Here is a 55,660-nt window from a genome sequence, read left to right on the forward strand (position 1 = left end):
TGTCGTCGCGGCTGCGCACCCCCGACTCCACATACCGCCGGTGCAGGCGCTCCAGGGCGTCGTGGTCGAGTTCCACGCCCAGGCCCGGCCCGGTCGGCACCGCCACCTCTCCGTCGCGGATCTCCAGCACGCCGGGGAGGATCACGTCGTCGGCGGAGTTCCACGGATAGTGGGTGTCGCAGGAGTGGTCGAGGTTGGGGATGGCGGCCGCGACATGGGTCATCGCGGCGAGACTGATCCCCAGGTGCGAGTTGGAGTGCATGGACAGCGCGATCCCGAACGCCTCGCACACAGCGGCCAGTTCACGGGTGCGGCGCAGTCCGCCCCAGTAGTGGTGGTCGGTGAGCAGCACCTGGACCGCGTTCTGCTCGATCGCCGGCCGCAGGTGCTCCCAGGCGATCACGCACATGTTGGTCGCCAGCGGCAGCGGCGAGTCCTTCGCCACCTGGGCCATCCCGGCAATGGTCGGGGTCGGGTCCTCCAAGTACTCCAGCACGCCGTCCAGTTGGCGGGCGACGTAGGCGGAGGTCTCCACGGTCCAGGCCGTGTTGGGGTCCAGCCGCAGCGGCTGCCCGGGGAAGGCCTCCGCCAGCGCGCGGATCGCCGCGATCTCCTCGTCCGGCGGGAAGACCCCGCCCTTCAGCTTGAACGACCGGAAACCGTAGCGCTGTTGCATCAGCCGGGCCTGCTCCACGATCCCCGCGGGATCCAGCGCCGCGCCCCAGTCGTCGCCGATCGCCGCCCGGCCGTCCAGGGCGGGGTGCTCGGCCCACTTGTAGAAGAGGTACGCGGCGAAGGGCACCGAGTCGCGGACCCTGCCGCCGAGCAGGTCGCTGACGGGCCGCCCCAGCAGCCTGCCCTGCGCGTCGAGGCAGGCGACCTCCACGGCCGAGGTGGTCCAGCCGCGCTCGTGGGAGCTGGGCACCGTCGGCAGCAGGACCTGGTCGATCGCCGCGCCGATGGCGGTCGTGTCGAAGACGTCCATGCCGACGACGACCTTCGCGGCGGCCTCGAGCCGCTCCAGCCGGGCGACTCCGCCCGGCGACTCGCCGAGGCCCACCGTGCCGTCCTCCAGGACGAGCTGGAGCACGATCCGCAGGGCGAGCGGCTCGTGGACGCCGTTGGAGTTGAGCAGGGGCGGGTCGCCGAAGGCGATCGGGGTGACGATCAGTTCGCGGATCCTGGTGCTCATGCGGCGACCACCTCCAGGCCGTGGGCGATGAGTTCCGTCAGCCGGGCCATGTGCTCCGGTGTCGGGTCGAGCAGCGGCGCCCGTACGCCGCCCACGTCCAGACCGCGTACGGTGACCCCGGCCTTGATCAGCGCCACGGCGTATCCGGGCACCTCGTCGCGGAGCTGGACGAGCGGGCCGTAGAACTCGTCGAGGAGCGTGGTGACGAGCGTCTCGTCGCCCTCGGTCAGCGCCCGGTGGAAGGCCAGGGCGATCTCGGGCGCGAAGGCGAACACCGCGGAGGAGTACAGCTCGACGCCGATGCCGCGGTAGGCGGGTGCGGTCATCTCGGCGGTGGGCAGTCCGTTGAAGAACTGGAAGTCCTCCGTGCCCGGTACGGCCCGCACGGCGCGCACGATCCGGTGCATCCGCTCGATGTCGCCGACGCCGTCCTTGAGCCCGACGACCCGGGGCAGGGCCGCGATCTCGGCGGCCGTCGCCTCGGTCAGCCGGGTCGTGCCGCGCTGGTAGAAGATCACCGGCAGGTCGCTCGCGCCGGACACCTCCTCGACGTACCGCACCAGACCCCGCTGCGGCGCGCTGACCAGGTACGGCGGCAGCAGCAGGATGCCGTCGGCGCCGGCCCGGCGGATGCGGGCGGCCTGGTCGCGGGCGACCGGCGGTGGTCCGCCGGCGGCGGCCAGCACCGGCACCCGGCCGTCCACCGCCTCGACGGCGATCCGGGTGGCCCGCTCGATCTCCTCGGCGGTCAGGGCGTGGAACTCGCCGGTGCCGCAGGCGACGAACACGCCGCCCGCGCCGGCCGCGACACCGGACTCGATGTGCCGCGCGAGCCGTTCCCCGTCCAGCGAGCCGTCCGGGGCGAACGGTGTGACCGGGAAGAACAGCACTCCGTGGAACTTCATGTCTCCCTACTGACTTCGGTGGTTCAGCCCTTGGTGGCCCCGGCGGCGATGCCGGTGACCAACGAGCGCTGGAGGAGCAGATAGACGATCAGGCTGGGCAGCAGGGCGATGACCGCACCGGCCAGCACGACCCCGGAGCCGACCTGGGGGTCGCTGCGCAGGATGGACAGGGCGACGGTGACCGTGTAGTCGGTGGGGTCCTTGGCGGCGATCAGCGGCAGCAGGTACTGGTCCCAGATCATGATGAAACCGAGCACGCCGGCCACGCCGAGCGCGGGCCTGCACAGCGGCAGGACGATCTGCCACAGCAGCCGCAGTTCGCCCACACCGTCGATGCGGGCCGCCTCCTCGATCTCGGTGGGGATGTCCTTCATGAACTCGGTCAGCATCATCACCGAGAAGCCCCAGGCGCCCAGCGGAAGGATCACCGCCCACGCCGTGCCCTTCAGGTCCAGCCCCAGCACCGGGACATGACCGAGGACCAGGGACAGCGGGATCGCGATGACCTCCTCGGGGAGCATCATCGTCAGCATGAACAGGGTCAGGACCAGGGCCTGTCCGCGGAACCGGTGCCGGGCGAGGGCGTAGGCGGCGAGCACCGAGACCACGAGCTGGAGCAGGAGTCCGCCGCCGGCGATGACCAGCGAGTTGGTGAAGTAGTCCCAGATGCCGCGCTCACCGGCCACCTTGACGTTCAGCAGGGTGGGGTGGTGCGGGAGGAACGACAGCGAGGAGCCGCTGGGGTTCCTGCTGAACGCGCCCGACAGGATGGTCAGGAAGGGCGCGGCGAAGATCGCCAGCGCGATCACGCAGAGCAGGATCCGCAGGGCCAGGCCGAACCCGGGCCGGTCGCTCCAGCCGAGGGCCGTGTCGAAGCGGGCCGGCGTGGAGCGCTGCTTCCCGGACGGCCGGCCGAGGGCGGCGCCCGGCGCGGGTGTGCGGACGGGGTCGATGGCGGGGGCGCTCATCGCACGTCTCCCCTCTTGCGGAGGTAGTTGACCGTGACGGTGAGCAGCAGCGTCACGCACAGCAGTACGACGGAGGCCGCGGAGGCGCCGCCGATGTCGTTCCGGGTGAAGCCCAGGGTGTAGGCGCGGGTCATCCAGACGTCCGTCGACCCGGCCGGACCGCCGCCGGTGAGGACGTAGACCTCCGTGAACACGCGCAGCCCGCGGATGGCGGCGAGCGTGAGCACGATGCTCATGGCGGGGCGGATCGCCGGCAGCGTGATGTGGCGCAGCCGCTGCCACAGGGAGACGCCGTCCATCGCCGCCGCCTCGTACAACGAGCGGTCCACGCCCGCGAGTCCGGCGAGGATGATCACCATGTTGTACGGGGCGGCCATCCAGATGCCCATCACCATGGTCGCCCACAGCGCGGTGTCCGGGTTGTCGAGGAAGGCCACCGGGCCGATGCCGAGGAAGCCCAGGGCGCCGTTGACCAGGCCGCCGGAGGTCGGGTAGTACAACAGCCGCCACAGCTCGCCCACGACCGCGGTCGCGGTGACCACGGGCAGGAACACGGCCGTCCGCACGAGCTTCAGCGAACGTGCCTGGCCCTCCAGCAGCAGGGCCAGCAGAAAGCCGACGACGATCGCGCCGAGCGAGATGCCCAGGCCCAGCAGGAGGGTGTGGCTCACCGCCTCCTGGAAGCGGTGGTCGCTCAGCACGCGCGTGTAGTTGTCGAGGCCGACCCACTTGTCGCCGAGGAAGGGCCGCACCTTGAAGAAGCTGAGCCAGATGCCCTTGCCCATCGGCAGGAACTTGAAGACGAGGGCGAGCAGCAGTCCCGGGGCAAGGAACAGCCAGGGCAGTACGGCCTGCTTGGGGAACCCTCGGCGCCGCGGGGGCGCGGTCACGGTAGCGGTCATTTCAACAGGTCCTGGTCCTTGAGGTCACCGGCGAGGGTGTCGTTGAGCTCCTTGAGGGAGGAGCGGACGTCACTGCCGCAGTACGTGAAGACCGCGTTGAGGCTGTCGGCGGTGTCCTGCTTGATCGGGGCGAAGTCGGGGGCGTTGGGGAACTGCTCGGACGCGGTCTCGTACGCCTTCTGCACGACGCTCCAGCGCGGGTCGTGACGGACCTCGGCGGCGTCCAGCGTGGAGTTCGTGGGGATGCGCACCACGGGCTGGTGGCCGTCAACGCTGGTCATGGCGATCCGCTGGCCCTCGGGCGAGACGAGGAAGGCCGCGAGCGCCCGCTCCTGCCGGGCCTTTCCGGTCCTGGCGCCGAAGTAGACGTTCTCGCCCTCGGCCAGGACGTCGGCTCCCGCCGGCCCCGCCGGTGCGGGGACGACCTCGTACTTGTCCTTGCCGGGCGTGGCGTCGAAGGTGGTGATGTTGTACGGGCCGGTCATGTACATCCCGGCGTCGCCGTCCCGGAAGTTGGTGGCGGTACCGGTGACGGCGCTGACCGCGCCGGGCTGCAGGAGGCCCTTCGCGCCGCAGAAGAGGTTGTCCTTCAGCCAGGTGACGGTCCGTACGGCCGCCGCCGAGTCCATGGCGGGACGGTAACCGCCCCTGCCGTCCGGCTCGATGACCTTCGCGCCGCCCTGCCACAGGAAACTGGACGCCCACCAGGCGGCGTAGCCGTTCTGGGCGCTGCCCGGCGCGACGATGCCGTAGGTGTCCTTCTTGCCGTCGCCGTCCGGGTCGCGGGTGGCGAAGGCCTTGGCGACGTCGAGCATCTGCTGCCAGGTCGTCGGCGCCTTCAGTCCCAGCTTCCGCAGCCAGTCCTTGCGGATCATCAGGGCCATCGCCTGGCGCGAGTAGGGGATGCCGTAGTGCCTGCCGTCCAGTCCCACGGTGGAGGCCCAGGACTTGGCGGTGATCTGGTCGTGTCCCGCGATCGAGGCGGGATCGATCGGCTTGAGCAGTCCCTGGCTCTGGTAACTCCCCATCAGCGCCGTGTCGTTGATCATCACGTCGGGGAGGTCCTTGCTGGACGCCCGGCTCTGCAGCTGCTGGTCGAAGTTGACGACCGGCTGGTAGTCGATCTTTATCCCGGTCTTCTTGGTGAAGGCGGCGAAGACCCGGTCGTAGGTCGCGGCCGAATCCGGATCGCTCCGGGTCCACACCTCCAGCGTGTTCGGGTCACCTCCGCCGGCACTGGTGGAACCCGACCCGCAGGCGGCCGTCGTGCATGCGAGCCCCGCCACGGCGAGGGCGGCGGCCAGGCGGCGACGTCGTCCACGAACGCCCATGGACACCTCCGTTCATATCCGTGAACATCCTTCACGGATCTAAATGACGGGGCTCAAGGTATGAATCATTTCATCCGTATGTCAAGACATGACTGATGGATTTCACCAGCTTCACCGACCCTCTGCATCTCGTGCGCGAGCGGGCGACTGGGGGGACGGGGTGACGTGGGTGACCGGGAACGCCGAAGAGGCCGCCCACGGTTCGTGGACGGCCTCTGGGGTGGAGCGCGTGCCGGTGAAGGTGCTACGCGGGGCGTACCGCGATACGGATCGCGGCCTCTCCGGCGTAGTGGACCGACTCCTCGCGGATCACCGCGCCCGGTCCGGGGGCGTGGATCATCAGACCGTTGCCGGTGTAGAGACCGACATGGCTGAAGTTGTCGTTGAAGAAGATCAGGTCCCCGGGACGGCTCTCGGCCAGCGGGACCACTGTGCCCGTGCTCGCCTGCTCGTGCGTGGACCGGGGCAGCGCGACCCCGGCGGCCCGCCAGGCGGCCTGGGTGAGCCCGGAGTTGTCGTACGACTCCGGCCCGACCCCGCCCCAGATGCACGGCCTGCCGATCTGCGCCCGGGCGAAGGACACGGCCCGGTCCGCCTTGGTGCCGACCGGCGGCTCGGCGGGCGCCTCGGGCACCCCGGTGTCGAGGACCGACGGCTCCTGGAGCCGGCGCCACTGGTCCGACACGGGCAGGCTCGAGTCGGCCGCGGCGGACAGGTTCCACGCGCCCGTGTCCATGACGGACGGCTGCTGCGGGGTCGCCTCGACGGTGGGCTGCTGGAAGCTCCACTGCGTGCCGGTGTCCAGGGCGGTCACCTGCTGCTGCGCCCCCGTGTCGGTGACGGACAGGCCCATGTCGGGGCCGGCCTGCAGCGGCAGGCTCCACGGTTCGCCGGCCGGCACGCCCGTGTCGAGCACGGACGGCTGCTGCAGCCGCCAGGCCTCCTCGGTCGCACGGGTCGCCTCCTCCGACCAGGGCGCCGGCGCCAGAGCCGCCTGCGGCGCCGCCATGGTCATCGAGGGCATGACGGCCGTCTGGGACGCCGTGGCCGCCGTCGGGGACATGACGGTCGCCTGTGGCCCCGTAGCCATCGGGGACATGACGGTCGCCTGTGGCCCCATGGCCGTGGGCGACATGACGGTCGATTGCGGTGTCATGGCCGGCGAGGGCATGACCGCCGTCTGCTCTGTCATGGGCACCGAGGGCATGACCGCCGTCTGCTCTGTAATGGCCGTCGGGGGCATGACCGCTGCCTGCTCTGCCATGGCCGTCGGCGACATGACCGCCGACTGCGGTATGGATGTCTGCCGGGCCGTGTACCGGTACAGCAGCTCACTCGCCGCGGCGATCTTGCGCTGGCTCTGCTCCTTGGACGTGCGCAGTGAGGCCTGCCGCGGCTCGCCGCCCGTCGCGCCCGCCCCCATGGCGGACTCCTGACGCTGCGCCGGTACGGCGGGCAGCGCGGCCGTGCCACCCCCCGCGGTCAGCTCGGCGACAGGACGGCGCGCTCCGCCCGCGGGCAGTTCGGCCACGCTCCGGCCGGGTGCCTCCAGCTCGAAGCCCGTCCGTGCCTCCGGGGCACGCACCGGCCGCGACGGGGCCTGGCGGGGGGAGGAGGTGCGCTGGGCGGGCATGCGGTCGGCCGGCAGGATCGCCGGGATCGTCGGCCCCAGCGAGGCGCGCGCCGCGTCGAACCACCGTCGGCTCACGTTGTCCAGATCGGGGTCCGAGCGCCTGCCGCCGCCCGCCGGTGCGCCGCGTCCCCGCGAGCCGGTCACCGTCGGCCGGGTGAAGTTCCACTGGCCGGTGTCCGACTCGGCCCGGTCGTAGAGGCTGCTCACCCGGTCCCGGACGGCCTCCCGGCTGGGGGCGTCCTCCCCGGCGAGGGGAACGGCGTCGGCGCTCTGCGAGAGCATGGCCACCGAGGTGAGGGCCGCCGCGGCGAGGGCGGAGTTGCGCATCCCGGGGAGGCCGGAGCCGCCCGTGCGCGATGGTCGATCCGGCGCCATGGGAGCCGTACTCCTTCCGTACTCCGCCTACCGAGTTAGCTGTCGGGTTCGGGCGGTCGTGTCCGGAAGGCATGCCCTACGACCCTTGCCCTCGCGGGCAGTTGGGCCGATTCACCCCATGATTCGGTTGGGTCCCCGGCTCCGGTTCGACACCGGACTCGGCGGAGGCCACGCGTCCCGACGGGGTTCGCCGGAGGAACTCGAGTGGCCTGGACCCACGCTAGCCAACTTGTGCGGCTGGTGTGAAGGTTGAAGGGCGGAATGTCCGATACGCTTTTGTGACCTTCGTCGTGACGGGCCGTCAGGTTCCTCTTCCGTGCACACAGCGGATCGGGAGCGTGACCGACCGTCGCGACGGCGGGCGTCTCAGGACTGCGGACCGTCTTCCCGGGCCGCAAGCTCGGCGTCGCGCTTCTTGATCCGCGCCGCCTCCTTGCGGACCTCCGCCTGGGTGGCCCGCTCCTTCACCAGCCACTCCGGCTGCTCCTGCTTGAGCGCCTCGATCTGCTCGGTGGTCAGCGGCTCGGTCACCCCGCCGCGCGCCAGCCCGGCGATCGAGACGCCCAGCTTCGCCGCGACCACCGGCCGGGGATGCGGCCCCTTGGCGCGCAGCTCGCGCAGCCACTCGGGCGGCTCGGCCTGGAGCTGGTCGAGCTGGGCGCGCGAGACGACACCCTCGCGGAACTCGGCGGGGGTGGCCTCGAGGTACACACCCAGCTTCTTCGCCGCGGTCGCGGGCTTCATCGTCTGGGTGGTCTGGTGCGACTTCATGGGGTCCAGGGTATCGACCGGGTACGGGCCCCTCGACCACGGCCGGTAACCTGGCCAGGTGACAGGCTCGGAGACATCCCCCACGTTCCGGCTCGCGTACGTCCCGGGGACCACGCCCGCCAAGTGGGTGCGGATCTGGAACGAGCGGCTGCCCGAGATCCCGCTGCACCTCGTCGCCGTACCCGCCGCCGAGGCGCCCGACGTGCTGCGCGCGGGCGAGGCGGACGCGGGCCTGGTACGGCTGCCGGTCGACCGTGGGTTCTTCAGCGCGATCCCGCTCTACAGCGAGACGACGGTGGTCGTGGTCCCCAAGGACCACGTGATCACGGCGGCCGACGAGGTGACGCTCGCCGATCTGGCCGACGAGGTGCTCTTCCACCCCCTCGACGACGTCTTCGACTGGGACGCCCCTCCCGGCGAACCCGCCTTCGAGCGCCCCGCCACCACCGAGGACGCCGTGGAGCTGGTCGCGGCGGGCGTCGGCCTCCTGGTCGTCCCCCAGTCCCTGGCCCGACTGCACCACCGCAGGGACCTCACCTACCGCCCCGTCGTCGACGCCCCGCAGTCGGGTGTCGCGCTGTCCTGGCCCGAGGAAGCGACCACCGACCTGGTCGAGGACTTCATCGGCATCGTGCGCGGCCGCACGGTCAACAGCTCCCGGGGCCGCAAACAGCAGCTGGAGGAGAAGCCGAGGCAGGGGGACAAGCCGAGGCAGACGGACAAGCCGCAGTCCTCCGCCCGCCGCAAGCCGGCCCCCGCCAAGCAGCCGGGCCGCACTCCCCGCACGGGCGGTTCCAAGCCCGGCAGGCGAGGCAGGCCCGGCCGCCGTTCGTAGGAACGGCTCACTTCGGCGGCAGTCCCGCGGCGAACGCGTACCCCTCGTCGATCCACGCCCCCAGGACGCTGTCGTCCGCCAGCGCGGACGGGTCGACGACGATCCAGCCACGCATCGGGCGCCCCGTCATGTCGACGAGCCGCGCCCCGGGCCGGGCCAGCGCCGCGTCCGTGGCGTCCGGCCCGACACGGACCATCAGCCCGCCGCCGCCACTCGCGCTCACCGCCATGTTCCCGCGCAGCAGAAACGCGAGCCCGCCGAACATCCGCTTCTCAGTGACGTCGGGATCGGCCTCCAGATGCCGCCGAACCCGCTCGGCCAACGCTTCGTCGTACGCCATACCAGGCCCCGCTCCGTGCTCCGACCTCCAGGATCCCAGGATGGCCCCGGTGCGCCCTCCTGTGCAGATGACCGGGAGCCGCCCGGCCCGAGAGCCCTACCGCCATCGGCGGTCGGTGGCAGAATCGGCGGGGTGGACCGGGGGATCCTCGAACGTGAGGCCGAGCTGACGCGGCTGGCCGAGGCCGCAGGTGCGGCGGCGGACGGTGCCGGCTCGGTGGCGCTCGTCTTCGGCGAGGCCGGCATCGGCAAGTCCAGCCTGGTCAGAGCCCTTCCGGAGCGGTTGCCCGAAGGGGCCAGGGTCCTGGTCGGCCAGTGCGACGACCTCGCAACCCGCCGCCCTCTGGGCCCGTTCCGCGACCTTGTCGGCAGCGTCGGCGCCGAGCTGGCCCGCGCCGTCACCGAGGGCGGCGATCGTCCCCGTGTCTACGAGGCCCTGCGCGCGGAGCTGGCCGTGACTCCGCATCCCGCCGTACTGGTCGTCGAGGACGTGCACTGGGCCGACGAGGCGTCCCTGGACGCCCTGCGCTTCCTGGTCCGGCGCATGGAACGGCTCCCCGCGCTGCTCGTCCTCACGTACCGCGACGACGAGTTGGGCCGCGACCACCCGTTGCGCCACCTCCTCGGGCAGGTCTCCCGCGCGCCCCGGGTGCACCGACTGCCCCTGGCCCGGCTCTCCCTCGACGCGGTGCGTACGCTCAGCGCGACCGCCGAGCTGGACGCGGCCCAGGTGTACGAGGTGACCTCCGGAAACCCCTTCTTCGTCGCCGAGGTCGTCGCGGCGGGCGGCACCGGGGGTGTGCCGCCGACCGTCGTGGACGCCGTGCTCGCCCGGATGCGGGGCCTGGACGCCGCGACCGTGGACGCGCTGGAACAGCTCGCCGTGGTCCCCTCGGCGGTCGAACGGCCCCTGGTGGACGCCCTGTTGGCCGACGGAGTGACCGTACTCGCCGAGGCCGAGCAGCGCGGGTTGCTCGCGGTGACGCCGGAACGGGTGGCGTTCCGGCACGAGCTGATCCGCCGCGCGGTCGCCGACTCCGTGCCCACCGCCCGCCGTATCGACCTCAACCGCACCGTCCTCGCGGCCCTGGTCGCCCGCCCCGGATCCGACGCCGCCCGGATCGTGCACCACGCCGCCCAGGCCGGCGACGAGGACGCCATCGCCCGCTACGGCCCCGACGCGGCACGCGACGCGGCCTCCGCCGGCGCCCACCGGGAGGCCGCCGCCCAGCTGCGGCTGGTGCTGCGCCGACGCCGGCGGCACGGCCCGGCCGACCTCGCCGACCTGCTGGAACGCTACGCGATCGAGAGCTACACCATCGCCGACTCGGCCGCCGCCGTCGCCGCCCAGCGGGAGGCCGTCGCGCTGCGCCGCTCCCTCGGCGACATCCTCGCCCTCGGCGCCGACCTGCGCTGGCTGTCCCGTATCCACTGGTGGGCCGGTGACGCCGACGAGGCGCAGGACGCCGCCCGCGAGGCCGTCACGGTCCTGGAGCACGCGGGCGACGACCGGCTGCTGGCCCTCGCCGTCAGCAACATCGCGCAGCTGCGCATGCTGTCCGACCGCTACCCGGAGGCCGTCGAGCACGCCGAACGGGCCATCGTGCTGGCCCGGAAGACGGAGGACCAGGCGATCCTCGCGCACGCCCTGAACAACCTGGGCACGGCCCGCTGGCGGGGCGGCGACCCCGACGGACGCAAGCAGCTGGAGGAGAGCCTGGAGGTCGCCCTGGCCGCCGGTGAGGTCGAGCACGCCTGCCGCTCCTACGCCAACATCATCTGGACGCTGCTCGACAGCCTCCAGTACGGCGAGGCGGACCGCTATCTGCCCCCGGCCATGGACCTCGCCGACCGCGCCGAACACCTCGGCTTCCTCACCTACCTCCATGTCGAGCTGGCGATCCGGCGCCTGGCCGCCGCCGACTGGGAGGACGCCGAGCGGCACGCCGAGTTCGGCATCCACGACTTCCTGCCCGCCCGCTGCCCCGCGCTGACCGTCCTGGCCCGCGTCCGCACCCGCCGCGGCGAACCGGGCGCCGCCGAACTCCTCGCCGAGGCACAGGAGATCGCCGTACGGACCACCGAACTCCAGCGCACCGGCCCGGTCGCCGCAGCGCTGGCCGAGGCGGCCTGGCTGCGCGGCGACGACGCGGCCCTGATCGAGGCCGTCGCCCCGGTGTACGCGCAGGCCCGCGACCTGGCCGGCATCCCCTACCGCGCCGAACTCGGCTACTGGCTCAGCAGGGCCGGGCAGCCGGTCGACCTGGAGGACTGCGACCACCCGTACGCCCTCCAGGCGCGCGGCCACTGGCGCGAGGCCGCCGCACGCTGGCAGGAGGCGGGCTGCCCCTACGAGCACGCCGCCGCGGTCGCCGAGAGCCCGCACCCCGCGGACAAGCTCGCCGCCCTCGCCGAACTCGACGCCCTGGGCGCCGAACCGCTGGCCCGCCGCGTCCGCGCCGAACTGCGCCGGCTCGGCGTACGGCGCATCCCGCGCGGCCCCCTCGCCGCGACCCGCGGCAACCCCGCCGGACTGACCGAACGACAGCTTCAGGTCATGCGTCTGCTCGCCGAGGGCCTGACCAACGCCGAGATCGCCGGCCGGCTCGTCGTGTCCGTCCGTACCGTCGACAACCACGTACGCGCCGTCCTGGAGAAGCTGGACGCGCCCACCCGGCGCCACGCCGCCGTACGCGCCGCGGAGCTCGGCCTCCTTCCCGGCAGCGAAACGTAGGTATCCGAACGCCCGAGCTAGGTGATGGCCACGGATGCCCGCGCCCGCGCTACCCGAGTAGAACGTACGGAACGTCCCGACACACGACAAACGGGGGAAACCGTATGTCCAGCACCACCGCGCAGGCGGCACGACGGGAACTGACCGGCTTCACCGGCGAGCTGATCGGCCCCGAGGACTCGGGTTACGAAGAGGCCCGTGCCGTCTACAACGCGATGATCGACCGCCGCCCCGCACTCGTCGCCCGCTGCGCCGACGCCGACGCCGTGGCCCGCGTGATCGGCTTCGCCCGCGCCCACGACCTGCCGCTCGCCGTCCGCGGCGGCGGCCACCACGGCGCCGGGATGGGCACCGTCGACGGGGGAGTGGTCGCCGATCTCTCACCCCTGAAGCAGATCCACGTCGACCCCGAGGCCCGCACCGTCCGCGTCGGCGGCGGCTGCGTGTGGGGCGAGGTGGACCGCGCGACCAACGCCCACGGCCTGGCCACCCCGAGCGGCATCGTGTCCACCACGGGCGTCGGCGGCATCGCCACCGGCGGCGGGCTCGGCCACCTCACCCGCAAGTGCGGGCTGACCATCGACAACCTCCTGTCGGCCGAGGTCGTCCTGGCCGACGGGCGCCAGGTGCGCGCGAGCGCCGAGGAGAACACCGACCTGTTCTGGGCGATCCGCGGGGGCGGCGGCAACTTCGGTGTCGTCACGTCCTTCCTCTTCCGGCTGCACGAGATCGGCACGGTCGTGGCGGGGCCGACCTTCTGGCCGGTCGAGATCAGCGCCGACGTCCTCACCGCCTACCGGGACTTCCTCCCCAACGCGCCCCGCGAGCTCAACGGCTTCTTCCTGTACGGCACCGTCCCGCCGGCCCCGCCGTTCCCCGAGGAGATCCAGCTGCGCAAGACCGCCGGGATCGTGTGGTGTCACACCAGCGGTGACCCGGAAGCCGCCGCGCGCGCGATGGCCCCGCTGCTCGACGCGCTGCCCGAGCCGTTGCTGCACGCCGTCGGACCGATGCCGCACCCCGATCTGCAGTCCATGTTCGACGGGCTCTACCCGCCCGGCCACCAGTGGTACTGGCGTGCCGACTTCGTCGAGGAGATCCCGGACGAGGCCGTCGAGCTCCACGCCAAGTTCGGCGCCGAGGTGCCGACGGTCCAGTCGACGATGCACCTCTACCCGATCGACGGCGCCGCCCACGACGTCGGCGCCGACGAGACGCCCTGGGGCTACCGCAGCGCCCGCTGGTCCACCGTCTACGCGGGCGTCGACCCCGACCCCGCCAACGCCGAGCTGATCAAGCGCTGGGCGGTCGACTACTCCGACGCCCTGCACCCGTACTCGGCGGGCGGCGCCTACGTGAACATGATGATGGACGAGGGCCAGGAGCGCGTCCGGGCCAGCTACCGCGGCAACTACGACCGGCTGGCCCGGGTCAAGGCCGCCGTCGACCCGGACAACGTCTTCCGCCTCAACCAGAACATCCGGCCCAGCTGACGATGTCCGCACGGTCCGGGTGACCGTGCTCACCAGGTGTCGATGAACGGACGGTGCCCCGGGCGGGGGACGGGGCACCGTTCCAGCGCCGCCAGGATCCATCCCCGCGACCCGGCCGGGTCGATGACCGCGTCGATCTCCAGCGCGGCCGCCGCGTTGACCGCCTTCCCGCGTTCGTACAGCTCGGCGACCCGCTCCTCGAAGGCGCGGGCACGCTCGGCCGGGTCCTCGATCGCCGCCGGCTCCTTGCGGTGACCGAGCCGGACGGCTCCCTCCAGGCCCATCCCGCCGAACTCCCCGCCCGGCCAGGCGGCGGTGGCCAGCGGCGCCCGCGTGGAGCCGCCCGTCATGGCCATCGCCCCCAGCCCGTACGCCTTGCGCAGCACCAGACTCACCAACGGCACCCACAGATTCGCCCCCTCCCGAACAGCCGCGCGAAGTGCCGTACGGTCGCGGTCCGTTCGGCGTCCGGACCGACCATGAAGCCAGGGGTGTCGCACAGCGAGACGACCGGCAGTCCGAACGCGTCGCACAGCTGCAGGAACCGCGCCGCCTTGTCCGCCGCGTCCCGGTCGATCGCCCCGCCCAGATGCGCCGGGTTGCTGGCCGGCAGCCCCAACGGCCGCCCCTCGATCCGCACCAGGCAGATCAGCACCCCCACGCCGAACCCCGGCCGCAGCTCCAGCACCGAGCCGGTGTCCCCGAGCCCCGTGACCGCCGCCCGCATGCCTCGCTCAGGAAGCCGTAACCGGGATGGAGGCAGTCGCAGCCGGTGCTCCGGGCGGCGGCGAGCAGGGCGTCCCCCTCCAGGTAGCCGCTCACCGGTACGGACTCGTCGAGGAGCCGGGCATGGGCGTCGTCGCCTCCTCGTGCACCGCGACCGTGCGCAGCCCGGCCTCCGCCGCGGCCCGCAGCACACGGACGGCGACCTCCCCGCGGTTGGCGACGAGCACGGCGGCAGACCCCATGGAACCCTCCAGTCGGCGGACGTCATCGACCGGCCCGATCATGCTCATGGACGCCGTTGCCGCCGTCAACGCGCCGATCGCACCAGCCAGTCGTACGCGGCCCGCGCCGTGAACTCCGGCCGGCCGCCGCGCAGGAGCAGGTCCGCGGTGGCGAACTGCGGGGCGTGTTGCGCGGTGAGGTAGGGGACGGCGATGCAGCGCATCCGGCCGCGTGCGCGGCGGCGGCCCCGGGTGCCGCGTCCTGCGCACCCCCTCCGGATCCCCGCCGGCCGGCGCCTGACCATGCGTCCGCACGACAGGAACAGTCTCCCCTCTGGTCTAGACCGCACGTGATCGACTGCTACCGTCAGCCCCATCGGCACAGAACCGAGAGGGGACAGCGGTGACGGATGGCGGCGTGCGGCGGCGGAGGGCCTTCATCGGGTCGTTCACGGCGGCGGGAGGCCCGGGGATCGTGACGGCGGCCGTGGCTGCGAGCGGCGGCGCGCTCACCGCTCTGAGCAGCGTGGACGGCGTACCCGACCCGTCGTATCTGGCCCTGGCGCCCGGCGGGGGCCTCCTGTACGCGGTGAGTGAGACCAGCGAGGGCGCGGTGGCCGCCTACCGAGTGACCGAGGACCGGCTTGAGCGGACCGGGGCGCCGGTGCCGGTCGACGGGCAGGGCCCCACCCACCTCAGCCTCCACGCCGGGCACGTCCTGACCGCCAACTACGGCTCCGGCAGCGTCACCGCCGTACCCCTGCGCCCCGACGGCACCCTCGCCGGCGCCCCGTCCGCCGTGCTCCAGCACGCCGGTTCCGGTCCCCACACCCGCCGCCAGCAGGGCCCGCACGCCCACCAGGTGCAGCCCGACCCCAGCGGCCGCTGGGCCGTCAGCGTCGACCTCGGAACGGACTCGGTCCGCGTGTGCGTCCTGACGGACGGCGAACTCACCGTGCACCGCGAGATCGCCCTGCGCCCCGGCTCCGGGCCCCGCCATCTGGCCTTCCACCCGGACGGCACGCGCGCGTACGTCGTCAACGAGCTCACCCCCACCGTCACCGCCTGCCACTGGGACGCCGAGGACGGCACCCTCAAACCGCTGACCGAGACCCAGGTGCTGCCCGCCGCCCCGGCCGGCGACGCCTACCCCTCGGGGATCGTCGCCTCGCCCGACGGCCGCTTCGTGTGGATCGCCACCCGCGGCGAGGACGTTCTGTCCACCTTCGCCGTCGAGGGCGAGGAGCTGCGGCTGATCGGCACCGTCCCCTGCGGCGGCCACTGGCCCCGCGCCCTCACCGAGTCGGAGGGCTTCCTCTACGCGGCCAACGAGCGCTCCGGCGACGTGACCTGGTTCGCCGTCGATCCGGACACCGGTCTGCCGCGCTACGAGGGCTCGATCGAGGTGCCGGCCGCGTCCTGCGTCGTCCTCGACTGAGTCACGCTGACGCGAACGCCGAAGGGCCCGGCTCCGGACTGCGGAACGGGCCCTTCGGCGGTGTCACATCCCTGCCCTGCGGGGCGCGGGTCAGCGGACCGGCGCCCCCTGCGGCTGCTGCGGGGCGATGCCCAGGGCGGTCGTGTACTTGGCCAGCGCCAGCTTGCCGATGGCCGGGTAGGGGCCCAGCGCCTCGGCGGCCGCGCAGCCCGCCTCCTTGGCCGCCTCCCCGATCAGACCGGGGTCGATCTCCGGCCCTATCAGGTACGGCGCCAGCGCCAGCTGCTGCGAGCCCGAGGAACGCAGCTGCTCGGCCACGGAGGCGATCGAACCGTCCTGGTCCAGGGCCGCCGCCATCACCGGCACGGCGAGGCGGGCGGCGAGCAGCATGCCGGTGATCCCGGCCGCCTGCGCGGCCTCGTCACCGCCCACGGAGGCCAGGATGATGCCGTCCGCCGCGGTCGCCACGGTGAACAGCCGGGCGCGGTCGGCGCGGGCCAGCCCCGCCTCCGACAGCCGCACGTGCAGGGCCTCGGCCAGCAGCGGGTGCGGACCCAGCACATCCGTCAGATCGGCCGCGACACGGCTCTCCATCACGGCCTGGCGGATCTGGCGCAGCAGCGCGCTGTCGGGACCGGCCAGCAGCGGCACCACGACCGCCACCGGGCCGTCGGGCTCCTTGATGTCCAGGCCGGCGGCCTTGGCCTGCTCATAGCGGGCCGTGCGCTCCTCGGCGGCGTGTGCCAGCACACCCTGGAGCGTCGGGAACTCCGAGTCGTCCCCGTCCAGGTACGCGATGCGCGCGTCCAGACCGGGGAGCTCGGAGCGGGCGATGCTCACGACCTCCTCGGCGAGGCCGCGCGTCGCGGTGCTGGGAGTGCCCGGCACCGCGAGGACGAGCGCGGGCGCGCCCTCGGGAGCCGCCAGCGGCTCGGGTCGGCGGTGCCGCCCGGGCTGGCGAGGTCGCGGCATTCGTACTGGCAGGCCGGACGCGGGTCCAGTGGGGGAGCTCATGGCGACGCATGTTACTGGCTTCTTGGGCTCTCCCGTTCGGGGAGGGTGCAGGTGAGCGGTATCCGTCCTGTTTTGTCTGATGAGTTACGCCGGAATCACCGGTGATCGCCGTGCGAATCGGGCGCATTGCGGAGTCTTGGGATCAGTCCCTCTTTGTGGTCACCACGGACAACAGCGCCGCGTCACCCGGCAGGGTGAGCGTGCCCGCGGCCAGGTCGGCCGCGATGCGCAGGGCGCCGCTCAGCGGATCACCGGCCGCCGCCGCCCGCCGCGCGTGCGGCAGCGCTCTGGTCAACTCCTGCTCCAGCGGTACGAGGAGGGGGGCGCCCAGGTTGAACAGGCCCCCGGTGACGGCGACCTGTGGCTCGCCCTCGGCCGGGCACACGGCCGCCGCGGACTCGGCCATGTGCCGGGCCGCCGCGCGCAGGATGCCGGCGGCCACCGGGTCGCTCCCGGCGCAGGCGCCGACCTCGGGTGCGAAGGAGGCGAGGACGGCGGGCCGGTCCGTACGGGGATACAGCCGCCCGGGGATTCCGGACGCCGGGCCGAACAACTCCTCGGCGCGGGCCAGCAGTTCCGCCGATCCGCCGGGCCGTCCGTCGTGGGCGCGCAGGGCGGCCTCCAGCCCGGCCCGGCCGATCCAGGCGCCGCTGCCGCAGTCGCCCAGCAGATGCCCCCAGCCGTCCGCGCGCCGCCAGCGCCGGAGATCCGTACCGAGGGCGATGAGTCCCGTGCCACCGGCGATCACGGCACCGGGCCGCGCCCCGAGCGCACCGGTGTACGCGGTGACCGCGTCGGCGGCGAGAGCGACGGCCGGAACACCGAACTCCGCGCGCAGCGCCGCCGGAAGCCCGGCACGCAGGTCGTCACCGAGGGTGGCGAGCCCGGCGGCCCCGACAGCGGCCGCCCGCACCTCCGAGACCCCACTCTCGGCGAGCAACACCCGCACCAGGGGCGCCAGTCGCTCCATGAAGTGCCCGGCGTCGATCCCCCGCGCCCCGGTCCGCACCGGCCCCGCCGCCTCACGCTGTCCGAGTACGTCCCCCTGCGCCGAGGCCACGACGACCCGCAGCCCCGAGCCCCCCGAGTCGACCGCGAGAACACCGGCCGAACCCCCTTCGCCGGCGTGCCCGCCGGTCACGGCAGGCGCCAGTCCACCGGTTGGCCGCCCATGCCGACCAGGAGGTCGTTGGCCCGGCTGAAGGGACGGGAGCCGAAGAAGCCGCGGTCGGCGGACATGGGGGACGGATGGGCGGACTCCACCGACGGGAGGTTGCCGAGCAGCGGGCGCAGGTTGCGCGCGTCACGCCCCCACAGGATGGACACCATCGGCTTGCCGCGCCCGACGAGGGCCCGTATCGCCTGCTCGGTGACCTCTTCCCAGCCCTTGCCGCGATGCGCGCCCGGTTTGCGGGGCGCCGTCGTGAGCGCCCTGTTGAGCAGCAGCACCCCCTGCTGCGTCCAGGGCGTCAGATCACCGGTGGAGGGCTGGGACAGGCCCAGGTCGGTGTTCAGCTCCCGGAAGATGTTGATGAGGCTGCCCGGCAGCGGACGCACATCCGGAGCCACCGAGAACGACAGCCCCACCGCGTGCCCGGGCGTCGGATACGGGTCCTGACCCACGATCAGGACCCGTACGTCGTCGAAGGGCTGCTGGAAGGCCCTGAGGACATTCGGACCCGCCGGGAGATAGGTGCGTCCCGCGGCGATCTCCGCCCGGAGGAAGTCCCCCATCTCGGCGATCCGCCCGGCGACGGGTTCCAGGGCATGCGCCCAGCCCGCTTCGACGATTTCATGCAACGGTCGTGGTGCCACGCGCGTCACCCTACTGCCGTACGGGCAGCGGGGATCAACCGGTGGCCAAGGCCCCCCGTTCCCCCCTGACGGTTCATCCGACCACCGCGGCCCGCACACACAGGACGTCCGGCAGGTGCGAGGCCAACTGCCGCCAGTTGTCGCCGTCGTCGGCCGAGGCGAACACCTCGCCGTTGCGGTTGCCGAAGTACACGCCCGCCGGGTCGGCGTCGTCCGTGCACATCGCGTCCCGCAGCACCGTGCCGTAGTGGTCCTCCTGGGGCAGACCCGCCGACAGCGGCTCCCAGGACTTGCCGGCGTCCTGTGTGCGGAAGACCCGGCACCGGCGATCGGCCGGCACCCGGTCCGCGTCGGCGTTGATCGGGAACAGGTACGCCGTGTCACCGCGCCGCGGATGGGTCGCCGCCGCGAAGCCGAAGGTGGACGGCAGCCCCTCGCCGATGTCGGTCCAGTGCGCGCCCGCGTCGTCGCTGCGGTACACGCCCCAGTGGTTCTGCAGATACAGCCGGTCCGGGTTGGCCGCGTCGCGGGCGACCTTGTGCACGCACTGTCCGAACTCCGGGTTCGGATCCGGCAGGAACACCGCCGAGACCCCGGAGTTGGAGGGCGTCCAGCTCGCGCCGCCGTCCGTGGTCCTGAAGACCCCGGCGGTGGAGACCGCGACCGTCACCGACCGCGGGTCGCGCCGGTCGGTGAGTACGGTGTGCAGGCCCTCACCGCCGCCACCGGGCACCCACTTCGACCGGGTGGGGTGCTCCCACAGCGGACGGACCAGCTCGAAGGTCTCCCCGCGGTCCTCCGAGCGGTACAGCGCGGCCGGCTCGGTGCCCGCGTACACCACGTCGTCCTCCGCGGCGGCCGGATGCAGCTGCCACACCCGCTCCAGCGAGGCGCCTGTGTCCTTGGGGAACTTCACGGCCGGCTGCGGTGGTTCCACCCAGGTGCGGCCCAGGTCGTCGGAGTGGAAGACCGACGGACCCCAATGGGAGCTGTCGCCCCCGGCCAGCAGGCGCGGGCGGTCCCCTCGGGTGTCGATGGCCACCGAGTAGACAGCTTGCGCGTTGAAATACGGACTCTCGTCGAACTCCCATTCGCTCCCGCGCCTGCGCCCGATGAACAGGCCTTTTCGTGTGCCCACGGCGAGCAGTACCTCGGTCATGCCGATCACCTCCGCGACGTCCTTGTCCCAGACATCGGCCAGTCTGCACCCCACCACTGACAGTCACCTCCTGGGTCGGCGTCGTCGCAGGTCAGGCGGCGATGGCGGGACGGGCTCCCGGATCTTGTGGCCTCTTTCACGAACAGGCCCGCGCGAGCGGGGTACTCGTGCGACCGTCGAGACAGGGGGAGTCGCCCTGAGCATCAGGGGACCTTCGCCCGTATGGGAGGGAGGTCGGGGATCGTTGTGCTCATGAGGAGGATGCCTTCGATGGCGTTCCGTGGTCCGAAGGTGTGGCTGTGGCGCTGGCGGCGCAACCCGCTCAAGCGTCGCGCCGACACGGTGGAGGCCTGGGTCGTGCTGGGTGCCTGGCTGGTGACCGTGGTCGCCGGGGTACTGGCCGGTCTGGCGGCGACCCAGTCCGTCGAGCACGGGCTGGCCCGTGAGCGGGTGGAATGGCGCCGGATCGAGGCGCGGCTCACCGAGAAGGCACCCGGGAAGCCGGCCCCCGGCACCGGGACGGCCGGCGGCGAGCAGGTCTGGGGCACGGTCCGCTGGACCGCGCCGGACGGCTCCGGCCACACCGGCCAGGTCCGGGTCCACCCCGGCAGCCCGGCCGGCTCCACGGTCCCGATCTGGTCGGACCGCCAGGGTCACCTGGTCACCAAGCCGGCCACCGCCTCCCAGGCCCAGCTGCGGGCCTCCCTGATCGGCGTCCTGGTCGGCATCAGCGCGGCAGCGGTCCCCTTCGTGGGCGGACGAGTCCTGTGCGGCCGCCTGGAACGCCGCCGCATGGCCCAGTGGGACACCGAGTGGTCCCGCTTCGGCCCGCTGTGGGGACGCAAGACACGGTGACGGGACGACGAGGGGCACGCTGAAGCCGGCACGCCGCGGACGGCAGGTGCCGTGCGGCAGCGGTGGCTGAGCGACGCGGGATGAGCCGGCTGACGGGTTGGGCAGCACAGGGGGGCCACGCCTCCCAATGAGTGACGCGGCGCCGGACTGGTCAACTGCCTCACCAGCAGGGCGATCCGGGCTCACCCGGTCGTCGAGCGCGGAGTGCAGGGTCCGCAGCAGCTGGGAGCCCTCCTCGTCCGAGGGCCGCAGTCGCCGCAGATGGCCGATGAGCGTGTCGGTGTCGGGCCGGTCGGGCTCCTGCGGTCGGCCCTGCGGCCGCTCGGACCGGTTTGTCGATCCCCGTGAACACGTTGTCCTCCCCAGGCGCAGTGCCAACTGATCGCGCGTGTGCACCACGGCACTGACAACGCAGTGGAATCAGGGGGTGACGCTGTGCCCGGGGGCTCGGCTTCAGCCGTCGGCGGGCAGCGCCCGCTCCAGGATCGCGTCCACGTCGGCGCCGTCGGGCAGGGTGCCGAAAGCGTGGCCCCAGTCGCCGCCCAGCCGGGTCGCGCAGAAGGCGTCGGCGACGGCGGGCGGGGCGTGCCGGACCAGCAGGGAGGCCTGCAGGGCCAGGGCCATCAGCTCCACCAGCCGGCGCGCGCCGGCCTCGGACCCGGCGGTCAGCAGCCCCTCCAGCCGGACCGCTGCCGCGTCCAGCCGGGCGTCCGCGCCGCGCGCCAGGGCGAGTTCGTCGAACAGGGCGTGCGCGGTGGCGGGTTCACGCCTGAGCGCCCGCAGCACGTCCAGGGCGTTGACGTTCCCCGAGCCCTCCCAGATCGACAGCAGGGGTGCCTCGCGGTAGTGGCGGGGCATGCCGGACTCCTCGACGTAGCCGTTGCCGCCCAGGCACTCCAGGGCCTCCGCGGTGAAGGCCGGGCCCCGCTTGGTGACCCAGTACTTGCCGACGGCTGTCGCGATCCGCCGGAAGGCCGCCTCGCCCGCGTCGCCGCGGACCGCCCGGTCGGCGGCCCCGGACAGCCGCAGGGTGAGCGTCGTGGCGGCCTCGGACTCCAGCGCCAGGTCGGCCAGGACGTTGCGCATCAGCGGCTGGTCGATCAGCCGCGCCCCGAAGGCGCTGCGGTGGCGCACATGGTGGCCCGCCTCGACCAGCGTCCTGCGCATGAGCGTGGCCGACATCATCACGCAGTCCAGGCGGGTGCAGTTGACCATCTCGATGATCGTCTTCACCCCCCGGCCCTCGGGTCCGACCAGCCAGGCCACGGTTCCGTCGAACTCCGGCTCTGAGGAGGCGTTGGAGCGGTTGCCCAGCTTGTCCTTGAGGCGCTGGATGCGGAAGGTGTTGCGGCTGCCGTCCGGCAGGATCCGCGGCACCAGGAAGCAGGAGAGCCCCCCTTTGTCCCTGAGAGGGGATGCCTGCGCCAGTACCAGGAACACGTCGCACATCGGTGCCGAGGTGAACCACTTGTGCCCGCGCAGGGTGTACACGCCGGGCTCGGCGGTCGGGGTCGCCAGGGTGGTGTTCGTCCGGACGTCCGAGCCGCCCTGTTTCTCGGTCATCCCCATGCCGGCGAGCAGACCGGGCTTCTCCGTCGGGACCCGCAGCTCCGGGTCGTACTCCCTGCTGGTCAGCAACGGCTCGTAGATCTTGGCCAGTTCCGGCTGGGCACGCAGGGCGGGGACGGCCGCGTACGTCATCGACGTCGGACAGCCGTGCCCGGCTTCGGTGTGCCCCCACACCAGTCCGCCCGCCGTGCGCGCGACATGGGCGCCGGGGCGGTCGTCCGCCCAGGGCGCGCCCGCAAGACCCTCGGCGACGGCGGCCCGCAGCAGGTGGTGCCAGCTCGGGTGGAACTCGACCTCGTCGACCCGGTTGCCGTACCGGTCGTGGGTGCGCAGCACCGGTTCGTGGACGTTGGCCCGTTCGGCCCACTCCTGCGCCTCGGCGCTGCCGGCCCGCAGTCCGAGCCGGCGGATCTCCTCCTCGGCCCACCCGGCGCCCTCCCGGCGCAGCCCCTCGAGCAGGGCGGTGTCCTGGGCGGCGTCGTAGGGCGTCAACGGGGGCGGCTGGTTGGTGACGTCATGGGTGGCGTGCGCGGGTGTGGGTGTCGAGGTCATGCCGCCATGTTGCACCTTTCTTCGGCTGTAGCAATGTTGCAACAAGGAGGCGCACGTACAGTACGTGCCCATGCGCATGAACGTGTCAGAGCCGTCCGGCGAGGTCGACCTGCGGCCGCTGTCCGCGCGGTCGGTCGTGCTGAGCCTGCTGCTGGGCACGCATCCGCCGGAGCTGCCGGTGAAGGAGCTCATCCGCGTGGTGGAGCCGTTCGGGGTCGGCGGCTCCACGCTGCGTGCCGCGCTCAGCCGCATGGTGAACGCCGGTGACCTGCGGCGCACGGACTCCGTCTACCGGCTCAGCGACCGGCTCCTGGCCCGCCAGCGCCGCCAGGACGAGGCCGTGGAGGCCCGCACGCGCGCGTGGGACGGCGACTGGGAGATGGTGGTGATCACGGCGACGGGCCGTGGCCCCGCCGAACGTGCCGAGCTGCGCGCCCGCCTCAGCGCCCTGCGGCTGGCCGAACTCCGCGAGGGCGTCTGGCTGCGCCCCGCCAACCTGATCCGCCGCGTTCCGCGGGAGGAGCTGGCGCCGGTGGCGCAGTCCTACTCCGCCCGGCCCGACCGTCCCGCGCGTGAACTGGCCGCCGCCCTGTGGCCCTTGGACGCCTGGGCCGCCACGGCCCGCGCCCTGCTCGCCCACCTCGCCGAGGCGGACCTCCCGGCGGACCGCTTCACGGCCTTCGCGGCGGTCGTACGCCATCTGCTCGCCGATCCCGTGCTGCCCCCCGAACTGCTCCCCGCCGACTGGCCTGGCGCACCCCTGCGCACCGCCTACGCGCGGTACCAGCGGGAGATCACCGGAGCCGTCACCCGATGACACGGCGGCCGTACGAAGCGCCGCGCGGCTGCGCTTCGTACGGCCGGATCCACCGTGGGGGGGAACGAACGGCGTCTACTTGTAGGTGATGTCCGAGCTGGAGTACTTGCAGTAGGTCCCGTCGGGACCGCTGCCGTTCTTGGGCGGCTCGGCGCCGGTGTTGTTGCCGATGTACTTCTGGCACGGCACGATCTTCTTGCTGCTGTCGCCGACGATCGTGATCTTCTTCAGGGTCGCGCTGTCGCCGTAGTTGGTGTTGATCCCGACGAGCGCGCTGCCCTTGTAGGTCGCCTCGATGGTGTTGAGGTTGATCGTCCGCTTGTACTGCGTCTTGCAGTTGCCGCAGGAGCGCACCAGCTTGCCGAAGTTCTTCACGGCGAAGTTGGAGACGTTCAGGGTGCCGGCGCCGTTGAACTGGAACACCTTGTCGCTGGCTTCCTTGGCGCCGCCACCGGAGACGGTGTAGACGTTCGAGGACGAGGAGCCCCTGAACGTCGCCGCGTCCTCGCCGACGTCCTCCCACCACACGTTCTGCAGCGTGCAGCTGCCCTCACAGTGGATGCCGTCGGCGGCCGGGGCGCCGATGATGACGTTCTTGAGGACGGCGCCGGGCGCCAGGTCCAGGATCGGGTCCTGGTCCTCGCTCTGGCCGCCGGTGCCGAGGTCGCCGCTGCCGTAGAGGCGCTTCATCCCGTAGTCCTTGGTGCCGGAGACCGAGATGGTGGCGGTGACGGCCTGACTGCCGTTGGCGGTGGGCCAGGTGGCGGCGCTCGCCGGACCTGCTCCGTCTGTCATGATCATGACAGATGAGAGGCCGAGTGCGGCCAGTGCGCCGAGCAGTGCCCGGCGACGCGCACGCGTGCGTGCTGGTGGAGTCATGTCCCGATGCCTTCTTCCGGATGGGGGGTCAGAGCTTGCCGGCGCCCGCGCCGGCGGTCACCGAGGCGACGACGGACGACGCCGGTTCGGCGGTGTAGCCGTAGGGCGGGCTGGTGAAGGTGCCGACCTGGGAGATCTCGGTCGCGGCTCCGCCGAGATCGTTCCCGGACAGGTTGGCGTAACCGTCCTCGTCGCTGTCCCGCTCGGTCGTCACGGCGACCTGGGTGCTGCGGAAGACGTTGTTCTGTACGAACATCTGCGCGCCCATGCGCGAGTGCACGGCCGTCTCGGCGCCCACGACGTAGTTGTCGTAGAAGTGCCCGGTGCCGAAGCGCAGGCTGGGGATGCGGGAGTTGACGTTGTCGAACCAGTTGTGGTGGTACGTCACCCGCAGATGCCCGGTGTCCTCGCTCGCGTTGTTGTCGCTGTGACCGACGAGCGAACCCTTGTAGTGGTTCTTGAACGTGTTCCAGGACACCGTGACGAAGTCCGAGGCGTGCGTGATGTCGACCAGGCCGTCGTAGTAGTCCTTGCCGTGATCACGGTCCGAGGACAGCGAGTTGTGGTCGATCCACACCTTCGTCGACTTCTGGACCGTGATCGCGTCCGTGCCGACCGCCTTGCTGATGTTGAGGTTGCGGACGACGACGTTGGTCGCGTTCTTCAGCCGCAGCCCGCCGCCGGTGAACCCGGACGACGAACCGACGCCCAGCACCGTGGTGTTGGAACCGATGTCGACCTGACCGCTGAGCGGGATCAGGCCGCTGACCTTGACCACCTTCGCGGTGCTGCCGGAGACCGCCGACTTGAAGGAGCTCAGCGTCGACACGGTGACCGCCGAGGCGCTGCCGCCGCCGGTCGTCCCCGCGCCGAACCCGACCGGCGAGGACTCGGCCGCTCCGGCGGACTGGGGAAGCGCCAGCGCGGCGACGGTCGCGAGGGCGGCCGCCCCGGCCGTCAGCAGGGCGGATCTTTGCGGGTGTGCACGTGGGGGGCCAGTACGCATGCGGGTGCGTCCCTTCGAGAGCACTTGCCTGAACGAGTACGTGAACGACGTACGCCATGTAGAACTCCGCGCGCGAGCACCGTGACCGTTCAGGGCCGACGGGGTCCCTGTCGGTCACACTGCTGAACGGAACGTAAGGGGAAAGCGCTTTCTCGTCAACGCCTCGCGCCGAACACATTCAGACAGCGCAGGCGGGAGGCAAGGGCTGTCCGGTTCGGGTGGGGAACTTCTGTGGGAGCGCTTCCATGACGGTCGTGTCCATGCCACCATGCGGGCGGACGCGTCCCCTTTTCCGAGAGATTCCCGAGACCTTCCGTGCGGTTTCCGAAAGGGGTGAGTCGATGACGACTCCACGCACGTGTACGTTCGCAAGCGGCCTCTCGTTGCTTGTGCGGGTCATCGCCGCGCTGGTCCCGCTGGTCGCCGTGGCGGCCCTCACCGCGCCCCCGGCCACCGCGGCGCCCACCGCCGTCCCCACCGCGACCCTCACCGAGGTCACCGACTTCGGCCCCAACCCCAGCAACCTGCAGATGTACGTCTACGTCCCCGCCGCCGTCACCGCGCACCCGGCGGTCGTCGTGGCCGTGCACTACTGCACCGGCTCGGGACCGGCCATGTACCAGGGCACCGAGTGGGCCCAACTCGCCGACACCTACGGCTTCGTCGTGGTCTACCCCTCGGTCACCCGGGCCAGCAAGTGCTTCGACGTCTCCTCGCCCCAGGCGCTGAGACGCGGCGGCGGCAGCGACCCCGTCGGCATCAAGTCCATGATCGACTGGGTCACCCGCAGCTACGGCGCCGACACCTCCCGGGTCTTCGCCACCGGCATCTCCTCCGGCGCGATGATGACGAACGTCCTGCTCGGCGACTACCCGGACGTGTTCGCGGCCGGCGCCGCCTTCTCCGGCGTACCGTTCGGCTGCTTCGCGACGACCGACGGCTCCGAGTGGAACAGCGCCTGCGCGAACGGCACGGTCACCCATACCCCGCAGGAGTGGGGCGACCTGGTCCGAGGCGCCGATCCCGGCTACACCGGCCCGCGCCCCCGGATGCAGCTGTGGCACGGAACCGAGGACGCGACCCTGCGCTATCCCAACTTCGGCGAGGAGATCAAGCAGTGGACCAACGTCCTGGGGGTGAGCCAGACCCCGGCCGCCACCGACTCACCCGCCTCCGGCTGGACCCGCACCCGCTACGGCTCCACCGGTGACCGAGCACCCGTCGAGGCGATCAGCCTCCAGGGCGTCGGCCACAACCTCTACAGCTACGGCATGGCCTCCCGCGCGCTCACCTTCTTCGGCCTCGACAGCTCCGGCCCCGCGCCGCAGCCCCCGCCGGGCGCCTGCCGGGTGACCGCGACGACCAACGCCTGGAACACCGGTCTGACCGGCTCCGTCACCATCACCAACACCGGCACGACGACGATCGACGGCTGGCGGCTCGGCCTCACCCTGCCCGCCGGGCAGACGATCACCAACGGCTGGGGAGCCACCTACGCGCCGGCGTCGGGGGTGGTGACGGCCACGAACGTCTCGTACGACAGGACGATCGCCCCGAACGCGAGCGTCACCATCGGCTACCAGGCGAACCACACGGGCGACAGCGCGGCGCCCTCCGCTTTCACGCTCAACGGGACGGCCTGCACGACGGGTTGACGCCCGACCGGGGCGGACTCCGGGCCAGGATGGTGCGCGCGGTGGTCGTCCTGCCGGAGTCGGAGCCCCTGATGACGCGGCGGCCCGAGCCTTCCGGTTCGGCCGCCGCGGTCGCATTTGCCCCACGTCGGTCCGGGTGACGAGGCGCTGAGTGGGAACTCGACGGATTCCGGCAAGCGACGTCATACGGATCGAGGACAGCCATGGCTCGGCAGGAGCGACAGTCGTCGTCGGCCACCCTCCCGGAGCCGCTGCGTCACGCGGCGTCCGTGGTGCAGAAGGTGCCCGGCGCGGGTCTGGTGAGCAGGGCGACCGAAGGGGCCCTGGACAAGGTCGGGGCGGTGTCGCCGCGCGGGCGGCGGATGGCGGTGTACGCGGGCGCGGGGGTGCTGGGCGTCGCGGGCGTCGTGGAGTGGCCCGTCGCCATCACCGGTGCGGCGGTGGCCTGGCTGACACAGTCGCGGCAGCCCAAGGCTTCCGCGAGTGAGACCTCCGTGAGCGCCGAGGACGGAGCGCCCGCGGTGGAGGAGGCGATGAGCACGCCCGTCGGCACGGAGCCGACGGCCGGCGACGCCGTACCGCCGCCCGTCACCGAGGTGACGACACCCCTGGGACCGACGCCCACACCGCCGGGTGCCCAGACGGTGTCCGCCGGTTCGTCCCCGGCGGCGGAAGGCCCTGGGCCCGTGCCCACCCCTCCGGTCCCTGAGTCGGCGTCCGCCGGTTCGTCGCCGGCCGCGGAAGCCGACGGGCCGGTGTCCCCGCTTCCGGGTGCTGAGTCGATGCCCGCCGGTTCGCTCCCGGCCACCGAGGCTCCTGGGCCTGTGTCCACTGCTCCGGGCGCTGGGGCGGCGTCCGCCGGTTCGTCGCCGGCCGCGGAAGCCGACGGGCCGGTGTCCCCGCTTCCGGGTGCTGAGTCGATGCCCGCCGGTTCGCTCCCGGCCACCGAGGCCTCTGGGCTGACGCCCACACCTCCGGGTGCCGAGTCGTCGCCCATGGGAGCCGCCCCGGTCACCGATGTTCCCGGGCCCATTTCCCCGCACCCGGGCGTTGAGGCGGGCCCCGCCGTGCCGGCCCCGGCCGTGGATGTTCCCGGACCGACGGCACCGGACCCCGGCGCCCCTGGCCCGGCCGAGCCCCTCACCGGGCGGAGCGACGCGCCCGAACAGTCCGACCGCACGACCGACTGAGGGCGCGCGATGGTACTGGGAGCGCTGTCACGTCCGGCCGCCGCCATGGTGGGATGGGCGGCGGTCGGGCCCCGGCTGCTGGTACGGGGGGCCGCGCCCGCGGTGGGCGCGGCCGCCGGAGCGGCGGCCGGCACGGCCCGCGCTGGTGTACGCGGCGCGGACGGCGCGCAGTACGTCGTACGCGCCGTCCGCGCCTCGCTGCCGGGCGGTCCACGGCCCTGGCGGTCCGGCACCCGCGCCCACCTCGCCCTGCGACCGCGCGACCCGGACCCCGACCGTGCCGACGGCGGGCGGGAGCACCGGATCCGGCGGGTCGTCGAGGCGCTCGCCGAGCACCCGGACGTGGCCTACGCCTACTGGGACGGGGGGCTGGAGCGGCTGGTGGTGGCCGCCGTGGAGGAGGCGGCCGGCGACCGGGTCGTGGACGAGGCGGTCGATCTCGCCGCCCGGCACGGACTGACCCAGACCGACGAGGACGTCGAGGACTTCGGGCATCCGGCGGATCCCGCCGGGGTCCGGGCCGCGGCGGCGGCGCTCGGCGCCGACGCCGCCGGCATCGCGATCGGTGTGGCCGGATACCTGCTGCGCCTGCCGACCTCGCCGCGCCAGGTGACCGCCCTGGTCACGTTGTTGCGCGAGAACCCCTCCGTGCGCGGCCGGCTGCGCGACCGGCTCGGGCGCACCCGGATGGACCTGCTGCTGGCGGTCCTGAACGCCGCCGCGCACGGCGCGGGCCGGACCCCGACCGCCCTGGTTCTCGACGGCGCTCTGCGCAGCCTCCAGCTGGTGGAGACCGTGGCGCGCACGGCCGCCTTCGAGGCGGTGCACGACGAGGTCTGCACGCCTGAGCGGCTGGGCGTCGCCGCCGGCCAGTGTCCGCGTCCGCCCCTGCGCACCTCCCCGGCGCAGGAGTACGCGACCCACGCCTCGGCCGGAAGTCTGCTCGGCGCGGTGGCCACCCTGCTGGTCAAGCACAACGGGACGGAGGCCGCCGAAGCGGTCCTCGCGGGTTCTCCCAAGGCCGCGCGTTACGGGCCCGCCGCCTTCCACGCCGTCCTGAGCACCACCCTGTCCCGCGGGGGCGTCCTGGTGCGCAACACCGAGCGGCTGCGCGAGCTGGAGATGGCCGGCACGGTCGTTCTGCACCCGAGCGCGCTGCGCGACCCGGACGGCGAACCGGACGCGTGGGCCGAGTCGGTGCTGGACGCGGCCCGGCGTGCCGGGCTGAGCGTCGTGCTGGTGGACGACCCCGCCCTGTCCGACATCGCGGGCCTCGCCGACCGGGTGGTCTCCCGTGACCGGCCGTGGAGCGAGGTGGTGCGTGAGCTGCGCGAGGAGGGCGACACCGTCGTCACGGTCGCCCGCCCCCGGTCGGCGGACGACGCGGACGTCCTGGCCGGGCTCCTCGGCGGTGACATCGCCGTCGCCCTCGCCGACCACGACAGCGCCGTCGTCTGGGGAGCGGACGTACTGGCCCTGCACGGCCTGACCGATGTGTGGCGACTGCTCACCGCCATCCCCGCCGCCCGAGGGGTGGGCCGGCGTGCCCAGATCCTGGCCCGCTCCGGTGCCGCGCTGTCGGGGCTGCTGGTGGCCGTCGGCGAGACGCGCAAACCCAGCCGCACGCCCTGGCCCGGGCTGCGGCACACCCCGGTCGACGTGGGCGCCGCGGTGGCCCTGTTCTCGGGGGCCCGCTCGGCCCTGCGGGTGGCCGCGACCCCCGCCCCGCATCCGCGTCCCCGCGTCGCCTGGCACGAACTGGACGCCGAGGACGTCCGCAGCAGGCTGGAGGGGACACCGCCCGAGGAAGCCGAGCCGGCGCCGGAACCGGCCGACGAGCCGGGCACCGGGCACCCTTTGCTCGCGCCCCTGCGCTGGTCGGGGCAGCTCTTCCACGCGGTGCGCGAGGAACTGGACGATCCGCTCACCCCGGTCCTGGCCGTCGGCTCGGCCGCCGAGGCGATCCTCGGGTCCGCGGTGGACGCCCTGCTGGTCCTCGGCGCGCTCGACCTGAACGCCCTCGTCGGCGGCGTCCAGCGACTGCGCGCCGATCAGGCCCTGTCCCGGCTGCTGGCCGGCCAGAAGCCGAAGGCACGGGTCGCGCCCCCGGAGGACGATGCCGAGGACGAACCCCGGACCGTCGACGCGGGCAGGCTCCGGCCCGGCGACATCATCGAGCTCAAGACCGACGACGTGGTGCCCGCCGACGCCCGGCTGCTGTGGCAGGACGGTCTGGAGGTCGACGAGTCCGCGCTCACCGGCGAGTCCCTGCCGGTCGGGAAACACACCGACCCCACCCCCGGTGCGGCGGTCGCCGAACGCGGCTCCATGGTCTTCGAGGGCACCACCGTCGCGGCCGGCAACGCCCGCGCCGTCGTGGTGGACACCGGCGAGCGCACCGAGGCCGCGCGCGCCGTCCACCTCGCCGCCCGCACGCCTCCGGCGCCCGGCGTGCAGGGCAGGCTGCAGGAACTCACCCGCCGCGCCCTGCCGTTGACGCTGGCCGGCGGGGCCGCGGTCACCACACTGTCGCTGCTGCGCGGTACGCCCATCCGCGAGGCGGTCAGCGGGGGCGTGGCCGTCGCGGTGGCCGCCGTACCCGAGGGGCTGCCGCTGGTGGCCACCGTGGCACAGCTGGCGGCGGCCCGGCGGCTGAGCCGGCGCGGCGTCCTCGTGCGCACCCCGCGCACCCTGGAGGCGCTGGGCCGGATGGACACCATCTGCTTCGACAAGACCGGCACGCTCACCGAGAACCGGCTGCGGCTGGCCCGTGTCGCCGAGACCGGCGGCGAGGTCCTCGCCGCCGCCGACGCGACCGAGGCCCACACCCTGCGCGCCGCCGCCCGCGCCTGCCCGCAGCTGAACGGCGGTTCGGACCGCCCGGAGCACGCCACCGACGAGGCCGTGCTCGACGCCGCCGGACCCGACCCCGGGTGGACCCAGCTCGCAGCGCTGGCGTTCGAGGCCGCCCGCGGATACGCGGCCGCGGTCGGCCGGGCCGGCGAAGGGCCGCGCACGTTCGTGGTCAAGGGCGCCCCCGAGACCGTGCTGCCCGCCTGCTCCGAGCTGCCCTCCCACGCCTGGGACACGGCGCATTCCCTCGCCGCCGACGGACTGCGGGTCCTGGCCGTGGCCGAACGGCGCCTCGGCGAGGACGCCCAGGACGCCGACGTACTCGACGCGCCGCTCGGAGAGCTGGAGTTCACCGGTCTGCTGGCGCTCGCCGACGCGCCCCGGGAGACCTCGCCCGCGCTGATCCACGGCCTGGGCGAGGCGGGTGTACGACCGGTCATGCTCACCGGCGACCATCCGCAGACAGCCCGCAGCATCGCCGGGGACCTGGGCTGGCCCGCGGACACGGCCGTCGTCACCGGCGACGAGCTGACGGCCGCCGACCGGTCGGCCAGGGCCGCGATGCTGCGGGACGTGGGAGTCGTCGCCCGGGTCGCGCCCGAGCAGAAACTCCAGGTCATCGAGGCGCTCCGGGACGCCGGCCGGGTCGTGGCCATGGTCGGCGACGGCGCCAACGACGCCGCCGCGATCCGCGCCGCCGACGTCGGCGTGGGCATCAGCGCCCGCGGCTCGGCCGCCGCCCGCAACGCCGCCGACCTGGTGCTGACCGAGGACGACCTCTCGGTGCTGATCGACGCCGTCCACGAGGGCCGGGCCCTGTGGCACAGCGTCGCCGACGCCATCGCCATCCTGATCGGCGGCAACGCGGGCGAGGTGGGCTTCGGCATCCTCGGCACCCTGCTGGGCGGCCGGGCACCCCTGTCGACCCGGCAGATGCTGCTGGTCAACCTGTTCACCGACCTGTTCCCGGCGATGGCGGTGGCGGTCACGCCGGACGAGGAGGCGATACGGGCGACCGCGGACTCGCCGGAGGACACCTCCGACGTGCTGGGCGCACCGCTGATCCGGCAGATCCGGCACCGGGCCATCGGCACCAGTCTGGGCGCGCTCGTCGCCTGGCTGTTCGGCCGCTTCACCCCGGGCACCGCGCGCCGCGCCGGCACCATGGCCCTGTGCGGTGTGGTCGGCACGCAGCTGGCACAGACCCTGCTGGACCGCCGGGACAGCCCCCTGGTGCGGTTCACCTCCCTGGGGTCGGCCGTCGTCCTGGTGGCCCTGATCCAGACACCGGGCGTCAGCAACCTGTTCGGCTGCACGCCGCTCGGCCCGGTCGCCTGGGCGGGCGTCGTGGCGGCGATCGCGCTCGCGCTGCTGGGCCAGCGCGTCCTCGGCCGGCGGGAGCAGGGGTGAGGGCCGTGGTCACAGGATGTTCGCACCATGAGCGCAGAACTCCCGCGCGTCCCCCCGAAGACGTTTGACCGGCTCTGGTTTATTGCTCGTCGGCCATGAACCGCCGCACGTCTGGAGCACGCATGAACGCGAGTGAGTACGACCGTCTGCCGGTGTACGACAGTCTGGTGAGGGAGCGCGGCGACGTCGTGACGGAAACCCGGGAGGTGGCCGAGCGGGCGCAGCACCAGGCACGGGAGGCCCTCGGCGGCCACGCCTACCCGCCGCCCGGTCACTCCCAGGGGGCCGTGTCGTCCTGACCTACACCGAACGGTGGTACTGGTCGGGCACGTGCACATCGGCGCCGAGTTCCCGGGCGGCGTGCCGCGCCCACGACGGGTCGCGCAGCAACTGGCGGCCCAGCAGCACCGCGTCCGCGTCACCGTTGGCCAGGATCTTCTCGGCCTGTTCGACCTCCGTGATCAGACCCACCGCGGCGACAGGCAGGGACGTCCCGGCCCTCACCCGGGCGGCGAACGGCACCTGGTAGCCCGGCCCTGTCGGGATGCGCACACCGGAGGCGTTGCCGCCGGTGGAGACGTCGAGCAGGTCGATGCCGTGGTCCCGAAGTTCGGATGCGAAGCGGACCGTGTCGTCTGCCGTCCAGCCGCCCTCCTCCAGCCAGTCGGTCGCCGAGATCCGGAAGAACAGCGGCTTGTCCTCGGGCCACACCGCCCGTACGGCGTCCACCACTTCGAGCGCGAAACGGGTGCGGTTCTCGTAGGAGCCGCCGTAGGCGTCGGTGCGGTGGTTGGAGTGCGGTGACAGGAACTCGTTGATCAGATAGCCGTGGGCGCCGTGGATCTCGGCGACCTCGAAGCCGGCCGCGTGCGCGCGCCGGGCCGCGTCCGCGAACTGACCCACGACCTCCCGGATCTGGTCCACCGTCAGTTCGGTCGGCACCGGGTGCCGTTCGTCGAAGGCGAGGGCGCTCGGCGCGAGCGGCTGCCAGCCGTGGGCCGCCGGCCCGATCGGCGCCCCGCCCGTCCAGGTACGGTCGGTGGACGCCTTGCGGCCCGAGTGGGCGAGCTGGATCCCCGGCACCGTGCCCTGTCCGGCGAGGAAGCGGGTGATCCGGCGGAACGCCTCGACCTGGGTGTCGTTCCAGATGCCCAGGTCGTACGGCGAGATCCGGCCCTCGGGCGAGACGGCCGTGGCCTCCACGACGACCAGACCCGTACCGCCGGTCGCGCGGGCCGCGTAGTGCGCGAAATGCCAGTCGTTCGGGGCGCCCGTGCCGGGCCCCTCCGCAGTGGCCGAGTACTGGCACATCGGGGCCATCCAGACCCGGTTGGGGAAGGTCACGCCACGCAGGATCAGGGGCTGGAAAAGGGCGCTCATGGGGAGCTGCTCCGTTCTCGCGGGACCGAAGGACGCTCGTACGATAGGCATCGTAGTACGGCAAGTGTCAAACTACGATGCCTCTCGTACAATGCCTGGGTGAGTACCGCCCCGACCACCAGCAACCGGGATCTGCCGCACCCGGCCCGCGACGACATCCGGCTGGAAGCCGTGCTGCACGCGCTGTCCGACCCGATACGGCTGCGGATCGTGCGGGAGCTCGCCGCCGACGCCGACGAGCTTGCCTGCTCGCGCTTCGACCTGCCCGTCACCAAGTCCACGACCACCCACCACTTCCGGGTGCTGCGCGAGGCCGGGGTGATCCGGCAGTGCTACCGGGGCACGGCCAAGATGAACGGGCTGCGCCGGGACGACCTAGACGACCTCTTCCCGGGACTCCTCGACGCCCTGCTCGCCGCCGCCGCTCGGCAGGCCGTCCGCCTCGGGGACTGAAGTCGCCTTCGCGGGAAGGTGGTTGAAGAGCAAGTTGAGCACGATAGCCGTCAGGCAGCCCGCGCTGATCCCGCTGTCCATCACCGTCTGGATCCAGTCCGGGAACTTCTCGTACACCGTCGGCACCCCGACCGGCAGCATGCCCACCGCGACCGAGACCGCCACCACCGTGAGGTTGTGGTTGTCCTTGAAGTCCACCTGAGCCAGCGTGCGCAGACCGCTCGCGGCCACCGTCCCGAACATCACCAGACCGGCGCCGCCGAGCACCGGCGCCGGAATCGCCGCGACCACCGCGCCCAGCTTGGGCAGCAGGCCGAGCAGCACCAGGATGCCGCCCGCCGCGGCCACCACCCAGCGGCTGCGCACCCGGGTCATACCGACGAGCCCGACGTTCTGCGCGTAGGCCGTGTACGGGAAGGTGTTGAAGACGCCGCCCAGCACGGTCGACAGACCGTCGGCCCGCAGACCGTCCGCAAGGGAGCGCGGCTCGACCGCGCGCCCGGTCATCTCGCCCACCGCGATCAGGTCACCGGTCGTCTCGGTCATCGTCACCAGCGCCACCACCAGCATCGAGACGATCGCCGAGACGTGGAACGTGGGCGCACCGAAGTGGAACGGCGTGCTGATGCCCAGCCAGTCCGCGTCGCCGACCCCGCCGAAGTCCGTGAACCCGAAGGGGATCGCCACCGCCAGGCCCACCGCGATACCGATCAGCACCGCGATCCGGCTCAGGAACGCCGGCGCGAACCGCTGCACACCCAGCACCAACAGCAGCACGAACAGGGCCAGGCCGAGGTTCTTCGGAATCCCGAAGTCCTTCGAACCGGCCCCGCCCGCCGCCCAGTTGCCCGCGACCGGCAACAGCGAGACGCCGATGATCAGGATCGCCGTGCCGGTCACCAGGGGCGGGAAGAAGCGCAGCAGCTTCCCGAAGACCGGCGCCAGCAGCACGATCGCGAGCCCCGCCACGATCACCGACCCGTAGATCGCGGGCAGTCCGCCGCCGGTCGTCCCGATCAGCACCATCGGGGAGACCGCGGCGAACGTGCAGCCCTGCATGATCGGCAGCCGCACGCCGACCCGCCAGAAGCCCACGCACTGGATGAGCGTCGCGATCCCGCACACCAGGAGGTCCGCGGTGATCAGGTAGGCCAGATCCGCGGGCGACAGCTTCATCGCCCCGCCCACGATCAACGGCACCGCCACCGCGCCCGCGTACATCGCGAGCACGTGCTGCAGTCCGAAGGCGGCCAACTGCCGTACGGGCGGGACCTCGTCGACGGGATGGACGGGCACGGTCGTGGTCATGGGGACTCCAGCGCGGCGGAGGGGATGGGGGGATGTGGGGAGGTGCGAACAGGACGAGACCGTAAGCGGATTGAACAGTTTGTTGATTGCCGGGGTGTTGCCGCTCTGTGTACTGCCCACCCGTCCGCGTCGGACTTCGCTACGTCGTGCGTGCCGCCGCCAGCAGCGAGTCCCAGTCGGCCAGTTTGACCACACCCCGTCCCAGGGATGCCCCGAGCGCGGCCTCCGCCCGCTCGATGGCCTGCCAGCCGGCCCAGGTCACCGGCTCGACGCCCGCCACGGCCAGCGCGGCCACCGGATCGTCCGGCAGGTTCTTGCGTACGAGCGCGTCGGCGTCCTCGAGCAGGGAGGTCACCGTCTCCTTGGCGTCCGGCCGGTTGGTGCCGATGACACCGGTCGGGCCGCGCTTGATCCAGCCGGCCACGTACTCGCCCGGCACGACGACGCCCTCGCGCAGGACGCGCCCCGCGAGATGCGGGACCGTGCCGTCGGCCGGATCGAACGGCAGCCCCTCCAGCGGCACCCCGCGATAGCCCACCGAGCGCAGCACCAACTGGGCCTCGACATCCTGGAATTCGCCGGTGCCCGTCACTCCGCCGTGCCCGTCGGGTGCCGTGCGCTCGAAACGGACCGCGCCCACGCGGCCGCTTACGGCGAGCAGTTCGACGGGCCGCAGGAAGAAGCGCAGCCGGATGCGGCGCGGGGCGTCCAGGGGCGGCACCTGGGACCAGCCGCGCAGGACCTCCACGTTGCGCCGCTGGGCCGCGGGCAGCGCGGACGGGTCGGCGCACGCCGGGTCCAGCGCCAACTCGGCGGGGTCGACGACGACTTCGGCGCCGGGCAGTCCGCTCAGCTCGCGCAGCTCCTTGGTGGTGAAGCGGGCCTGGGAGGGGCCACGCCGGCCCACCATGTGGATGTCGGTCACCCGGCTCGCGGCGAGCGCGCCGAGCGCGGCCTGCGGCATGTCGGTCGGGCTCAACTCGTCCGCGCCACGGGCCAGCATGCGCGCGACGTCCACCGCGACGTTGCCCACGCCGATGACGACCGCCGACCGCGCGCCCCGCAGGAACCCGTCGTCGGCGGCGTCCGGGTGGGCGCTGTACCAGGACACGAACTGCGTCGCCGACCAGCTGCCGGGCAGGTCCTCGCCCGGAATGCCCAGATGCCGGTCGGTCGCGGCGCCCACGCAGTACACCACCGCGTGGTAGAGCTCCCGCAGCCGCGCGGTCGGCACGCCGCCCGGGCCCACCTGCACGCCGCCGAGGAACCGCACCCGCTCGTGCTCCAGGACCGTACGCAGGTTGTTCTGCAGGGACTTGATCTTCTCGTGGTCCGGCGCCACCCCGTAACGCACCAGGCCGTAGGGACAGGGGAGCCGGTCCAGGACGTCCACGAGGACGTCGGGGTCCAGCTGGGTCAGGCTCTGGGCGGTGTAGACCCCGCTGGGCCCGGAGCCGACGACGGCGACACGCAGCACGGCGGAACTCCTCACGGCAGGAGATCGCTGACGCCCCAGCATCGCACCGCACGCGCTCGGCTGACAGGGTGCGGGCACGCCACACCGCACCGCCTCGCGCTTCTCACAGCAGCGTGCGCATGCGGGTGATCTCCGTCGTCTGCTGGGCCACCACGTCGTCCGCCATCTCCTCGACGAGGAGGTTGTTGCCCTGGGCCTTCACGTCCGTGGCCATGGTGATCGCGCCCTCGTGATGGGTGATCATCAGGGTGAGGAAGAGCTGGTCGAAGGCCTTGCCCCGGGCCGCGCGCAGCTGACTCAGCTGCGCCTCGGTCGCCATGCCGGGCATGGACCCGTGCTGGTGTCCGCCGGACTTTTCCGCCTTCCCGTGCGTCGTCAACCAGCCCCGCATGGCGGCGATTTCGGGGCCCTGCGCGGCGGCGATGCGTTCCGCAAGCCGCTTCAGCGACGCCGACTCCGCGCGGTCCGGGGCGAGTTCGGTCATCTCCAGTGCCTGGCGGTGGTGCTCGATCATCATGCGGGCGTACGAGACGTCCGCGGAGTTGGGTGAGTCGTCCTCGGCGCGCTGGGCGGCCGCGTCCGCGGCGGACATGGTCCGGTTCTGCTCACCCGGACCGCCCGGCACGATCACCGAAGGCCCGCCGCCCGGCCGGGACTTGGTCTGGGATCCGGAATCACAGGCCGTCAGGGCGAGCAAGACCAGAAGAGCCAGGAGCGTCAGCGATGCCGCAGCGCCGACCCGTCTGCCTGACCTACCGAAAACCTTCATTGCGAGTTCGTTGCCCTCTGTTGATCTGCCCATGGCAAAGACGATACTGCGGGGATGCGTGAACCGTTCCGACACGGACGGAACAAGGGAGGAAACAGTGATCCTGTCCAACGCGTCCCGAACGCGGCACAGACGCCTGGGAGTCGCCGCCACCGCGGCCGGACTCCTGGCCGCACTGCTGACCGCGGGCCCGGCCGCCGCGACCCCCGACCCGGGGGACACACCGGCCACCGGCAAGGCCGTGTCCAAGACCGCACGGGAACAGGCCGCCGAGGCCATCACCAGCGGTGAGATACCGGGCCAGGACGAGAGCGTCCACTCGGCCAACATCCAGCCCCTGACCAACATCCCCAAGGACGCCCTGCCCGGCACCAACTCCGACCTCGCCTTCCAGGGCAGGTACGCGTTCGCCGGCAACTACGACGGCTTCCGCATCTTCGACATCGGCAACCCGAAGGCACCGAAGACCGTCGCGCAGGTCCTGTGCCCCGGCTCGCAGAACGACATCTCCGTCTCGGGCGACCTGCTCTTCCTGTCCACCGACTCCTCGCGCAGCGACAGCAGTTGCAACAGCACCACCCAGCCCGCGACCGAGAAGTCCTCCTGGGAGGGCATGAAGGTCTTCGACATCAGCGACAAGCGCAACCCCCGGTACGTGGCCGCCGTCGAGACCGCCTGCGGCTCCCACACCCACACGCTGGTGCCGCAGCGCCGTGACGTCTACGTCTACGTCTCCTCGTACTCGCCCAGCGCCGCCTACCCCGACTGCCGGCCGCCGCACGACGGCATCTCGGTCATCAAGGTCCCGCGCAGCCACCCCGAGAAGGCCGCGGTCGTCAGCTTCCCCGTCCTCTTCCCGGGCGACGGCCCCGACGGCGGCGGCAACCCGGGCGCGCCCACCAACCCGGGCGTCTCCAAGACCACCGGCTGCCACGACATCACCGTCCTGCCCTCGAAGGACCTGGCGGCGGGCGCCTGCATGGGCGACGGGATCCTGTTCTCCATCAAGGACCCCGCGCACCCCAAGGTCATCGACCAGGTCCAGGACAACGTCAACTTCGCCTTCTGGCACTCCGCGACCTTCAACCAGAAGGCGAACAAGGTGGTGTTCACCGACGAGTTGGGCGGCGGCGGAGCGGCCACCTGCAACGCGGCCGTCGGCCCGGACCGCGGTGCCGACGGCATCTACGACATCGTCGGCAAGGGCGACAAGCGCAAACTGGTCTTCCGCGGCTACTACAAGATCCCCCGCCACCAGGCCGACACCGAGAACTGCGTGGCCCACAACGGCTCGTTGATCCCGGTCAAGGGGCGGGACATCATGGTGCAGGCCTGGTACCAGGGCGGTGTCTCGGTCTGGGAGTTCACGGACTCGACGAAGCCGAAGGAGATCGCCTACTTCGAGCGCGGCCCGCTGACCACCGACACGCTCACCGTGGGCGGCGCCTGGTCGGCGTACTACTACAACGGCCACATCTACGCGAACGACATCGCCAAGGGCCTCGACGTCCTGAAACTCACCGACCGGCGCACGGACCCGGCCCAGCGGGTACGCCTGGGTGAGCTCAACGTCCAGTCGCAGCCGGACTACTTCGACTGAGCGGGCGACGGGCCGGGCTCCTCGTCCGGCCCGTCCCCGGTGGCGAAGTAACGGGACAGATCCGACTGGTGGGTCCCGCCGGACGCTTCCCCGGTGTCCGGCGGGACGCCCATCTCCCAGTCGAGCCGATAGCGCTTGAACAGCTCGGCCCGCAGGGTGGTGATCGGCATCGGCACGTTCGGCAGGACCATCGCGTAGACGGCGCCCATCAACTGGGAGCGCAGCATCGGATAGTCCGCGTCCTCGGAGCCGTGCCGGGCGACGGTGTCACGCAGCAGCTCGGCCAGCCGCTGCTGCTCCGGGCACTGCACGAAACCCTCCGCCTGCAGCAGCCCGGCCATGTGCTGCCGCATCAGCACCGGCCGCTCCCGGGCCAGGCCCAGGATCGCGTCGATGGCCCGCGCCATCCGCTCCCGTCCGTCCTCGGTGCGCGGCTCCCGCTCCAGCCCCTCCTCCAGCGTCCGGTGCATCAGCCGGTGCACCGCGGACTGCACCAACTGCCGCTTGCCCGGGAAGTAGTACGACACCAGGCCGCGCGCCGAACCGGCACGGTCCGCGATGTCCGCGAGCGTCGTCGCCTCGTAGCCGCGCTCGGCGACCATCTCGACAGCCGCCTGCAGGAGCCGCTCCCGGGAACGTCTCCGCAACTCTTCATTGACCGAGGCGCTGCGCGGGGACATGCTGTAACTCCTGCGTTGACTGGCTGCCAGCCAACTATACTCAGGAGGGCCGGGCCGCCGCTTTCGCGGGCCTGGTCAGGCTGCCGTCCGTCTGGGGCGACGCGGGGGATCGTCTCAGGCGGGCGGTCTCTTCACCCGATGGTTACCTCAGGCGACTTGCCGGGGCTTTCGCACATCCGTCGCACGGCCGCCGCCCCGTCCCTAGAGTGGTCGCGAGTGTCGACCGGAGGAGCGTGCGGAGATGGAACAGGACCAGCGGATCCTGGCGAGGATCACGGAGATGGTCGAGGACGAGCGCAAGCTCCGTGCGTCCCTCGCGTCCGGCGAGATCGACAGCTCCACGGAACACCAGCGGCTCGCCCAGCTCGAGGTCGAGCTCGACCGCTGCTGGGACCTGCTGCGACAGCGGCGCGCCAAGGCGGAGTTCGGGGAGAACCCCGACGACGCACAGGTGCGGCCGTCCTCGCAGGTGGAGGGCTATCTCGAGTAGGGGGGCGTGGGCCGGCGGCCGGTCAGTCCACCAGGTCGAGCACCCGGCGCAGCGCGTCGGGACGCTCGTGCGCCGGCAGATGGTCGACGAAGTGCACCCGGCAGCCCAGGTCGGCGGCCCCGCCGTCCGCCTCCCGGCTGTCGCCGACCATCAGCGCCTCGTGCGGTTCGACCTCCAGTGCCTCGCAGGCGACCGCGAACAGCCGGGTGTCGGGCTTCTGGATGCCGTGCTCGTAGGACAGCACATACGCGTCCACGAACCGGTCCAAGTTGTAGGCTTCGAAGATCGGCCGCAGATCCCACCCGATGTTGCTGACCACGCCGATCCCCAGCCCGCGCTCGCACAGCGCGTACAGCACCTCGGCGGCATCGGGATACGGCGCCCACGCCGCCGGCGTCATGTGCCGGTCGTACAGCGCGTCGTACAACGCCGGGTCCGGCAGCGGCACTTGGCGGGCCAGCCCGGTGTACGCGGCCCGGTGCGACTCGGCGCTCTCGTCCCGGACCCGCCACAGCCCGGCGAGTTCAGCGGGCAGCCGCTGCGGAGCCGCACCGCCCGGCAACGCCCCCGTCACCTCCAGCCCCTTCGCCGCCTGCACCAACTCCGCCTCCGGCATGGCGAGTGAGACCTCGTCCAGCGTGGCACGCAGCCAGGACTCGGTGGACTCGACACGGAAGAGGGTGCCGGAGAAGTCGAACAGAACAGCAAGCATGAGTGGATCTTACGGGGCGATGACGGAACACCGTCTCGTGCGAACCCGCCAGGGGTTCCTTCACGGTCATGGAGCCCATCGCCGGTGTGCCAGGGCGGCCAGTACCACCAGCAGCGCGCCCAGCAGCCAGCCTCCCAGTACGTCCGACGGCCAGTGCACGCCCAGCCATACGCGGGTCAGGCCGACGCCGACCACCGAGACGACGGCCGCCGTCAGGGCCGTACGCCACAGAGCGCGGCCCGTGCCGTGGCGGTGCAGGAGCCACACGAGGAGGCCGCAGACGACCGTGGCCGTCATCGCGTGACCCGAGGGGAAGGCCGCGTAGTGGGCCGAGTCGACGGGGTCCGGCCACACCGGGCGCGGGCGGTCGATCGCGGCCTTGAGGGACTGCTGAACCAGGGAACCGACCGCGACCGTGACCGCCAGCCACAGCGCCGTCCAGCGCGCCGAGCGGCGCCACACCAGCCACACCACGACGACCGCGGTGACCAGGCGCATGGTCCACGGGTCCCAGACCCAGTCCGTGAGAACGCGGAAGACGTGGGTGAGGCCGGGTTCGTCGACGGCCCAGCGGTGCGTGGTGCGGGCGATGTCGCCGTCGGCGTCGAGCAGGGGGCGCCACTCCAGCGCCACCGAGATGAGCAGGAGGGCCGAGGACAGGGCGAGGGTGACGAGGAGTGCGGCGCGCGGTGCCACGCGGTGGGTCGGCGTGCGGGGTGGGGCGTCGACGGGCGGATGGTGCATAGGACGATCCTCGCCTACGGGCGGTGCCTGAAACCCGCTTGGGTGGTACAGGCTCCGCTTCTGCCCCTCACAGCGTGATCAGCATCGCCACCATCGCGATCCCCATCGACAGCCGGCACGCCCTCGCGACCTCCGGCCGGTCACCCCATCCCAGCGAGCCGCCCCCCGCGGCGACCGGGACGAGCCGGACACCGGAGAGCAGGACGTATCCCATGAAGTAGAGCAGCAGCACCCCGGTCACCAGCGGCACTCCGGACGGCCCTCCGTGGCCGGCGTGGTGCTGGGGCGAGGCCGCCATGACCAGTGCCATGTAGACCATGGCCGACGCGCCCACCAGATGGTGCAGATGGTGCGCGCTGGTCCGCGCCGCCCACAGCGCGCGCAGCGCCGCGGCGCCGAACACGGCCGCGTAGGCGGGCCAGGTCCAGGACGGCGGGCTGAACACCGCCGCCGGTACGGCCATCGCGGCCATGCCGAACCCCATCAGCGCCTCACCGCCCGCGGCGCGGCGCTGCTCCTCGACGGTGCTGCGCATCCGCAGCAGACAGTAGGCCCCGGTCGCCGCACACAGCGCGACCAGCAGCCAGCCGGGCGAAGCCGGTCCGTGCACGCGCACCTCCCTGCTCGACGGTGTCGACAGTCCGTCGATGCCCGAGCCGTCCGGCGCGCACGCGAGCGCAAGGATGTACACGGGGGGCATTCGAGGGAGCACAGTGGGTGAGCGGCGAGCTGACCCCCGGCGAACTGGCCCGGGGGACCTTCTCGTCCGGGGCCGCCGTCACCAAGCGCCTCGAGCAGCTCACCGGGCGCGGCCTGGTCGAGCGCCGCGGCGACACCCGGGACCGCAGCCTCGGCGCGCTGCGCGCCTGAGCGGCGGTACCGGAACTTTCGGTGCCCGGGCACCCGTTGACGCGATCGGCGTGAACTCCCTACGTTCGATGCGGCCGGTTCGGAGCATCGACTGGCGTACGAGATGTCGAACGAAAGAGGATGCCGTGGCAGCCGAGACCCTCACGGTCGACCTGGGCACGGAGACGGGCCCCTTCCACGGCGGCGCGAGCGGCACGCTCTACGGCCTGTACGGCGACGGCGTGCCCAGCCGCGCGGTCGTCGAGGGCATGTACGTCCGCACGGTCGCCACCAAGGCCCAGGACGGCATCCAGCATCCCGGCGCCGACGCCCTGGAGATCCTTCCCTCCTTCGTCGCGGCCGGAGGCAAGGACGTGTACGTCTATGTCACCGACTTCCACCGCGGTTTCCCCTACGAATGGCCGGGCGCCACCGGCGAGGAGAAGCTCGCCACCCATCTGGAGATCGTCCGCCGCCAGGTCGAGCAGGCCATGACGCTCGGCGCGCTCAGGTCCCATCTGGTGTGGGTGCCGTTCAACGAGCCCGAGGGCAACATGTTCGGCAGCGGCGAGTGGAGCTACGACCAGGTCTCCTGGCACACCGAGCCGGGCCCCTACTTCGCCGCCTGGCAGCGGGCGTACCACCTCATCAAGGGCATCGACCCCGAGGCACGGATCGCCGGTCCCAACACCTGCATCCTCTACCCGGAGGTCCGCGGCTTCCTGGAGTTCGCGCGCGACCACGGCGTACTGCCGGACGTGATCACCTGGCACGAGCTGTCCTCGCCGGACGAGGTCCGTACGAACGTGGCCAAGTACCGCCGGATGGAGCGGGAGTTGGGTATCGGCCCGCTGCCCGTCAACCTCAACGAGTACGCGCACAACTACCACCTGTCCGTCCCCGGGCAGATGATCCAGTGGATCGCCGCGCTCGAGGAGTGCAAGGTCGACGCCGACATGGCGTACTGGAACATCGCCGGCAACCTCAACGACTCCGCGGTGGAGGCGAACAAGGGCAACGGGCAGTGGTGGCTGTTCAACGCCTACGGACAGCTGACCGGGAACACCGTGCAGGTCAGGGCGCCGCATCCCAACGTGCAGTACACGCTGCAGGGCGTCGCCGCGCTCGACCGCGGCAAGCGGCAGGCGCGGCTGCTGTTCGGCGGTGCGAGCGGCGCCGCGGACCTGGTCTTCGAGGGCGTCGACGCCGAGGTCTTCGGCAGCCGTGTTCATCTGCGGCTGCAGGAGATCCCCTGGACGGGCCAAGTCGGCGCCGGCGCACAGCCCTTGCGGCTGCTGGACATCGAACTGCCCGTCGTGGACGGCCGGGTGCGGATGCCGCTGGCCGACCTGGACGAGATGTCCGCCTACCAGCTGACCCTCGCGCCCGGCGGCAACGGCGCCACCCTCCTTCCCCCGTCGGTGCGTTGGCGGCACACCTACGAGGCCGAGGACGCGGCCCACACGGGCGGCGGCCACTCGGTCAACGGTCCCGAGGGCTCCCCGTCCGACGTCGACAAGTTCGCCACCTCCGGCGGCCGCCACGTCGGCGGCCTGCGCACCGGCTCCGACCTCGTCCTCGCCTTCGACGTGAAGGTCCCGCAGGACGGGACGTACGACCTCCGCGTCTTCGCCAACTCCCACAACCTGGCCGACCTGGTGCGCGAACAGGGGCCCACCAACGTCTTCCTGCGCGTCGACGGCGAGCAGCCCCGCGAACTCCGGCTGCCGCTCGGCTACAAGTGGGCCGTCTGGGGCCACACCGACACCCGCGTCCAGCTGACGGCCGGCCCCCACCGCATCACCCTCGCCGCCCAGGACCCCGACCTCGGCGCGACCAAGGGCGACGCCGTCGTCGACAAACTGGATCTCGCCCTGCGTGCGAGCCGTCAACAGGACGTCTACGACGCCGAGTTCGCGTCACTCGGCGGCGGGGCGCGGGCGAGTTACGAGGACCCGGGCGCCTCGGGCCCCGGTGCCGCCGTCCTCCCGCTCGGCGGCACCGTCACCTTCTGGGTGCACGCCGAGGACGACGGCGAGGCGACGGTGACCGTCGATCTGCTCGGCCCCGGCGAGGGCACACTGTCCGTCAACGGCGAGGAGATCGGCCCGGTGGAGCGCGGCCCCGTCCCCCTCTTCCTGGCCGGCGGCGTCAACAAGGTCACGGTGACCGGCACTTCGGGGCGCCTGGTCGTCGACCGTCTGCTGGTGGAGCCGTCGCGCGGCCTGCTGCCGAGCACGCGAGTCCCCGCCGCGGAAGGCACCCTGACCGGCACCGCGAAGGTGACCGCGTACCCCTACGCGACGGGCGGCAAGGCGGTCGACGGCATCGGAGCGGGCGCCGCGAACGCCCTCACGCTCACCGTCACCGCCGACCGCCCCGGCCGCCACGCCCTCACCATCCGCTACTCCAACGGCGAGCAGGCCCCGGCCACCCACTACAACCCGGACCCGGTCTGCCGGCACGCCGACATCTCGGTCAACGGAGCCGCCCCGCAGCGGGTCCTGTTCCCGACCACCTTCCACTTCGGCAACTTCTGGAACCTCTCCGTGCCCGTCACCCTGGACCGGGGCCCCAACACGATCACCTTCACCGCCGACGAACTGCCCGACTTCGACGGCCGCACCAAGAACGCCCACGGACAGCGCTCCGCCCACGCCCCGGTGATCGACCGGATCACCGTGACACCGCTGGCCTGAACGGGCCGACGGCTCAGGGCTCCGCGTACACCCCGAACATCGCCCCCTGCGGATCCCGTAGCACCCCGATCCGCCGGACGTCCCCCAGGGACGTGGGCTCCATCAGGACGGTGCCGCCCGCCGCGGTCGTCGTGGCCGCGGCGCCGTCCACGTCCGCCACCGCGAAGTACGGCAGCCAGTGCGGCGGCACCTCGTGCGGGAACTTGTCGTCCATCGTCATCATGCCGCCGAAGTCGGCGCCGTCGACGCCCCACTGGGTGTAGTGCTCCGAGGCGTTGACGCTCCAGCCGAACACCGTCGTGTAGAAGGCCACCGCCCGCTCCGGGGCCCGGGTCAGCAGCTCGACCCAGCCCAGCGAGCCGGGCGCGTTGAACAGCCCGGCGCCCGGGAAGGACCGCGCCTGCCACATCTGGAACACCGCGCCCGTCGGATCGATCGCGACCGTGAAACGGCCGACGTCGAACACGTCCATCGGCCCGAGCAGCACCGTCCCGCCGGCCGCCGTGACCTTCCCGGCCGACTCGTCCGCGTCCCGCACCGCGAACGACACGTTCCAGGCCACGGGCTGCGACTCCTGGTAGAGCGGGGACAGCGCGGCCACCGCCACGTCCCCGAGGTGCGCGACCGAGTAGCCGCCCGCCTCCTGCCGGGGATCCGTCTCGGCACGCCAGCCGAACAGCTCCGCGTAGAACCGCTTCGCACCCTCCAGATCGCTGGTCCCCAGCTCCGTCCAGCAGGGTCCACCGGTCACCGGCTTGTCGAGCTTCATGGCGTTCCCTCCGCAGTGGATCCAAGGCCGGCCCTCTCCAGCACGCTAGTGCCGGGCCCGGTCCACGGCCATCCGGGCCAACCCCTCGCACCCGGCGCCACCGCCGCCGTACCCTCGGCTCCGTACCGCACCGCATGGGGGCATCATCGAGGTCGACACGTCCCTGGCCCGCCCCGAACGGCACACCGAGCCGCGGGCCTCGCCGACGTCGGCAACCTCCACATCGCCCCGGCGGCGGGGGGCACGGCCCTGGAGCACCATCTCCTCGCCCAGGCCGCCGCCTGGCTCCGCCTCTCCAACATCGACCGTCTGCTCGCCTACGAGCCGTCCGACGACGAAGCGGCGATCACCGTGCTGCTGGACGCCGGCTTCCGCGAACTGACCCGCACCGACCGCCACTGGGCACACCGTCCGGGCTCCCGCGGCCCGGATGCGGTTCAGATCCCCGGGCGGTAGCGGATCGGATGGTCCGCCGGCACCTCCACCAGGACGATCCGTGTTCCGTCGGGGTCCCTGATCCACAGTTCGATCAGGCCCCACGGCTCGTTCACCGGGGGCCGCTCGATCTCGACGCCCTTGGCGCGCAGCTCCTCGTGGGCCGCGTTCGCGTCCTCGACCTGGAGCCACAGCCGCACGGCGGGGGAGCGCGCCGTGTCCGAGCGGCCCGAGACCTCCAGGAAGCCGCCGCCGAGGAAGTAGACCGTGCCGCGATCCGGTCCCGTGCCGAACTCGCGGTAGACGGGGAGGCCCAGCTGCTCGCCGTAGAAACGGCGGGAGCGCTCGGGGTCGGCGGGCTGGAGAAGGATCCGGCTGCTGAGAACGTGCACCATGCGGCCCCAGGTTAGGGCGTTACCCTCGTCCTTGCCCGCGCCGCGCCACAGATCGGAGAGCCGCCCCCATGGACACCGCCACCAGTGGACTGACCTTCCGCGATGCCACGGACGCCGACGTGGACGCCCTGGTCGCGCTGATCGAGTCGGCCTACCGCGGGGACTCCAGCCGGGCCGGGTGGACCACGGAGGCGGACATCCTGGAGGGGCAGCGCACCGACCCCCAGGGCGTGCTCGCGGTCGTCAAGTCGCCGGACAGCCGGCTGCTGACGGTCGAGCGGGACGGCAGCGTCATCGCCTGCTGCCAGCTCGAACACCGCGGCGACCACGCCTACTTCGGGATGTTCGCGGTCAGCCCGGAACTCCAGGGCGCCGGCCTCGGCAAGGTGATCATCGCCGAGGCGGAGCGCGCCGCCCGCGAGAGCTGGGGCGTGCGCGAGATGCACATGACCGTGATCTCCGTACGCGAGGACCTCATCGCCTGGTACGAGCGGCGCGGCTACCGCCGTACGGGAAAGATGACGCCCTTCCCGTACGGCGACGAGCGCTTCGGCGTCCCGCAGCGCGACGACCTGCAGTTCGAGCTGCTGGTCAAGGAACTGGCCTGACGCTCAAGCAGTGAAGCGGGCGGTGCGCTTGATCTCCGGATAGTCGGTGGTCGCGCCGTCCAGCTGCAGCGCCCGGACGAGCCGCAGGTGGTCCTGCGTGTTCACCACCCAGCCGATGACCCTCAGGTCCGCCTTGCGGGCCTGCTCCACGACCTCCAGCGTGAGCCGGCGGATGTTGAGGCAGACCGTCGCCGCGCCCACCTCCACCGCACGGTCGACGACGTCGGTGCCGAACCGGCTGCCGACCAGCGCGGTCCGTACACCCGGCACCAGCCGGGCGATCTCGGCGACCGCCTCGTCGTGGAAGGAGGACACCTCCACGCGGGGGACGAGGTCCCGGTCCAGCATCACCTCGGCCAGCGCCCTGGCCGCCTGCACGTCCTTGATCTCGGCCTGCAGGGGAGCCTTCACGGCGTCCAGGACCTCCTCGAAGACGGGGACCCGTTCGCCGCGGCCCGCGTCCAGGGCGCGCAGCTCCTCGAGGGTCTTGTCCGCGATCGCGCCGGTGCCGTCGGTCGTGCGGTCCACGTCGCTGTCGTGCATGACGACGAGGGCGCCGTCCTTGCTCAGGTGGAGATCGAGTTCGATGACGTCGAGGCCCGCCTGCTGGGCCGCGACGAAGGAGCGGAGGGTGTTCTCGGGTTCGACACCCATGACTCCGCGGTGACCGATGGTAAGGAAGTTCAAGGTTCAACTCGCTTCCGTCGACGGCGGCTCGGACCCGCGGACCGGAGCGGACGGCCGAGCGGGCAGAGCCGCAGCCTAACGGCCCGGCCTGCCGATGAACCCGCTCGTACACGGGGGATTGGGGTGACGTACGGGGCGGACCTGGCGGGTACCGGCTGGGCCGGTCACCCGGGCGTGGGCGAGTTGCGCGGGTATTGACCGGTGGCCGGTATCCGCCGGGGCGCATGTATACCCCGGTCCATCGCATCCACAGCATCCGGCAGGAAAAAATTCTGTGACGATGCGGGTAGGCAGGATAATTTCCCGAAGCTCCCCTTGCTGGGAGAAAGCTCGTATGTATACGGTCTCCTTACGCAAGCTTCTCCCGTGGAGGATGGGACATGACGGAAATTCTTGTGCAGGCGGCTTCGGGGGAGCAGGTTCCTCCCGCGACCAGGGTGGTCGAGCACCCGGCGTGGCCGGTGCTCAAGGATGCCGTGGAGCAGATCCGGCCATGGCAGTCCAAGGACGGGTCGATCGACTTCGAGGCCGAAACCGCACCCGGACGGGCGGACGCCGAAGCCGCCGTCCGGCGTGTCGTGGAGGCGGTGCAGGAGCTCTCCCCGCTGCTGCAGCACGACGGCGCCTATCACGAGGCGCTGGTCAAGGACCTGCGCCGGTGGGCCGAGGGCGGCTTCCAGGTGCCCGACTTCCTGGACTCGCTGCTCGCCTTCCAGCCCGCCGCCAACCGCGCGGACGGCCTGCAGCACCTCGTCGTCTTCCCGATGTACACGCAGAACGGCAACCCGGACCGCAACCTGGAGGCGGTCGTGCTGCGCATGGTCTGGCCCGACTGGCTGGCCGAGCTGGAGCGCACCCGTTACGACAACCCGCTGTTCTGCGGCATCAAGTTCGAGGACTTCACGGCCGGGTACGACACCAACTCCGCCGTCCTCTTCCCGGAGACCATCGCCGTGCGCGAGGCGCCGGAACGGTTCTCCTGGGGCGGCATCTTCTGCGACCGCGAGGCCGCCCGCTTCCGCCGCGTCACCGACGCCGCCGTCGACATCCTGGGCCTGGAGCTGCCCGAGGACATCGCCGCGATGGTCCACGACCAGAAGCGCTGCGAGGAGGCCTTCGTCCTGTGGGACATGGTCCACGACCGCACCCACAGCCACGGCGACCTGCCCTTCGACCCGTTCATGATCAAGCAGCGGCAGCCGTTCTGGATGTACGGCCTGGAGGAGCTGCGCTGCGACCTCACCGCTTTCAAGGAGGCCGTGAAGCTCGAGGCCGACGGCGTCCCGCAGGCCCGTGACGTGCAGTACGCGGTCCTGTTCGACCGCATGTTCCGCTTCCCGGTCACAGGCGAGCGCGTACGCAACTACGACGGCCTCGGCGGCCAGCTGCTCTTCGCCTACCTTCACAAGCACGACGTCGTCCGGTGGACCGACAACAAGCTCCACATCGACTGGCAGCGCGCCCCGCGGGTCACGAACGAGCTGTGCGCCGAGATCGAGAAGCTCTACCGCGACGGCATCGACCGTCCCAAGCTCGTCCACTGGTTCGCCGGCTACGAGCTGGTCTCCACCTACCTCGCCCCGCACCCCGGCTCCCGCTGGGCCAAGGGCCCCGACGCCCTCGACCTGAGCCAGCCGCCGAGGAAACTCGTCGATGACGTGCTTCCGGACGAGTTTCCGCTGAGCATGTTCTATGAGGCCCTCTCCAAGAAACTCAAGAACGTGATCGCCTCCACCAAGGGAATTCGCGGGGACGCTTCAGGTATCACCTTTGAGATCGGCGGTGCCAAGACCGCCTGATCCAGCGGCCTCCACAGGCTCGCTGACCTGGCCCTCACCGCAAGGTGGGGGCCTTCGTCATGTCCGGGACGGTCTACTACCGCACGCCGTACTCTCGAATCATGAGCGCCACCATCGGGGAACGGCTCCGAGAGATCCGCAAGCGGCGCGGCCTGAGCCAACGCGAGCTCGCCGACCTGTCCGGCGTGTCCCTCTCCCTCATCCGGAAGCTGGAGCAGGGCGAGCGCAGCGACACCCGCCTGGAGACTGCCCGGCAACTGGCCCACGCGCTGAAGGTGCCCACCACCCGGCTCGTAGCTGAGCACGCAGAGGCATCTGCGGACCCCGACACGATTGATCGCTGGGCGCCCGTGCACGCTGCGCTCGCGGCCCCTCCTGAGCCCGATGGGCTGGACGAGCCACCTACCTACACAGGCGTGCGAGACGCCCTCCTGGCGGCGACGCCCCTGTTCGCTCACGACCGCTTCGCAGAGCTCGGCGAAGCGCTCCCTCCCCTCCTCCGGGACGCCGAGCTCCTGGTCGAGGCCGACAGTAGAGCCCGACCGCTCCGCGCACGCCTGCTGGAGCTCACCGGATGGCTCATGACCCAGACCCGGCAGTTCGCCGCCGCCGAGATGGCCCTGGAGCGGGCCCTGGACGACGCCACCAGCCCCGTACAGAGTGCTTCGACCGTCAGCGTCCAGTGCTGGCTCCTGCTGCGCCGTGGAAGCCTCGCCAAGGCGCGCGAGCTGGCTGTCGAGTGGGCCGACGAGGTCGAACCCCGCATGTCCCGAGCCACGCCGGCCGAGCTGAGTGCCTGGGGGTGGCTCCTGCTCCGCATGTCAGCCGCGGCCATCCGCGACAACCGTCCGGGCGAGGCGGAGGACGCATTGCGCCTCGCGCACTCCGCCGCGGTGGCCTTGGGACGTGAGTGCACCCCCGAGGAGGACTTCCTACGTACCTTCGGGCCTGTCACGGTGGCTCTGAAGCGCACGGAGAACGCGATGGTGGCTGGCCAGCCCGACAAGGTGCTCACCCTGGCCTCTCGTATCCCTGCGGACAGCCTGAAGCCCACATCGAACAACCGGAACAGGCACCTGCTCGACGTCGCGAGCGCACAGACGCAGCTACGGCAGTACGCCGAGGCCGTCGACACCTTCCAGAAGATTCGGGCCGGCTCCCCGCAGTGGCTCCCGAACCAGCGCTACGCCCGCGACATCCTCGGTCGCATCGTGAGTAAGCGGCGGACCCTCACTCCTGACATGCGCGAGCTCGCCGACCTGGTGCATCTGTCGGTGTGACACTTGTGGCACTTCCATCTGACGCTCCGTGAAAGTGCCATCGACGCAAGGTAATCACGGCTCGTAACGTCGGATCATGGCCACGAGAGAGACAGACGAGTTGGCCGTGGAGCCCCAGGGCTGCAAGCTCAAGTCCTTGGTGTGGGACATCGACAAGGATGTGCCAGGCGTAGTGATGGGGCACCACGGCGGGGATCGCGTGCAGCTTCGCGCAATCAGGGGCGGAAGGGAGTGGGACGCCACGCGAGTCCGGCGCCTGACGGGCGCGGAGCTGTCGCGGATCGAGCTCCGCAACCCTGACCTGAAGGTGGTTCAGTGAGCGGCCCAAAGGCGATCATCAGACACGAGACGTGGACGCTGACGCCCGATCGGGAGCCCGACGCCCCGCCGCTCAAGTACAAGATGCAGTGCGGGGTATGCGGCGACGCTTCGGACGAGTCCGGGGGGTGGAACGAACCGCAGGAGTGGGCCCTCGGGCACTCGGGACAGAACCCCTCGCACCCCTCATACTCCGAGGTCATCACCAGGCCGTGGCGCACGTACATGCACAACTGATGCGGCGATTACTCGGCCGGTGCGCCGGCCCCCTCCTCATTCTGACCATCGCCGCGTCGATCGGGTACGTCTTGGCCGCCGCCGACGTGGTCGCCAACCCCTGAGACTGGCCCCGTTCGAGCATCGTTCCCCCGTGGCGCTCGGGCGGGGGCCGCCAACTCCGCAAACCCCCTGGTCACTTGGCCGGGGGATTGCCGTTTTTGTGATCAACGGGTGACTCAGTGTACGCTGCGGAGTACCGCATGTTGCGGTACCTACAAGTTCCAGTGGGCGAGGACGTAGTCCATCCTTCTCCATTGGACGCCGCTCTGGCCAGTGTCCAGGGCGGTAACTCGCTTGACCCGCGCAGCCCTTTCAAAGCTGCTGTGTCAAGGACTGGCCTGCTCGGCAGGCCGCTCCCGAGTGGCGCGCGACTTGGACTACCGCGCGGCTCTCGACCGCGACCCTTACGGGGTCGCTGCGTCACCTACAAACACGACGTGTAGGTGGCCAGGTCGAGGTCGCCGCGCGCGCTCACTGGTCACCTGGAAAGGAAGACCGAGTGAGCGCCAACAGGAAGAGGATTCTCGCGCTGCTGATTGGCGGCCTCCTCTCCATCATCGCCGGGTTGGTCTGGGGGCTGATCCTTCGAGTTCTGGGTGATGAGGTCATCGACTGCGTCAAGGCGGGCGCGGGAGCGTGGGTGTCGGGGTTCCTGATCACCGTCGCGGTCGCGGCGCTCGTCCCCTTCAGGGACGACTCTCCCGGCCGGGACCTTGATCCTCCGTCGCAGCCGCCTGCGCCTCGGCCGCCGACGGCCGGGGGGCCGGGGCGGTCCAGGGCCTCGACTCGCTGAGCGAGCGCAAACCACGAAGACCCCCCAGCTATGCGGCCAGGGGGTCTTCGTCATGTCGAGCCAGTCGCCGAGCGTTGCTGGTGTGGATCAATCAGCGGGCGTACTTGGCTACTTGCCATGTCTCGAATCCGTATTTCCGCCGCCATGTGCTACGCTCCGGCCAGTTCCAAGTACGGGTGCAACTACGACGCCCAGCCTCTGGAATCGCTTCAAGGCCGTGGTCAACTGGCTGCGACTTGAGGCGGTCGGCAACAGCCCAGCTGACTACCCAGGAAGCGCGGCAACCCCGCTCAACTTCCCAGCACACAAGGGCAGGCATTCAGCCAGCTCTCATCGGTATGCGGTGATCATCGCATACCGCCAACGCGACTCAACAACGCTGTCGTTGTGTCAACTTCATACACGAGTGCCATGTCGTAAGAGGGCTGAAGCCGACAGGTCTCGACCAAGCTCGCGGTTGATCAACCATGCGTCGGCAAGGCGATCGGTTCAACCGGAGGGCGTCATCTGTTCATTCAGGTGGCCGGTCGGACCTGTCCAACCCGTCTCCCCGGTCACCTCTCCAAGAGAAGGAAGAACCGGGTTGAGCGCCAATCAGAAGAAGGCCATCGCCTACGCCTTCTGTTTCCTGATCGCAATCATCGTCGGGGGTTGTTGCGCAGGCGTGGCAGCCTTGCTCAGTTCACCGCCGATGGCCATTGCCGGTGCTGGAGCGGCTGGCTGGCTGGCCATTGTGGGTATCGGGGTGAAGATCATCGGTCCCTTCGACTTCGGCAGCGAGACACCCCCAACCCCGCCGACCCCTCCAGGAGCGAATCAGACAGGGACGCCTGTTGCGTGATCCGCTGCAAGCTTTGGGCTCTTCGCTACCGCGAGGGGGCGGCCTCGCTGAACCGTCCCCTCGACCGACGTGCGCAGTCCTACATGACCGGGTGTCCGGTCAGCTCGCCAAGCACCAGGATCAGCCGCTTCAGCGTGCCGGCGCTGTACGCGGCGAGGTCGGACAGCACCTTGACCTGCTCCGCCTGCTGCTCGGGCGTGGGCGCCGCGTTGGCGAGGTAGGCCAGGCTCAGGTCGATGCGGGCGTCGAGGTAGTCGATCGCATCGCCGGCCTGGGCGTGCAGTCCGTCGAGCTGTAGCCGCTTCTGGACCCCGGCGAGTTCGTCCTCGGCGTAAGGGCGGGAGTAGATCAGCCCGTCGTCGAGGTTGCGCCAGAAAGTACAGCATTCGCTCGTCGTCCCAGAACTCCTGGTAGGCGTCCGTCATTTCCGCCGGGGGAGCGATCGGTTCGGGCGTCGCCTCGCTCACTGCGTGTCCTCCAGTTCCAGGGCGTCGTAGCCGTCGATGTACTGCTCGCCGTTCAGCCAGGCCGTCACCTTGCCGACCGCCCGCTCGGTCGCCTCCTGGGCCGACTGCTTGCGTACGCCCCGCACTTCGGCGATCTCGTCGCACACCGGTCGCGAAGAGCAGGAGCGCGTGCAGCATCACGCGGCGGGTGAGGCGGATCTGCTCGTTGAGGGTGAGCTGCGTGCGCCAGGTGTTGGCGCCGCCTTGCGAGACGAAGCCCTCGACGTGGTCTCCGAGCCAGGCGATGTGGACGTGGCGGATCTTGAAGCGCATCCGGTACTCGACCAGCAGCTCGGCGGCCCGGTTCAGGCAGTCGATCGTGCGCTGGAGCGTGCCCTCGACGCCGTCTCCGTCGATCTTGCCGAACTGCATGTCGCCGAGGGCGACGACGAAGGTGTACTCCTCGCCGTCCGTGTCGGGCAGCACATCGATCACGTTGACCGGGGTGCCGTCCAGGGCGGCGATCAGCTCGTCGATCGGGGGCCGCTCCGTCATCGTGACACTTGCACACCGGGCGAAGGAAAAGCGTGTGCTCACGCCCGTGTCCCCGTTGGCCATCGTCCACTCCGAGGAGCGGAAGCCGCGCCGCTGGTCACTCGGCCTCCTCAAGGTAGAGGAGCGCGATCCCGTGGTCGTACTCGGTCGTGCCGTAGCCGTAGCTGTAATACTCCGACGACCACGCCTCGACCCAGTACCGGCCGGGGATCAGGACGCCCCCGAGCCAGCCGGCGGGGGGCTTCGCGCATTCCAACGCTTGGTCCATGGGGGGAACCATGCGAAGCAAGACACTGCCACGCGCACGCAAGGCCCTGCGTGTTGCCATCTACCTGCGCGTCTCCACATCCAAGCAGCTCGACGGCTACGGCCTGGATGTCCAAGACGAGCGGTGCCGAGCATGGGTCGACTACCAACTCCGCAACACACCGCACACCATCGTGGACGTCTACTGCGATGGCGGCGTGAGCGGCAAACTTGCACACCGAGACGACCTCGACCGACTGACCGCAGACATCGAGGCCGGACTCATCGACGTGGTTGTCTTCGCCAAGCTGGACCGCATCGGCCGGACCATGCGCAACATCCACCGCTGGGTCTACGACGTGACCGACCACGGCGTGCGCGTCGCCACCGCTGACGGACGCATCGACTCCG

The 55,660-nt window shown here is 71.7% G+C and carries 55 protein-coding genes, 2 pseudogenes and 1 riboswitch (2 of these 58 only partly in view); of the genes and pseudogenes, 23 read left to right on the forward strand and 34 right to left on the reverse strand.

Annotated elements, in window-relative coordinates; all coding sequences use genetic code 11:
• The 7 genes from MKW14_RS31620 to MKW14_RS31650 all read right to left on the reverse strand — a co-directional run.
• Positions 1-1,192: the 5' portion of a glucarate dehydratase family protein gene (locus tag MKW14_RS31620; protein WP_240868428.1), read on the reverse strand. 56 nt of this gene lie to the left of the window's left edge; only the first 1,192 of its 1,248 coding nucleotides appear in the window; it begins with the start codon at positions 1,190-1,192; the stop codon falls past the left edge of the window.
• Positions 1,189-2,097 carry a 5-dehydro-4-deoxyglucarate dehydratase gene (locus MKW14_RS31625; RefSeq protein ID WP_240868430.1) on the reverse strand — a complete coding sequence of 303 codons (909 nt, stop codon included), beginning with the start codon at positions 2,095-2,097 and terminating at the stop codon, positions 1,189-1,191. The genes MKW14_RS31620 and MKW14_RS31625 overlap by 4 nt, the downstream gene beginning before the upstream one ends.
• A gap of 23 nt (positions 2,098-2,120) precedes the next feature.
• Positions 2,121-3,065 carry a carbohydrate ABC transporter permease gene (locus tag MKW14_RS31630; protein WP_240868432.1) on the reverse strand — a complete coding sequence of 315 codons (945 nt, stop codon included), beginning with the start codon at positions 3,063-3,065 and terminating at the stop codon, positions 2,121-2,123.
• The gene (locus tag MKW14_RS31635; protein WP_240868434.1) at positions 3,062-3,967 is read right to left on the reverse strand and encodes a carbohydrate ABC transporter permease; all 906 of its coding nucleotides are present in this window, start codon (positions 3,965-3,967) and stop codon (positions 3,062-3,064) included. Before MKW14_RS31635 ends, MKW14_RS31630 begins: the two co-directional genes overlap by 4 nt.
• Positions 3,964-5,298, reverse strand: coding sequence for an ABC transporter substrate-binding protein (locus MKW14_RS31640; RefSeq protein ID WP_240868436.1), 1,335 nt, complete (start codon positions 5,296-5,298; stop codon positions 3,964-3,966). The genes MKW14_RS31635 and MKW14_RS31640 overlap by 4 nt, the downstream gene beginning before the upstream one ends.
• Before the next feature lie 244 nt (positions 5,299-5,542).
• Positions 5,543-7,306, reverse strand: coding sequence for a C40 family peptidase (locus MKW14_RS41375; RefSeq protein WP_308314657.1), 1,764 nt, complete (start codon positions 7,304-7,306; stop codon positions 5,543-5,545).
• A gap of 8 nt (positions 7,307-7,314) precedes the next feature.
• Positions 7,315-7,480, reverse strand: a riboswitch (cyclic di-AMP (ydaO/yuaA leader).
• Between the two features lie 192 nt (positions 7,481-7,672).
• Positions 7,673-8,077, reverse strand: coding sequence for a DUF5997 family protein (locus MKW14_RS31650; protein WP_240868439.1), 405 nt, complete (start codon positions 8,075-8,077; stop codon positions 7,673-7,675).
• A gap of 58 nt (positions 8,078-8,135) precedes the next feature.
• On the opposite strand from MKW14_RS31650, the gene MKW14_RS31655 reads away from it, so the two are divergent.
• On the forward strand, positions 8,136-8,912 hold the full coding sequence (locus tag MKW14_RS31655) for a LysR family substrate-binding domain-containing protein (RefSeq protein ID WP_240868444.1): 777 nt from the start codon (positions 8,136-8,138) through the stop codon (positions 8,910-8,912).
• Between the two features lie 7 nt (positions 8,913-8,919).
• Here MKW14_RS31655 and MKW14_RS31660 read toward each other — a convergent pair whose 3' ends face one another.
• On the reverse strand, positions 8,920-9,252 hold the full coding sequence (locus tag MKW14_RS31660; protein WP_240868447.1) for a TfoX/Sxy family protein: 333 nt from the start codon (positions 9,250-9,252) through the stop codon (positions 8,920-8,922).
• A gap of 132 nt (positions 9,253-9,384) precedes the next feature.
• Here MKW14_RS31660 and MKW14_RS31665 point away from each other — a divergent pair, with 132 nt between their 5' ends.
• Both MKW14_RS31665 and MKW14_RS31670 read left to right on the forward strand, forming a co-directional pair.
• Entirely contained in the window at positions 9,385-11,985 is a 2,601-nt protein-coding gene (locus MKW14_RS31665; RefSeq protein WP_240868449.1) for an ATP-binding protein, read from the forward strand.
• A gap of 104 nt (positions 11,986-12,089) precedes the next feature.
• Positions 12,090-13,478, forward strand: coding sequence for an FAD-binding oxidoreductase (locus MKW14_RS31670; RefSeq protein ID WP_240868452.1), 1,389 nt, complete (start codon positions 12,090-12,092; stop codon positions 13,476-13,478).
• A 29-nt stretch (positions 13,479-13,507) separates the two neighbouring features.
• Here the strand turns inward: MKW14_RS31670 and MKW14_RS41035 are convergent, their stop codons facing one another.
• The 5 genes and pseudogenes from MKW14_RS41035 to MKW14_RS31685 form a co-directional block, all read right to left on the reverse strand.
• Complete coding sequence (locus tag MKW14_RS41035; protein ID WP_308314658.1) at positions 13,508-13,882, reverse strand: carboxyl transferase domain-containing protein; 375 nt, start codon at positions 13,880-13,882, stop codon at positions 13,508-13,510.
• Positions 13,870-14,205, reverse strand: a complete 336-nt coding sequence (locus MKW14_RS41040; protein ID WP_276622393.1) for a carboxyl transferase domain-containing protein — start codon at positions 14,203-14,205, stop codon at positions 13,870-13,872. The genes MKW14_RS41035 and MKW14_RS41040 overlap by 13 nt, the downstream gene beginning before the upstream one ends.
• Positions 14,127-14,300 carry a biotin carboxylase N-terminal domain-containing protein gene (locus MKW14_RS41660; RefSeq protein WP_374116620.1) on the reverse strand — a complete coding sequence of 58 codons (174 nt, stop codon included), beginning with the start codon at positions 14,298-14,300 and terminating at the stop codon, positions 14,127-14,129. The genes MKW14_RS41040 and MKW14_RS41660 overlap by 79 nt, the downstream gene beginning before the upstream one ends.
• Positions 14,297-14,446: a biotin carboxylase N-terminal domain-containing protein gene (locus MKW14_RS41045; RefSeq protein ID WP_276622395.1), complete on the reverse strand. Its 150-nt coding sequence runs from the start codon at positions 14,444-14,446 to the stop codon at positions 14,297-14,299. Before MKW14_RS41045 ends, MKW14_RS41660 begins: the two co-directional genes overlap by 4 nt.
• A gap of 65 nt (positions 14,447-14,511) precedes the next feature.
• Positions 14,512-14,690, reverse strand: a pseudogene (locus MKW14_RS31685) (HAD family phosphatase); the annotation flags it as partial.
• Between the two features lie 138 nt (positions 14,691-14,828).
• On the opposite strand from MKW14_RS31685, the gene MKW14_RS31690 reads away from it, so the two are divergent.
• Positions 14,829-15,863: a lactonase family protein gene (locus tag MKW14_RS31690; RefSeq protein ID WP_240868455.1), complete on the forward strand. Its 1,035-nt coding sequence runs from the start codon at positions 14,829-14,831 to the stop codon at positions 15,861-15,863.
• A 90-nt stretch (positions 15,864-15,953) separates the two neighbouring features.
• Here the strand turns inward: MKW14_RS31690 and MKW14_RS31695 are convergent, their stop codons facing one another.
• The 4 genes from MKW14_RS31695 to MKW14_RS31710 all read right to left on the reverse strand — a co-directional run bounded on the left by MKW14_RS31695 (position 15,954) and on the right by MKW14_RS31710 (position 19,851).
• Positions 15,954-16,877: a sirohydrochlorin chelatase gene (locus MKW14_RS31695; RefSeq protein ID WP_240868458.1), complete on the reverse strand. Its 924-nt coding sequence runs from the start codon at positions 16,875-16,877 to the stop codon at positions 15,954-15,956.
• Positions 16,878-17,019: 142 nt separating this feature from the next.
• Entirely contained in the window at positions 17,020-18,018 is a 999-nt protein-coding gene (locus MKW14_RS31700) for an N-acetylglucosamine kinase (RefSeq protein WP_240868460.1), read from the reverse strand.
• Positions 18,015-18,692, reverse strand: a complete 678-nt coding sequence (locus MKW14_RS31705) for a uracil-DNA glycosylase (RefSeq protein WP_240868462.1) — start codon at positions 18,690-18,692, stop codon at positions 18,015-18,017. Before MKW14_RS31705 ends, MKW14_RS31700 begins: the two co-directional genes overlap by 4 nt.
• Before the next feature lie 73 nt (positions 18,693-18,765).
• Positions 18,766-19,851: a WD40/YVTN/BNR-like repeat-containing protein gene (locus tag MKW14_RS31710; RefSeq protein WP_240868565.1), complete on the reverse strand. Its 1,086-nt coding sequence runs from the start codon at positions 19,849-19,851 to the stop codon at positions 18,766-18,768.
• Between the two features lie 270 nt (positions 19,852-20,121).
• Between MKW14_RS31710 and MKW14_RS31715 the strand changes: the two genes are divergently transcribed.
• Positions 20,122-20,706 carry an Rv1733c family protein gene (locus MKW14_RS31715; protein WP_240868464.1) on the forward strand — a complete coding sequence of 195 codons (585 nt, stop codon included), beginning with the start codon at positions 20,122-20,124 and terminating at the stop codon, positions 20,704-20,706.
• A 453-nt stretch (positions 20,707-21,159) separates the two neighbouring features.
• Here the strand turns inward: MKW14_RS31715 and MKW14_RS31720 are convergent, their stop codons facing one another.
• Positions 21,160-22,827: an acyl-CoA dehydrogenase family protein gene (locus MKW14_RS31720; RefSeq protein ID WP_240868466.1), complete on the reverse strand. Its 1,668-nt coding sequence runs from the start codon at positions 22,825-22,827 to the stop codon at positions 21,160-21,162.
• A 70-nt stretch (positions 22,828-22,897) separates the two neighbouring features.
• Here MKW14_RS31720 and MKW14_RS31725 point away from each other — a divergent pair, with 70 nt between their 5' ends.
• The gene (locus tag MKW14_RS31725; protein ID WP_240868469.1) at positions 22,898-23,644 is read left to right on the forward strand and encodes a PaaX family transcriptional regulator C-terminal domain-containing protein; all 747 of its coding nucleotides are present in this window, start codon (positions 22,898-22,900) and stop codon (positions 23,642-23,644) included.
• 75 nt (positions 23,645-23,719) lie between these two features.
• Here the strand turns inward: MKW14_RS31725 and MKW14_RS31730 are convergent, their stop codons facing one another.
• Together MKW14_RS31730 and MKW14_RS31735 are read right to left on the reverse strand one after the other, a co-directional pair.
• Positions 23,720-24,523 (reverse strand): pectate lyase, encoded by an 804-nt coding sequence (locus tag MKW14_RS31730; protein WP_240868472.1) that lies wholly within the window; start codon positions 24,521-24,523, stop codon positions 23,720-23,722.
• Positions 24,524-24,551: 28 nt separating this feature from the next.
• Complete coding sequence (locus MKW14_RS31735) at positions 24,552-25,529, reverse strand: pectate lyase family protein (protein ID WP_240868475.1); 978 nt, start codon at positions 25,527-25,529, stop codon at positions 24,552-24,554.
• Positions 25,530-25,870: 341 nt separating this feature from the next.
• Here MKW14_RS31735 and MKW14_RS31740 point away from each other — a divergent pair, with 341 nt between their 5' ends.
• Positions 25,871-27,184, forward strand: coding sequence for an extracellular catalytic domain type 1 short-chain-length polyhydroxyalkanoate depolymerase (locus tag MKW14_RS31740; protein ID WP_240868478.1), 1,314 nt, complete (start codon positions 25,871-25,873; stop codon positions 27,182-27,184).
• Between the two features lie 256 nt (positions 27,185-27,440).
• Here the strand turns inward: MKW14_RS31740 and MKW14_RS31745 are convergent, their stop codons facing one another.
• Positions 27,441-27,992, reverse strand: a complete 552-nt coding sequence (locus MKW14_RS31745; RefSeq protein WP_240868480.1) for a hypothetical protein — start codon at positions 27,990-27,992, stop codon at positions 27,441-27,443.
• Positions 27,993-28,383: 391 nt separating this feature from the next.
• On the opposite strand from MKW14_RS31745, the gene MKW14_RS31750 reads away from it, so the two are divergent.
• Entirely contained in the window at positions 28,384-32,637 is a 4,254-nt protein-coding gene (locus MKW14_RS31750) for a cation-translocating P-type ATPase (RefSeq protein WP_240868483.1), read from the forward strand.
• A 122-nt stretch (positions 32,638-32,759) separates the two neighbouring features.
• Positions 32,760-32,936 carry a hypothetical protein gene (locus MKW14_RS31755; protein ID WP_240868486.1) on the forward strand — a complete coding sequence of 59 codons (177 nt, stop codon included), beginning with the start codon at positions 32,760-32,762 and terminating at the stop codon, positions 32,934-32,936.
• Position 32,937: 1 nt separating this feature from the next.
• Here the strand turns inward: MKW14_RS31755 and MKW14_RS31760 are convergent, their stop codons facing one another.
• A complete protein-coding gene (locus MKW14_RS31760) occupies positions 32,938-34,017 on the reverse strand; it encodes an NADH:flavin oxidoreductase/NADH oxidase (RefSeq protein WP_240868488.1) in 1,080 nt (359 codons plus the stop codon).
• A gap of 99 nt (positions 34,018-34,116) precedes the next feature.
• On the opposite strand from MKW14_RS31760, the gene MKW14_RS31765 reads away from it, so the two are divergent.
• Positions 34,117-34,470 (forward strand): ArsR/SmtB family transcription factor, encoded by a 354-nt coding sequence (locus MKW14_RS31765; protein WP_240868491.1) that lies wholly within the window; start codon positions 34,117-34,119, stop codon positions 34,468-34,470.
• Here the strand turns inward: MKW14_RS31765 and MKW14_RS31770 are convergent.
• From MKW14_RS31770 to MKW14_RS31780, 3 genes are all read right to left on the reverse strand, one after another.
• Positions 34,393-35,778, reverse strand: a complete 1,386-nt coding sequence (locus tag MKW14_RS31770) for a nucleobase:cation symporter-2 family protein (protein ID WP_240868493.1) — start codon at positions 35,776-35,778, stop codon at positions 34,393-34,395. The genes MKW14_RS31765 and MKW14_RS31770 overlap by 78 nt on opposite strands.
• A gap of 139 nt (positions 35,779-35,917) precedes the next feature.
• Complete coding sequence (locus MKW14_RS31775) at positions 35,918-37,255, reverse strand: FAD-dependent oxidoreductase (protein ID WP_240868495.1); 1,338 nt, start codon at positions 37,253-37,255, stop codon at positions 35,918-35,920.
• A 103-nt stretch (positions 37,256-37,358) separates the two neighbouring features.
• Positions 37,359-38,024 (reverse strand): DUF305 domain-containing protein, encoded by a 666-nt coding sequence (locus MKW14_RS31780; protein WP_240868568.1) that lies wholly within the window; start codon positions 38,022-38,024, stop codon positions 37,359-37,361.
• Between the two features lie 97 nt (positions 38,025-38,121).
• Here MKW14_RS31780 and MKW14_RS31785 point away from each other — a divergent pair, with 97 nt between their 5' ends.
• Positions 38,122-39,624: an LVIVD repeat-containing protein gene (locus MKW14_RS31785; RefSeq protein ID WP_240868497.1), complete on the forward strand. Its 1,503-nt coding sequence runs from the start codon at positions 38,122-38,124 to the stop codon at positions 39,622-39,624.
• Here the strand turns inward: MKW14_RS31785 and MKW14_RS31790 are convergent.
• The gene (locus MKW14_RS31790; protein WP_240868499.1) at positions 39,612-40,304 is read right to left on the reverse strand and encodes a TetR/AcrR family transcriptional regulator; all 693 of its coding nucleotides are present in this window, start codon (positions 40,302-40,304) and stop codon (positions 39,612-39,614) included. The genes MKW14_RS31785 and MKW14_RS31790 overlap by 13 nt on opposite strands.
• Positions 40,305-40,545: 241 nt before the next feature.
• Here MKW14_RS31790 and MKW14_RS31795 point away from each other — a divergent pair, with 241 nt between their 5' ends.
• Positions 40,546-40,794, forward strand: a complete 249-nt coding sequence (locus tag MKW14_RS31795) for a DUF2630 family protein (protein WP_240868501.1) — start codon at positions 40,546-40,548, stop codon at positions 40,792-40,794.
• Between the two features lie 22 nt (positions 40,795-40,816).
• On the opposite strand, the gene MKW14_RS31800 is transcribed toward MKW14_RS31795, so the two are convergent.
• The 3 genes from MKW14_RS31800 to MKW14_RS31810 all read right to left on the reverse strand — a co-directional run bounded on the left by MKW14_RS31800 (position 40,817) and on the right by MKW14_RS31810 (position 42,860).
• The gene (locus MKW14_RS31800; RefSeq protein ID WP_240868503.1) at positions 40,817-41,506 is read right to left on the reverse strand and encodes an HAD family hydrolase; all 690 of its coding nucleotides are present in this window, start codon (positions 41,504-41,506) and stop codon (positions 40,817-40,819) included.
• 66 nt (positions 41,507-41,572) lie between these two features.
• Positions 41,573-42,250 carry a phosphatase PAP2 family protein gene (locus MKW14_RS31805; RefSeq protein ID WP_240868506.1) on the reverse strand — a complete coding sequence of 226 codons (678 nt, stop codon included), beginning with the start codon at positions 42,248-42,250 and terminating at the stop codon, positions 41,573-41,575.
• 67 nt (positions 42,251-42,317) lie between these two features.
• Entirely contained in the window at positions 42,318-42,860 is a 543-nt protein-coding gene (locus tag MKW14_RS31810) for a DUF5134 domain-containing protein (RefSeq protein WP_240868572.1), read from the reverse strand.
• A gap of 113 nt (positions 42,861-42,973) precedes the next feature.
• On the opposite strand from MKW14_RS31810, the pseudogene MKW14_RS31815 reads away from it, so the two are divergent.
• Positions 42,974-43,114, forward strand: a pseudogene (locus tag MKW14_RS31815) (MarR family transcriptional regulator); the annotation flags it as partial.
• Between the two features lie 74 nt (positions 43,115-43,188).
• Positions 43,189-45,798 carry a cellulosome protein gene (locus MKW14_RS31820; RefSeq protein ID WP_240868510.1) on the forward strand — a complete coding sequence of 870 codons (2,610 nt, stop codon included), beginning with the start codon at positions 43,189-43,191 and terminating at the stop codon, positions 45,796-45,798.
• Positions 45,799-45,811: 13 nt separating this feature from the next.
• Here the strand turns inward: MKW14_RS31820 and MKW14_RS31825 are convergent, their stop codons facing one another.
• On the reverse strand, positions 45,812-46,567 hold the full coding sequence (locus tag MKW14_RS31825; RefSeq protein WP_240868512.1) for a VOC family protein: 756 nt from the start codon (positions 46,565-46,567) through the stop codon (positions 45,812-45,814).
• 48 nt (positions 46,568-46,615) lie between these two features.
• Here MKW14_RS31825 and MKW14_RS31830 point away from each other — a divergent pair, with 48 nt between their 5' ends.
• Entirely contained in the window at positions 46,616-47,023 is a 408-nt protein-coding gene (locus tag MKW14_RS31830; protein ID WP_240868514.1) for a hypothetical protein, read from the forward strand.
• Here the strand turns inward: MKW14_RS31830 and MKW14_RS31835 are convergent.
• Positions 47,005-47,397 (reverse strand): VOC family protein, encoded by a 393-nt coding sequence (locus MKW14_RS31835; protein ID WP_240868516.1) that lies wholly within the window; start codon positions 47,395-47,397, stop codon positions 47,005-47,007. The two genes, MKW14_RS31830 and MKW14_RS31835, sit on opposite strands and share 19 nt — an antisense overlap.
• Positions 47,398-47,465: 68 nt before the next feature.
• On the opposite strand from MKW14_RS31835, the gene MKW14_RS31840 reads away from it, so the two are divergent.
• Positions 47,466-48,005, forward strand: a complete 540-nt coding sequence (locus MKW14_RS31840; protein WP_240868518.1) for a GNAT family N-acetyltransferase — start codon at positions 47,466-47,468, stop codon at positions 48,003-48,005.
• A 3-nt stretch (positions 48,006-48,008) separates the two neighbouring features.
• Here the strand turns inward: MKW14_RS31840 and MKW14_RS31845 are convergent, their stop codons facing one another.
• On the reverse strand, positions 48,009-48,692 hold the full coding sequence (locus tag MKW14_RS31845) for a glycerophosphodiester phosphodiesterase (RefSeq protein ID WP_240868519.1): 684 nt from the start codon (positions 48,690-48,692) through the stop codon (positions 48,009-48,011).
• A 380-nt stretch (positions 48,693-49,072) separates the two neighbouring features.
• On the opposite strand from MKW14_RS31845, the gene MKW14_RS31850 reads away from it, so the two are divergent.
• The 6 genes from MKW14_RS31850 (at position 49,073) to MKW14_RS31870 (ending at position 54,002) form a co-directional block, all read left to right on the forward strand.
• Positions 49,073-50,491 (forward strand): DUF6421 family protein, encoded by a 1,419-nt coding sequence (locus MKW14_RS31850; RefSeq protein WP_240868521.1) that lies wholly within the window; start codon positions 49,073-49,075, stop codon positions 50,489-50,491.
• A gap of 101 nt (positions 50,492-50,592) precedes the next feature.
• Positions 50,593-51,771 carry a helix-turn-helix domain-containing protein gene (locus MKW14_RS31855; RefSeq protein ID WP_240868523.1) on the forward strand — a complete coding sequence of 393 codons (1,179 nt, stop codon included), beginning with the start codon at positions 50,593-50,595 and terminating at the stop codon, positions 51,769-51,771.
• Between the two features lie 76 nt (positions 51,772-51,847).
• Positions 51,848-52,090: a hypothetical protein gene (locus MKW14_RS31860; protein WP_240868525.1), complete on the forward strand. Its 243-nt coding sequence runs from the start codon at positions 51,848-51,850 to the stop codon at positions 52,088-52,090.
• Complete coding sequence (locus MKW14_RS41815; RefSeq protein WP_441349314.1) at positions 52,087-52,326, forward strand: DUF7848 domain-containing protein; 240 nt, start codon at positions 52,087-52,089, stop codon at positions 52,324-52,326. The genes MKW14_RS31860 and MKW14_RS41815 overlap by 4 nt, the downstream gene beginning before the upstream one ends.
• A 541-nt stretch (positions 52,327-52,867) precedes the next feature.
• Positions 52,868-53,161 (forward strand): hypothetical protein, encoded by a 294-nt coding sequence (locus tag MKW14_RS31865; protein WP_240868528.1) that lies wholly within the window; start codon positions 52,868-52,870, stop codon positions 53,159-53,161.
• A gap of 583 nt (positions 53,162-53,744) precedes the next feature.
• On the forward strand, positions 53,745-54,002 hold the full coding sequence (locus MKW14_RS31870) for a hypothetical protein (protein WP_240868530.1): 258 nt from the start codon (positions 53,745-53,747) through the stop codon (positions 54,000-54,002).
• 463 nt (positions 54,003-54,465) lie between these two features.
• Here MKW14_RS31870 and MKW14_RS31875 read toward each other — a convergent pair whose 3' ends face one another.
• Both MKW14_RS31875 and MKW14_RS31880 read right to left on the reverse strand, forming a co-directional pair.
• Positions 54,466-54,615 carry a hypothetical protein gene (locus MKW14_RS31875; protein ID WP_240868532.1) on the reverse strand — a complete coding sequence of 50 codons (150 nt, stop codon included), beginning with the start codon at positions 54,613-54,615 and terminating at the stop codon, positions 54,466-54,468.
• A gap of 485 nt (positions 54,616-55,100) precedes the next feature.
• The gene (locus tag MKW14_RS31880) at positions 55,101-55,271 is read right to left on the reverse strand and encodes a hypothetical protein (protein WP_240868535.1); all 171 of its coding nucleotides are present in this window, start codon (positions 55,269-55,271) and stop codon (positions 55,101-55,103) included.
• Here MKW14_RS31880 and MKW14_RS31885 point away from each other — a divergent pair.
• Positions 55,270-55,660 carry the beginning of a recombinase family protein gene (locus MKW14_RS31885; protein WP_240868536.1) on the forward strand. 1,586 nt of this gene lie beyond the right edge of the window, so only the first 391 of its 1,977 coding nucleotides appear in the window; its start codon is at positions 55,270-55,272; its stop codon lies off the right edge, out of view. The genes MKW14_RS31880 and MKW14_RS31885 overlap by 2 nt on opposite strands.

Origin of the sequence: Streptomyces gilvus, from assembly GCF_022513565.1 — a bacterium.
Lineage (GTDB): Bacteria > Actinomycetota > Actinomycetes > Streptomycetales > Streptomycetaceae > Streptomyces > Streptomyces gilvus.

Coding starts and splice junctions, on each gene's coding strand:
- MKW14_RS31780 (WP_240868568.1), bottom strand. CDS start 38,024: ATGAAGGTTTTCGGTAGGTCAGGCAGACGGGTCGGCGCTGCGGCATCG.
- MKW14_RS31720 (WP_240868466.1), bottom strand. CDS start 22,827: ATGACCTCGACACCCACACCCGCGCACGCCACCCATGACGTCACCAAC.
- MKW14_RS31730 (WP_240868472.1), bottom strand. CDS start 24,523: ATGACTCCACCAGCACGCACGCGTGCGCGTCGCCGGGCACTGCTCGGC.
- MKW14_RS31850 (WP_240868521.1), top strand. CDS start 49,073: ATGACGGAAATTCTTGTGCAGGCGGCTTCGGGGGAGCAGGTTCCTCCC.
- MKW14_RS31715 (WP_240868464.1), top strand. CDS start 20,122: ATGGCGTTCCGTGGTCCGAAGGTGTGGCTGTGGCGCTGGCGGCGCAAC.
- MKW14_RS31755 (WP_240868486.1), top strand. CDS start 32,760: ATGAACGCGAGTGAGTACGACCGTCTGCCGGTGTACGACAGTCTGGTG.
- MKW14_RS31660 (WP_240868447.1), bottom strand. CDS start 9,252: ATGGCGTACGACGAAGCGTTGGCCGAGCGGGTTCGGCGGCATCTGGAG.
- MKW14_RS31770 (WP_240868493.1), bottom strand. CDS start 35,778: ATGACCACGACCGTGCCCGTCCATCCCGTCGACGAGGTCCCGCCCGTA.
- MKW14_RS31650 (WP_240868439.1), bottom strand. CDS start 8,077: ATGAAGTCGCACCAGACCACCCAGACGATGAAGCCCGCGACCGCGGCG.
- MKW14_RS41040 (WP_276622393.1), bottom strand. CDS start 14,205: ATGCGGGCGGCGGTCACGGGGCTCGGGGACACCGGCTCGGTGCTGGAG.
- MKW14_RS31820 (WP_240868510.1), top strand. CDS start 43,189: ATGCGGCCGGTTCGGAGCATCGACTGGCGTACGAGATGTCGAACGAAA.
- MKW14_RS31805 (WP_240868506.1), bottom strand. CDS start 42,250: ATGCACCATCCGCCCGTCGACGCCCCACCCCGCACGCCGACCCACCGC.
- MKW14_RS31840 (WP_240868518.1), top strand. CDS start 47,466: ATGGACACCGCCACCAGTGGACTGACCTTCCGCGATGCCACGGACGCC.
- MKW14_RS31790 (WP_240868499.1), bottom strand. CDS start 40,304: ATGTCCCCGCGCAGCGCCTCGGTCAATGAAGAGTTGCGGAGACGTTCC.
- MKW14_RS31725 (WP_240868469.1), top strand. CDS start 22,898: ATGCGCATGAACGTGTCAGAGCCGTCCGGCGAGGTCGACCTGCGGCCG.
- MKW14_RS31735 (WP_240868475.1), bottom strand. CDS start 25,529: ATGCGTACTGGCCCCCCACGTGCACACCCGCAAAGATCCGCCCTGCTG.
- MKW14_RS31855 (WP_240868523.1), top strand. CDS start 50,593: ATGAGCGCCACCATCGGGGAACGGCTCCGAGAGATCCGCAAGCGGCGC.
- MKW14_RS31880 (WP_240868535.1), bottom strand. CDS start 55,271: ATGGACCAAGCGTTGGAATGCGCGAAGCCCCCCGCCGGCTGGCTCGGG.
- MKW14_RS31625 (WP_240868430.1), bottom strand. CDS start 2,097: ATGAAGTTCCACGGAGTGCTGTTCTTCCCGGTCACACCGTTCGCCCCG.
- MKW14_RS31800 (WP_240868503.1), bottom strand. CDS start 41,506: ATGCTTGCTGTTCTGTTCGACTTCTCCGGCACCCTCTTCCGTGTCGAG.
- MKW14_RS31825 (WP_240868512.1), bottom strand. CDS start 46,567: ATGAAGCTCGACAAGCCGGTGACCGGTGGACCCTGCTGGACGGAGCTG.
- MKW14_RS31750 (WP_240868483.1), top strand. CDS start 28,384: ATGGTACTGGGAGCGCTGTCACGTCCGGCCGCCGCCATGGTGGGATGG.
- MKW14_RS31740 (WP_240868478.1), top strand. CDS start 25,871: ATGACGACTCCACGCACGTGTACGTTCGCAAGCGGCCTCTCGTTGCTT.
- MKW14_RS31795 (WP_240868501.1), top strand. CDS start 40,546: ATGGAACAGGACCAGCGGATCCTGGCGAGGATCACGGAGATGGTCGAG.
- MKW14_RS31635 (WP_240868434.1), bottom strand. CDS start 3,967: ATGACCGCTACCGTGACCGCGCCCCCGCGGCGCCGAGGGTTCCCCAAG.
- MKW14_RS31695 (WP_240868458.1), bottom strand. CDS start 16,877: ATGAGCTCCCCCACTGGACCCGCGTCCGGCCTGCCAGTACGAATGCCG.
- MKW14_RS31860 (WP_240868525.1), top strand. CDS start 51,848: ATGGCCACGAGAGAGACAGACGAGTTGGCCGTGGAGCCCCAGGGCTGC.
- MKW14_RS41045 (WP_276622395.1), bottom strand. CDS start 14,446: ATGGGGTCTGCCGCCGTGCTCGTCGCCAACCGCGGGGAGGTCGCCGTC.
- MKW14_RS41375 (WP_308314657.1), bottom strand. CDS start 7,306: ATGGCGCCGGATCGACCATCGCGCACGGGCGGCTCCGGCCTCCCCGGG.
- MKW14_RS31835 (WP_240868516.1), bottom strand. CDS start 47,397: ATGGTGCACGTTCTCAGCAGCCGGATCCTTCTCCAGCCCGCCGACCCC.
- MKW14_RS31760 (WP_240868488.1), bottom strand. CDS start 34,017: ATGAGCGCCCTTTTCCAGCCCCTGATCCTGCGTGGCGTGACCTTCCCC.
- MKW14_RS31710 (WP_240868565.1), bottom strand. CDS start 19,851: ATGACCGAGGTACTGCTCGCCGTGGGCACACGAAAAGGCCTGTTCATC.
- MKW14_RS31670 (WP_240868452.1), top strand. CDS start 12,090: ATGTCCAGCACCACCGCGCAGGCGGCACGACGGGAACTGACCGGCTTC.
- MKW14_RS31640 (WP_240868436.1), bottom strand. CDS start 5,298: ATGGGCGTTCGTGGACGACGTCGCCGCCTGGCCGCCGCCCTCGCCGTG.
- MKW14_RS31630 (WP_240868432.1), bottom strand. CDS start 3,065: ATGAGCGCCCCCGCCATCGACCCCGTCCGCACACCCGCGCCGGGCGCC.